This is a genomic window from Morganella sp. HMSC11D09 (assembly GCF_001807955.1).
GTDB lineage: Bacteria > Pseudomonadota > Gammaproteobacteria > Enterobacterales > Enterobacteriaceae > Morganella > Morganella morganii.
Genome location: NZ_KV791712.1, coordinates 139,654 through 197,324 on the forward strand (window position 1 = coordinate 139,654; position 57,671 = coordinate 197,324).

Consider the following 57,671-nt stretch of genomic DNA (forward strand, 5'->3'; position numbering starts at 1 on the left):
CGTGCTCTACCAACTGAGCTATTCCCGCATATTTTGCAATTTGCCCGCACCGCTTTCGATTGAAAATCTATCTCGGTACGGGGAGCGCATTATACGAAAAATTCATTTTCTGGCAAGCCCTCCGGCACGAAAAAATGAATTTTTTTGTTCAGATGCCGATAAAACCGGCAAATATGCTATAAAACACGCAACCTGAACTAATATTAACCGACCGGCGGCTGAAAATCAGCCACCGTTTTTTATCACAGGCGGATAAAGGTTTCGCGGTAGTAAGCCAGTTCCGCGATTGACTCGCGGATATCATCCAGCGCCTGGTGGGTGTTTTTCTTGGTGAAGCCGTCCAGCACTTCCGGTTTCCAGCGGCGGGCCAGCTCTTTCAGGGTGCTGACATCCAGGTAACGGTAGTGAAAATATTGCTCAAGCGCCGGCATATAACGGAACAGAAAACGGCGATCCTGGCCGACACTGTTACCGCAGATAGGAGAAGCGCCCTGCGGCACCCACTGCTCCAGGAACGCGATAGTGGCCTGCTCTGCCTGTGCGTCGGAATACGTGCTGGCGCGGACACGTTCAGTTAACCCGCTGGCGCCGTGTGTGCGGACATTCCAGTCATCCATCAGACCTAATTGTTCATCAGACTGGTGTACCGCCAGAACCGGGCCTTCCGCCAGAATATTCAGGTTTGCATCTGTCACAATGGTGGCGATTTCGATAATCCGGTCACGTTCCGGGTCAAGTCCGGTCATTTCCAGATCGATCCAGATAAGGTTCTGTTCACTTTTTGCCATGTTGTATCCTATAGTTACCTGAGTATCCGCCTGTTTTTTGTTCACACGGATTGAATGATGACGGGTAAAATGAATGGTGTATCATAGCGCGTAATCCGCCCTGCCGCGAGTCACCCCGGCGGGCACTTTCTTCTTTACGTGGTGTCAAAACAGACGAGGTTTCGTTGGCTAAACAAAAACTTTCCAAAGGTCAGGTACGGCGTGTTCAGGCAAACCAGCAGCGCAAACTGCGCAAAGAGAACCGCCCGGAGCCTGAGGACAGCCTGTTCGGTGAGGCTCAGGAAGGACAGGTAATCAGCCGTTTCGGGCAGCATGCGGATATTGAAGCCGCAGACGGCTCGGTACAGCGCTGCAACCTGCGCCGCACCATCAAATCACTGGTCACCGGTGACCGCGTGGTCTGGCGTGCGGCGTTGCAGAATAACGAAGAAGGCCGTGTTAACGGGATTGTTGAGGCAGTGCATGAACGTGAATCGGTACTGACCCGTCCTGATTTTTATGACGGTATCAAACCGATCGCCGCCAATATCAACCAGATCGTGATTGTTTCCGCGATTTTACCGGAATTATCACTCAATATTATTGACCGCTATCTGGTCGCCTGCGAAACACTCGGTGTGGAACCACTGATTGTGCTCAACAAAATTGACCTGCTGAATGACGAAAGCCGCGACCAGGTCAATGATTTAATGAATATCTATCGTAATATCGGATACCGTGTGCTGGAAGTATCCGGCTACACCAACGAGGGGATTGATGCACTGACGGCAGCACTTGCCGGACGGATTTCCATCTTCGCCGGACAATCCGGTGTCGGAAAATCCAGCCTGCTCAATACATTGCTGCCGGAAAACGCGGATATCCTGGTCAATAACGTTTCTGATGTTTCCGGGCTGGGTCAGCACCCCACCACCGCCTCACGGCTGTATCATTTCCCGCACGGCGGGGATGTGATCGACTCACCGGGAGTGCGTGAATTCGGGTTGTGGCACCTGACACCGGAACAGGTCACTCAGGGATATACGGAATTCCGCGATTATCTCGGCGGCTGTAAATTCCGTGACTGCAAACACGGGGATGACCCGGGCTGTGCGCTGCGCGAAGCTGTGGAGAACGGCGAAATCAGTGCGGAACGCTTTGAAAATTATCACCGTATTCTGGAAAGTATGGCACAGGTGAAACCACGCCGTAATTTTACGGCCGGTGAAGACTGACAAGCGCAATAAGCACAGGTACAATAGCCCCCTTTTGTTCAGAATTCGCCGGAAAAACCGGCAGATAACAAACAATACCAGAGGTCGATGTGCTGGATACTCTTAAAATAAAATTACAATATTTGCTGCCTAAACAGTGTCTTACTCAGCTGGCGGGCCGCTTTGCCAACAAAAAACTTGGCTGGCTGACACAGTTGGTGATCAAAGCATTCGCCAAAGCCTACAAAGTGGATATGCAGGAAGCGAAAGAGAGCGAATTTATCGCTTACAGTACCTTCAATGAGTTTTTTATCCGCGCACTGAAAGAGGAAGTCCGCCCTATCGTACAGGGCAGCGAAACCCTGGCACTGCCGGCAGACGGCACCATCAGTCAGCTGGGGCTTATCCGTGACGATCAGATTTTACAGGCCAAAGGGCATAACTACACCCTGGAAGCCCTGCTCGCCGGAAACTGGCAGCTGGCGGATCTGTTCCGCAACGGGCAGTTTGTAACCACTTACTTATCTCCGCGTGATTACCACCGCGTGCATATGCCGTGTGACGGCCATCTGCGTGAAATGATCTATGTCCCGGGCGACCTGTTCTCCGTTAACCCGCTGACCGCCGCCAATGTCCCGAACCTGTTCGCCCGTAACGAGCGTCTGATCTGCGTGTTTGACACGGATTTCGGCCCGATGGTGCAGATTCTGGTGGGCGCCACGATTGTCGGCAGTATGGAAACCGTCTGGTGCGGTATGGTCACCCCGCCGCGTGAAGGGATTGTCCGCCGCTGGACTTATCCGGCACACGACAGCGTCTGTGCGGTAAACCTGAAAAAAGGCGAAGAGATGGGCCGCTTTAAGCTCGGCTCCACCGTGATCAACCTGTTCCCGGCGGATACAGTGGCACTGAACAGTGCACTGGCAAACGGCGTTTCCACCCGTATGGGTGAACTGCTGGCCACCCGCATTACGGCGGATGATGCCGCCTGCGCGGAAGAAAGCCCTGCATGCCCGTCACAACCGGACGCCGCTGCCACTAACTGAGGACTCTCCCCTGTGCGCCTGATTATCTCATTTTTACTGGCGGTTTTTCTTTTCTCCCCGCTGACAGCGGTATATGCGGCATCGGATATTAACGAGCCGCAGATCCGCCAGGAACTGAAGCGGATTGAGAGCAGTAAAGATCCGAAAGATATTGAGATGGCTCAGGCGTTACAGGCGACCCTGAACTGGCTGACAGACAGCAAAGCCGCGGATGAACGCGCACAAAACTATCAGGATACCATCGATAACTTCCCGAAGCTGGTCAGGGCATTACGTCAGCAGCTGCTGGAAGAGAGTGATTCCCCGGCCAAAATTCTCACCACCCGCCCTATCAGCGACCTTGAGCAACAAGCTATCCAGCTCAGCGGACAGTTACTGGAGCAGGGACGGCTGTTACAGCAGGAGCAGGACAAAAACCGCGAAATCAGCGATTCTCTGACCCTCCTGCCCCAGCAGCAGTCCGAAGCCCGCCGTCTCCTGAATGAAGCCACCTCCCGCCAGCAGGGACTCGCAACCCCGCTGACCCCGCTTGCCGAAGCTCAGGCCACGCTGGCCGCCGCAGAAGTGCAGGCACGCAAGGCAACGGTCAATGAGCTGGAACTGGCTCAGCTATCTGCCAATAACCGCCAGGAACTGACCCGCATCCGCCTTGAACTGCTGCGTAAACGCTATCAGCGGCTGGATCTCGAACTTCAGCAGTTGCGCAGTGTGCTCAACGGCAAACGTCAGCAGAAAGCGGAACTGGCGCTGGAACGCACCGAACTGCTGGCCGAACAGGCCGGTGATTTACCGCCGTACCTGAAAGAACAGATTGATATCAACCGCGAACTGTCGCAGGTGCTGAATGATCAGGCCGCGCACATGAGTGATATCGGAGAGATGCAGCGCCAGGCGGCAACCGATATCCAGAAAGCGCGTCAGGTACTCGGCACCATTCAGGAGCAGGCACAGTGGCTGAACGGCTCAACCGCACTGGGGGAAGCCCTGCGGGCACAGCTCAGCCGCCTGCCGGACATGCCGAAACCGCAGCAGCTGGATAAAGAGATTACCGACCTGCGTGTTGAGCGTCTGAAATATGAAAATATGCTCGATGCCCTGTCCGGTAATAATAATGAACCGGATACGTCACAAACAGCCTCCCTCCCGCCGGATCAGGCTTCCCTCTATCAGCAGCTGATTCAGAACCGCAAAGAGCTGCTCGGCTCCCTGCTCTCCGGTTACGATACCGAAATTCTGGAGCTGACCAAGCTCAAAGTGACCACCAGTCAGCTCAGTGACGTGCTGATTGAAGTCCGCGACGACACCCACCGCTATCTGTTCTGGGTGGCGGATGCCACACCGGTTTACCTCAATTACCCGATTGAGGTACTGACCAGCCTGACCAAGCTGCTGTCCCTGGATACCCTGGCGCAGCTCGGCGGTGCATTTAAAACTATGTTCTCGTGGCAGAACAAAGAGATTTCGCTCTATATCATCGGCACCCTGCTGCTGGCGATTTTCGGCCTGAACTACCGCCGTCACTATCAGGCATTTCTGGACAGAACCAGTCAGCGTATCGGTAAAGTAACACTGGATCGCTTTTCCATCACACTGCGCACCCTGTTCTGGTCTGTGCTTGTCTCTCTGCCGCTGCCGGTACTGTGGTCCGCTATCGGCTACGGGTTACAGAATGCCTGGCAGTACCCGATGGCAAAAGCGATCGGTGACGGTGTCAGCGCCACCACACCGGTGCTGTGGCTGTTTATGTTCTGCGCAACCTTTGCCCGGCCTAACGGGCTGTTTATCGCACAGTTCCGCTGGCCGGAAGCCCGCGTTAAACGGGCAATGCGTTTCTATCAGCTTTCCATTTTTGTCATTGTGCCGCTGATGATGGCAATGACCACCTTTGAATACTTCAATGACCGGGAGTTTGCCCCGACACTCGGCCGTCTCTGCTTCCTGCTGCTGTGTGCCGCGCTATTTATCATTACCAGCAGCCTGCGCCGTGCGGGAGTTCCGCTCTATCTTGACCGCCACGGCAGCGGCGACAATGCCGTCAGCAAAGGAATGTGGTGGCTGCTCCTGCTGGCACCGGTAGTGGCGGCGATTGCCGCTCTGCTCGGCTATCTCGCGACTTCACAGGCACTGCTCGGCCGCCTGGAAACCTCGGTCGCCATCTGGTTTATGCTGCTGGTGGTCTACAACATTATCACCCGCTGGATGCTGATCCAGCGCCGCCGTATCGCCTTTGAACGTGCCAAACAGCGCCGTGCTGAAATCCTGGCACAACGGGCAAAAAGTGATGATGACAGCAGCGTCAACAGTAATGCCAACAGCGCGGAAGGTGTGATTGATATTGAAGAGCAGGTCATTGACCTCGATACCATCAGTGCGCAGTCAGTCGGGCTGGTCCGTTCGATTCTGACCATGATTGCCCTGGTATCCTGTATTCTGCTCTGGTCTGAACTGCACACCGCCTTCTCCTTCCTGGAAAATATCCGGCTCTGGGATGTCAGCAGCAGTATCAACGGTGTGGATACCCTCCAGCCGATTACGCTCGGCTCTGTCTTTGTCGCCATTCTGGTGATTATCATCACCACGCAGCTGGTGCGGAACCTTCCCGCATTGCTGGAACTGGCGCTGTTACAGCATCTCGATCTGACTCCGGGTACCGGTTACGCGATTACCACGCTGACCAAATACAGTATTACCCTGGTCGGCGGGATTGTCGGCTTCTCGCTGATCGGCATTGAATGGTCGAAAATGCAGTGGTTTGTCACTGCAATGGGTGTCGGGCTGGGCTTTGGTTTACAGGAGATTTTCGCCAACATTGTTTCCGGCCTGATGATCCTGTTCGAAAAACCGATCCGTATCGGCGATACCGTCACCATCCGTGACCTGACCGGCAGCATCACGCGCATCAACACCCGCGCCACCACGCTGACAGACTGGGACCGCAAAGAGATTATCGTCCCGAACAAAGCCTTTATTACCGAGCAGTTTATCAACTGGTCACTCTCAGATACCGTCACCCGTATCGTCCTGACCATCCCGGTCCCGGCGGAAGCCAATCCGGAGCAGGTCACTATTCTGCTGCTGATGGCGGCACAGGACTCGGCAATGATTCTGGACACGCCAAATCCGGAAGCTTATCTGGTTGATTTACAACAGGGTATTCAGATTTTCGAACTGCGCGCCTACGCCGCTGAAATGGGACACCGCCTGCCGGCGCGTCATGAGATCCATCAGAATATCCTGCGCAGCTTCGCGGAAAACAATATCATCCTGCCGTTCCCGCCATTTGAGGCGCGTGTGGATATGGTGGGAAATATTCTGCGCAGCGGCACAAAAAATCTGTCGGGCCGTAACCCGATGCGGAAATCCGGCGGGTTGTGATAACCGGTAAAGCCAGATAATAAAATTTAAGATATACTGCTGACAGTGAATCGTCATCTTAAATTTTATTATCTGGCAACCATTTTAAATAGAATGAATACAAGCAAGTTAAATTTGGGATGGTGGAATATTGGTATATCCCCGCCAATACGCTCCAATAAGGCGAAAAAAACTGATGCTATTACTTTAGCCGGTAATTATATAACGCAGTTCATTCAGCAGCGGGATCTTGATTTTTTCGCACTTTGTGAAGTATCTGAAGATGAATCCTGTTTTCTTAATGATTTAGCTAAAAAAGAAAATCTTACATTTATAGATTTAACCAGCTCTGTTGGTCGCATTCTTATCGACATCTCTGTTATTTATAATCCTGAAAAATTATCCTATGTAGAACATACTCATCTGACAGAAGTCCAGCCCGATGGGAAGTCATTACGGGCAGGTGTAAAAGTTATATTTAAAGAACTGAAAAACAATGACGAGATCGTTTTTTACTTATCACACTGGCCATCAAAACTCAGAAATAATGAATCTGTCCGCGAAAGCATTGCTACTTATATAAGAAATGATATTAATAATATTCTGGATAAAAATATAGATACTAAAATAATTTGTATGGGTGATTATAATGCCCAACCTTACTCCTATGCATTACGTAAAAAACTCTTTGCAACCCGGGATTTTCATCTGATAGAAAAAAGAAAAAAACTACTCTTTAACCCGTTCTGGAAAATTCTGTCTGATGGTTTGTACAATAATATCGGTACCTATTACTACAGCGCTCCTTCCGCTAACCGGTGGTATGTGTTTGATCAAATGATTTTTTCATCCTCTTTCGTAACACGAAACAAGGATAATCTTAAGCTTATTCTCAATAGTACAGATTGCCATAAAGTGATCAATGACATTGACAATGCAGTCTCAGACGTGGTGTATTTAGATAACTTTGACCATTTACCTATTTTTTGCGGATTACATTATGAGTGATAACGACGACATCCTGAATTCAATTAGAAGCTCATTCCAGAGCGCATTAGATATTGTAGAGATAAAAAAAGATATTGAGTCTAAAACATTCGATTTGCTTAATTTAGTTAAAGAATCAACAAACAATATCGTGTATCCGGAAATTAAAAATATTGATAATAATAAACTAATCAGTATGCTCTCAGCACAAACAATATATGACAAAGCCATATATCTGAAAAGTGAAACCAACCCAGAAATAAAACATCTTTTATGTGAATATTCGTTAAATAAATCAACCGGATTTCCGGTAACTGTTCGATATAAAAAAGAAGAGTTTTCATGTAATACAATGGATATTTTAAAGTCAACATTAACAGATATTTTAACCACGCCCGAAACAGCAATGGCTATGGCCAACTTATTTTATGGTAAAGAAGCTGATTATTAAGTATAAAAAATAGCCGGTATCAGAAGTAACTGGCTATTTTTATTAATACTTCCTATTCTGGCCACACAGAACAGGCTCTTTTTCTGTTATATCTGAAAAAACTGTACATTCATCCACCAACCAGATGATATCAATACCGGAGAGCCAAACCTGTTCCGGACAACCGGATATGCTTTTTTGTATAACAGAACCGCCCCCCGGATACTACAGGAACAGCTCACGCTTTGTTCATTTCCGGGGTCAGTATCACGTATGCCACAGAGCTCTCATTTTTTATAAAATCACTTCTTCACGTAAATTTATACCTGATAAGCAATATTAATGATTGCGCCGTTTGCTTCATACCACGTTTAATCATGATTATTGCTGTCCGGGAGAAAATTTTTCTCCTGATATCACTTTACCTCTCTCTAAAAAGCATTATTTTTTCTGATTTACATCCTTTATGATAAAGATATTAAAAAATAAGCCTGCTGATAACAAAACGTTATTACATAATACGTTGTTTAAATCGCACCCGTTAAGAACAACATTGTTTAAGATTTAAACATTAAGGATGTTATTTATGGCGATAAATACGACACGTTCCGCAGCGGAAAATTCCGGAATGAGTGAAGAGCAGTGGCGTGCAGCGACCAAATTTGATGGTACCGACGCCGGCTGGGTTATTATGAGCATCGGGATGGCTATCGGCGCCGGTATTGTTTTCTTACCGGTTCAGGTCGGTCTGATGGGGTTATGGGTTTTCCTGCTATCCTCCGTTATCGGCTATCCGGCCATGTATCTGTTCCAGCGGTTATTTATTAACACGCTCGCGGAATCCCCGGAATGTAAAGACTATCCGAGTGTGATTACCGGTTATCTCGGTAAAAACTGGGGGATATTACTCGGAGCGCTGTATTTTATTATGCTGGTGATCTGGATGTTTGTTTATTCCACTGCCATCACAAATGACAGTGCGTCTTATTTCCAGACTTTCGGTGTGACAGAAGGATTATTATCCGACAGTCCGTGGTACGGATTAATTCTGATTTGCCTGCTGGTCGCTATCTCTTCACGCGGCGAAAAGCTGTTATTTAAATTATCCAGTTTTATGGTGCTGACCAAGCTGTTTATTGTCGCCGCACTCGGTATATCGATGGTGGGCATGTGGCACCTGTATAATATCGGCTCACTGCCGCCGGTTGGCCGTTTAATTAAAGAAGCGGTTATTACACTGCCGTTTACCCTGACATCCATTCTGTTTATTCAGACTCTCAGCCCGATGGTCATTTCATTCCGCAATCAGAATGTGAACCGGGAAGTGGCCCGCTTTAAAGCCCTGCGGGCAATGAATATCGCCTTTATTATCCTGTTCTGTACCGTCTTTTTCTATGCCGTTTCCTTTACCCTGGCAATGGGTCATGACGAGGCGGTTAAAGCTTATCAGCAGAATATTTCCGCACTGGCAATCGCCGCTAAATTCTTCCCCGGCGGCTGGGTAACTGTGGTCAGCGTAATGCTGAATATTTTTGCGGTTATGACGGCGTTCTTCGGGGTATATCTCGGGTTCCGCGAAGCCACGCAAGGGATTGTGATGAATATTCTGCAGCGCATGATGCCTGCGGAGCGGATTAATGAAACCCTGGTGAAATACGGCATTATGGTATTTGCGGTGCTGCTGGCCTGGGGCGCCATTATTCTCAACGCACCGGTACTGAGCTTTACCTCAATATGCAGTCCGATTTTCGGGATGGTCGGTTGTCTGATTCCGGCTTATCTGGTTTATAAAGTCCCGATGCTGCATAAATATAAAGGCATCTCCCTGTATCTGATTATTTTTACCGGGATGCTGCTCTGTGTGTCGCCGTTCCTGGCATTTTCCTGATAATACTCCCAGAAACAAAAAAGCCGCCGGATTTATTTTCCGGCGGCTTTTTTGTTGATCTGAATATAAAAATTACTGCTGATATAACCGGCGCAGATAATGAGCAACCGCATCATCCGCATTAGAGCCAATCACTTCCATTTCCGGCAGAATATCTTTCAGGCGCTGATGTGCTCCCGCCATAATGCAGCCTTTTCCGGCCATTTCCAGCATTTCGCGGTCATTCATACCGTCACCGAAAGCAATGCAGTCATTCAGGCGGTAGCCCAGTGATTCCGCGACCTGCTGCAGCGCCTCACCTTTAGAGACACCTCCGGCCATCACTTCCAGACAGCTGCGCAGAGAGAAACTGACATTCACTTTATTGCCGAAACGCACGCGGATTTTGGCTTCCAGCGCGACAAGTTTCTCGTGATCGTCACAGGTAAAGTAGACTTTGCAGACCTGATCAACCGGAAAATCATTACGGTCAAACAGCTCATACATAAAAACAGATTCCTGGAAAAACTCTTTCTGTTCCGGGCTTTCCCGGTTGATCATCCAGCCGTCACCCCGGTAATAGTTGGTGAGGATATCCGGGTTATCAAACTCCATCAGGCACAGCTCGCGGACCACATCCGGATCCACATCATGACTGAATACCAGCTCACCTTTGGTGTTGTGTACCCGCGCGCCGTTGGAGGTGATCATAAACGCGTCAATCCCCAGTGCATCACGGATCTGCGCCACATCCACATGATGGCGGCCGGTGGCAAAAACAAAATGCACGCCTTTATTGATGGTCAGCAGGCGGAGGGTTTCCTTGGTGTAGGGAGTCAAACTGTGGGCAGGTGATAATAACGTTCCGTCTAAATCTGAAGCAACCACATGATACATATGCAAATTCCTGAAAATTGATTAGTGGAGTCCGAAAAAATGACAAATCGCATTGAGCGCAACAGCGCGCAACGCGTCTTCTTCGAACAGGATCTCGTGATAAGCTCCCTCAAACGTCAGAGGCATATGTTCTTCTTCTTGTCCTGTCCGGGCTTTACGGCGGTTTTCGCAGAAAGCCAGCAACTCCCGATTGTCCACCACCTTATCCTCTGATGCCATCAGCACCATCAGCGGGGTGTTTATCTCTCCCGCCTGCGCAATTATTTTCTGCCCGATATCAATGCTTTCGCGTAACCAGTGATACGTGGGTCCGCCGAGACGTAAAGCAGGATAGTCAGCATAACAGCGCAGGTAACGCCGGTACCGCGGGTAACTGTGGGTCAGCATGTTGATTAAAAACGGCAACGGCTGCCACTTCCCGGTTGATACCGCATACTCATTGCGTTCCGACGGCCGTTTATCAGCCCGGTTCACAATCATATTCGCCAGCCACATCGGCATCGGTAAATTGATACCGAACATCGGGGCACATAATACCGCGGCACGGAAGGTGTCCGGCTCGCGCAACAGATAACCGCCCAGTATCGCACCGCCCATCGAGTGCGCCAGTGCATAGCGGTAAGCGTAATTTTTCTCCGCCAGCGCGATGTTGGTGAACTGAGAAAAATCATCAATATAGTCGTCAAAACGCTCGACATGGCCTTTTTGCGGATCATCCAGCATCCGCCCGGAAAGCCCCTGCCCCCGGTGATCCATAATAAAGACATCAAAACCGAGGTGGAAAAAATCGTACAGAACTTCCGGATATTTGACATAGCTTTCGCTGCGTCCGGAACTGATCACCAGCACTTTGTCATGCGCAGGATCGGTAAACTGCACATAGCGGATAGTGACATCATCCGTGCCCTGAAATGTCCGCTCATCCCGGTTGCTCCAGAAATCAAGTAACGGGCCGTTCACAAAGGCGGAATACTCCGCTTCGCGTTCCAGCCAGCTTGCTTTCAGGGTATCCGGTGGCAGCATAGGGTGATCCTTTAGTCATCAAATCCGGTGAGATGCTCGCGGATAAGGGCCATAAATGCATCGCCGAATCGTTCCAGTTTCCGCTCTCCGACGCCATTTATCAAGAGTAAATCATTTGCCCTGACCGGGCATTGTTCCGCCATTTCAATGAGTGTGGCATCGTTAAACACCACAAACGGCGGGATATTTTCCTCATCCGCAATGGATTTGCGCAGCTTGCGCAATTTCGCGAACAGTTTTTTGTCGTAATTACCGCCGTAGCTGCGGGCAGTCTGACGCGGTTTGATATTCTGGATCCTCGGCACCGCGAGTTGCAGCGGTACTTCGCCGCGCAGAACCGGACGGGCGGATTCGGTTAATTGTAACGCAGAATAATTGGCGATGTTTTGCGTTATCAGCCCTAAGAGGATCAGCTGGCGCAGCAGACTGACCCAGTGTTCCTGGCTTTTATCTTTGCCTATACCGTAAACCGCGAGTTTGTCGTGTCCGTATTCACGGATCCGCTGATTATTCGAGCCGCGCAGCACATCCACAATATACCCCAGACCAAAACGCTGCCCGGCGCGGTAGATGCAGGACAGCGCCTGCTGTGCCTCAACCAGCCCGTCATACTGTTTCGGCGGATCCAGGCAGATATCGCAGTTACCGCACGGTGTCTGGCGGTTCTCACCGAAGTAATTGAGCAATACCAGACGGCGGCAGGTCTGTGCCTGGGCAAACGCGCCCATGGCATTCAGCTTGTGCTGTTCGATATCTTTCTGCGGCCCGGCCGGTTTTTCATCCAGACAGCGGCGCAGCCACGCCATATCCGCCGGGTCATAAAACAGAACCGCTTCCGCACTGACCCCGTCACGTCCTGCACGGCCGGTTTCCTGGTAATAGGACTCAATATTGCGCGGGATATCAAAGTGCGCGACAAAACGGACGTTGGATTTGTTAATCCCCATCCCGAACGCCACCGTGGCGACCACGACCTGTAAGTTGTCCTTGAGGAAAGCATCCTGGACCCATTCACGCTGTGAATTATCCAGGCCGGCATGATACGCCGCGACACTCAGCCCGCGCTTTTGCAGACGGGCGGCGACATCTTCCACTTTATTACGACTGTTACAGTAAATAATACCGCACTGGCCTTTCTGACCACGGACAAACATCCACAGCTGATCAAACGCTTTATATTTTTCCACCAGCGTGTAGCGGATATTCGGGCGGTCAAAGCTGCTGATGTGGATCAGCGGGTCACTGAGGCGCAGCCGCGAGCAGATATCAGAACGGGTAGTATTATCGGCGGTGGCCGTCAGGGCAATCACCGGCACACCCGGCAGATGCTGGCGAAGCTCGCCTATCGCGCAGTATTCCGGCCGGAAATCGTGTCCCCACTGAGAGATACAGTGCGCTTCATCCACCGCCAGCAGCGACGGCTGCCACTGCTGTAACTGGCGGATAAAACTGCTCATCAGCAGGCGTTCCGGTGCCACATACAGCAGTTTGATGCGGTTATTGTGACACCCTTCCAGTACCTTCTGCTGTTCCTGCGCGGTCTGTGCCGAATTCAGATAACCGGCTTCCACCCCGAGCAGGCGCAGCTGATCGACCTGATCTTTCATCAGGGAAATCAGCGGTGACACCACCACTGTCAGCCCCGGCAGCATCAGTGCCGGAATCTGATAACACAGTGATTTCCCGCCGCCCGTCGGCATGACCACCAGACAATCGCGTCCGCCGGTCACGGTATCGATAATATCGGACTGTCCGGCACGGAATTGCTGATAACCAAAGACCTGGCGCAGGATAGCGTCAGCGTCGGGCAGGGTATTGATGACTTCAGCGGTAGACACGCAGCTCCTCAGGTGAAACAGAAATCCGGGCAGTGCATTCTGCCGGTGAAAAGATGCTTCTATGCTAGCTCAGTTTGCCATCAGATAACAGACTATCCGCACGGACGGTGATAATATTCGATCGGTGCTGAGCTTTTTTGCGCACACCTTCTGGTGTAATTTTGTGATGCGCGTTACACTTTCACATCTTTTTAACGTCTTTGCTGCCATCCGGCGTATCGCAGGCGATCACATTTTACGAATAATTAATTAATGACGTGATTATTCACGTTGTAACTATGTAGTATCAATGCGAGAGTGACCGCGCCGGCAGGCATCTTCTTTTCTTCTTTCTTTCAGACTTGGACTATCATGAGCCAGCAACAGACCGTAAAAGGCGTCCTTTGTGCTCTCGGCGCTTACTTTATCTGGGGTATTGCCCCTGTGTATTTCAAACTGATCCAACAGGTGCCTGCGGATGAGATCCTGACACACCGGATTATCTGGTCATTCTTTTTTATGATCCTGCTGATCACCGTGTCACGCCAGTGGCCGCGTATCCGCCAGATTATCCGCCAGCCGAAGAAGATCATGATCCTCGCGCTGACCGCCTGTATTATCGCCTCTAACTGGCTGATCTATATCTGGGCGGTGAACCACAACCATATGCTGGAAGCGAGTCTCGGGTACTTTATTAACCCGCTGGTCAACGTCCTGTTCGGAATGCTCTTTCTCGGTGAGCGTTTCCGCCGTATGCAATGGTTTGCCGTGTGTCTCGCCTTTACCGGCGTGCTGATCCAGCTCTGGCAGTTCGGTACTGTGCCGGTGATCGGGCTGAGTCTGGCCATGACATTCGGCCTGTATGGTCTGCTGCGCAAAAAACTGGGGGTGGATGCCCAGGGCGGAATGCTGGTGGAAACCCTGTGGCTGCTGCCGGTTGCGGGAATTTATCTGCTTTTCTTTGCCAACAGTGCCACCAGCAATATGACCATGAACAGCCTGACGCTGAATCTGCTGCTGATTGCCGCCGGGATTATCACCACCGTGCCGCTGCTGCTGTTTACCGAGGCCGCTAACCATCTGCGTCTCTCCACGCTCGGCTTCTTCCAGTACATCGGTCCGACCCTGATGTTTGTGCTGGCGACCACCGCGTATGGCGAGGCCATTTCTGCTGAGCGGCTAATCACCTTCGCCTTTATCTGGGCGGGACTGATTGTCTTTACCCTGGATGCACTATACACCCAGCGCCACCGTTACAAAAAAGCGTGATATTCTGTGAGACAGCGCCGGATCTGCCGGCGCTGTCACCGGGAGGATAATTATGGACTGGATCACGCATCATCTGGCGGTACTGCACGACCACCCGCTCTGGCTGCTGGCCATTCTGTTTGTTATCGCCCTGAGCAAATCCACGATTATTCTCTCATCTGTCCTGCCGCCCGCCTCTGTCATGCTGATGACGGTAGTGACGCTGGCATTTCCGGTCGTTCCGGTGGTGATTATCTGGCTGGTGATTACGCTGGGCGCGGCCTGTGGTTCGATGATTTCGTATTATCTCGGCCGTCTGATTATCACCCGCAACTATTTTCCGGGACTGATGGCGAAATACAAAACCGCCCTCGGTAAAGCCCAGGCACGGCTTCAGACCAGCGGGCTGCTGATCCTGTTTACCTCACGGTTTATTGCGGTGCTGCGGTATCTGATCCCGATGGCGGCCGGATTGCTGCGTTTCACACAGACCCGTGTACTGGTGACCTGTCTGCTGTCCGCCGGGGTCTGGACCGCCCTTTACATGCTGATTGCAAAGGGCATTGAGTTCACGTTTTTCTGAGGAAGGCTGTTACAGCCAGTTCTTGCGTTTGAAGTAAAGATACGGCGCGAGTGCAGCGGCAACCATCACCCCGATCGCAGCAGGATACCCCAGCGACCAGTCCAGCTCCGGCATAAATTTGAAGTTCATCCCGTAACTCGATGCCACCAGTGTCGGCGGCAGGAATACCACAGAAACAACGGAGAAGATTTTGATAATGCGGCTCTGTTCGATATTGATAAAGCCCATCGCCGCCTGCATCAGGAAGTTCACTTTCTGGAACAGGGATTCATTATGCGGCAGCAGGGATTCGATATCGCGCAGGATTTCGCGCGCCTGCTCCAGCTGATTCGCCGGCAGACGGGTACGGTGGACCAGGAAGTTCAGCGCGCGCTGGGTATCCATCAGACACAGACGGACTTTCCAGCCGATATCTTCCTGCTCGGCCAGGGCAGACAGGGCTTTATCGAACTCATCATCCTGCTTGCCTTTCATAATCGCCCGGCTGAGTGTTTCCAGATTGCTGTAGATGTTTTCGATTTCATCCGCCAGCTGCTCGATTTTGGTTTCAAACAGATCCAGCAGGATTTCGTAACCGTTGCCGTCCTGCATGGTCTGTTTGCGCGCGCGCATACGGTACAGGCGGAAAGCAGGCAGTTCCCGCTCACGCAGCGTGTATAAACGCCCGTCACGCAGGGTAAATGCCACAGTGGAGTTTCCGGCGTGGTCGTCCGCATCTTCGTAATAGAAAAAGGAGTGGACGTGAAGCCCGTCATCGTCCTCAAAGAAACGCGCGGAGGCTTCGATATCATCCAGTTCCGGGCTGGTTGCCAGTTCCTGGTTGAACTGAGTCTGAATCAGCTGCCGTTCATGCACTTCCGGTTCCGAAATATCCACCCACAGCGCATCTGTCAGGGCGTCGCCCTCTTCTAAATCAAGACGTTGCAAACGCTTATTGTCAACTCTGAATGCGCTCAGCATGGTATGCGGCCTCCGGGAACGAAAGGAAAAGAAAAAGTGTGCGCATGTTATGCGCAGATGAAAAAGGGTGTCAACCGGTTATTATCCGATTAACACCTTACTCTGCGGGAGATCAGGGTTTTTCCAGTTTGGCGTAGGAGGCCACCAGCCATTTGATCCCTTCACCCTGGAAGGCTATCTGTAAGCGGGTATGCTCGCCGTTACCTTCCATATTGATGATAGTGCCCTCCCCGAATTTCGGATGACGGACACGCTGCCCGAGGGTATAACCGCTGTCATTGGCGGTGATCGGTGTGCCGAGCCGCTGATGATTAACCGGGCGGGATACGGTAGCACGCAGGCGCACTTCCTCCACACACTCCGGCGGCAGTTCACCGATAAAACGGGATGGCCGGTGATACACCTCTTTGCCGTACAGACGGCGGGTCTCGGCATAGGTCAGAGTCAGCTTCTGCATGGCACGGGTCACACCGACATAGGCCAGCCGCCGCTCCTCTTCAAGACGGCCGCTCTCCTCCATCGACATCATGCCCGGGAACATGCCCTCTTCCACCCCGACGATAAAGACCTGCGGGAACTCCAGCCCTTTGGCGGAGTGCAGTGTCATCAGCTGGACAGCATCCTGATAGCGGTCCGCCTGACCTTCGCCGGATTCCAGCGCGGCATGGGACAGAAATGCCTGTAACGGCGTCAGCCCTTCGTCAGCATCCTGATAGCTGAACTGGTTGGTTGCGGTCACCAGTTCCTCTAAGTTTTCGATCCGCGCCTGGGCTTTTTCACCTTTTTCCTGCTCATAGTGTGCCCGCAGTCCGGAATCGCGGATCACGCGGTCAGTCTGCACATGCAGTGGCAGGCCGTCAGTTTCCTGCGCCAGCAGATTGATCAGCTCGAGGAAGCGCCCCAGCGCGGAGGCAGCGCGTCCCGCCAGTGCTTTTTCTTCCAGCAGCACACCGCAGCTTTCCCAGAGGGTCAGTTCCCGCTCACGGGCAGTCTGACGCACCACGTCCAGGGTGCGGTCGCCGATCCCGCGTGTCGGGGTGTTCACCACACGCTCAAATGCGGCATCGTCATGACGGTTTGAAATCAGGCGCAGATACGCCAGCGCATCTTTGATTTCCTGGCGCTCGAAGAAGCGCTGGCCGCCGTAAATACGGTACGGCAGCGCGGCCTGTAACAGCGCCTCTTCCTGTAAACGGGACTGGGCGTTACTGCGGTAGAGAATCGCGCAGTCCGCCAGCGCCCCGCCGTTCTCATGCCACTGTTTGATGCGTCCGACCACATAACGCGCCTCATCCAGATCATTAAAGGCACAATACAGAGAGATAGGCTCGCCGTCCTCACCGTCCGTCCAGAGGTTTTTCCCCAGCCGGTCGCTGTTGTGCGAGATCAGGGCGTTCGCCGCTTTCAGGATATTGTTGGTGGAACGGTAATTTTGCTCGAGGCGGATAGTGGTCGCACCCGGGAAGTCTTTCAGGAAGCGCTGGATATTTTCCACCTGCGCCCCGCGCCAGCCGTAGATAGACTGATCATCATCACCGACAATCATCACTTTGCCGGTATCACCCGCCAGCATGCGCACCCAGGCGTACTGGATGCTGTTGGTGTCCTGGAATTCGTCCACGAGGATATTGGTAAAACGGTCGCGGTAGTGCTGTAAAATCGCCGGTTTGTTGAGCCACAATTCATGTGCGCGCAGCAGCAGCTCGGCAAAATCCACCAGCCCCGCACGGTCGCAGGCTTCCTGATAGGCCTGGTAGATCCGCAGCCAGGTGGCTTCCACCGGGTTGCCGTAGCTCTCAACATGCTGAGGCCGCAATCCTTCATCTTTTTTACCATTGATATACCAGCAGCCCTGTTTGGCCGGCCACTGTTTTTCATCGAGATTCATGGCTTTGATCAGACGGCGGATCAGGCGGATCTGATCTTCACTGTCGAGGATCTGGAAATCCTGCGGTAATCCGGCATCAAGGTGATGCGCCCGCAGCAGACGATGTGCCAGGCCGTGGAACGTCCCGATCCACATCCCGCCCTCACTGGTACCGACCAGCTCTTCAATACGATGGCGCATTTCCGCCGCCGCTTTGTTGGTAAAGGTCACTGACATCACCGAAAACGGAGAGGCATTCTCCACTGCCAGCAGCCAGGCGATACGGTGCACCAGCACCCGGGTTTTTCCGGAACCAGCACCCGCCAGCACCAGCATGTTTGAGCGGGGAGCCGCCACCGCTTCGCGCTGTTTATCATTAAGGCTTTCAAGCAGATAAGAGACGTCCATAATTTCCATCAGTGTTTTGTGCGGCAGCGCCGCGAAAGAAAAAGCGCCTTCCGGACAGCCGGATCCGGAAGAACTGGTTTTTTATACAGATAAAATTATAACAGTCCGGTTAAAGAATCCAACTGTGTAATTTCAATATGCGGCAGCAGGCGGGTTTCCGGGTCGTGATAAACATCACGGCCGTCAAGGTTGATCCAGCAGGCCTGCATGCCGCTGCACAGCGCACCTTCCACATCGGTATTCAGGTTATCACCGACATGCAGGATATTTTCTGCCGGGAGAGCCAGCCGCTGCGCCGCCGTGCGGTACATATCGCAGAACGGCTTTGCCCGCCCGTCGGGACCGGCTTTGAGAATAAAAGTAAAATAATCTGCCAGCCCGCATTTTTCCGGCTCCATATTGCCGTTGGTGATCGCCACCAGCGGAATTCTGGCCGCCAGCGCAGTCAGCGTGTCATGCGTGGACTGCGGCACATCAATACGGCTGCGCCACTGCGCAAAATGCGCCATCACCGCATCCGCCCCGGCCTGAGCACGGGCGGCGGTATAGCCGTAATGCAGGAAAAAGGTGCGCCAGGAAAGCAGACGCCAGCGGCTGACATCATGGAAAATCTCCGGCTGCTGACGGCGGATCCGGTCACGGAACACATTAATATAGTCAGCCGGTAATTCACTGAAACGCGGATCATACTGACGGATAAACGCAATGACCTCCTCCTCGGTTTTATCCATCACCGGACGATTATCATACAGCGTGTCGTCAAGATCGAACGTCATGGCGCGGACAGGTGAAAGGGGGCGGTAAAAACGCATTACGGTTTTCCTCGTTTGGCCCGCGGATGTGCAACATCATACACATTGGCAAGATGCTGAAAATCCAGATGGGTATAGATTTGCGTGGTGGACAGATTAGCATGCCCCAGCAATTCCTGCACGGCACGCAGGTCACCGCTGGATTCCAGAATATGAGTCGCAAAGGAGTGGCGTAGTTTATGCGGGTTCAGATGGCTGTTCAGCCCCTGGTGCAGGCCCCAGTATTCAAACCGTTTCTGCACATTACGCGCTGAAATCCGCTTACCGCTTTTGGTGGAGATAAACACCGCCCGGTCTTCCGGGTCATACAGCTCACGCAGCGGCAGCCAGCGCTCCAGACAGGCAACTGCCGTTTTGCCGAGCGGCACTTTGCGCTCTTTGCTGCCCTTCCCCAGCACCCGCACTTCACCGGTGGCCAGGTCAAAATCCCCGGTATTCAGCCCGACCAGCTCCGATAAACGCAGCCCCGCGCCGTACATCACTTCCAGCATGGTACGGTCACGCACGGTCAGCGGATCATTACTGCTGATATCCATCAGCCGGGTAATATCATCCACATCCATATTTTTCGGCAGGTGCCGTCCCTGTTTCGGGGCACTGACAGCCTTGGCCGGATTGGCGGGCAGCAGGCCGTTACTGACCTGCCAGTCAAGAAATGAACGGAGAGCGGAAAGACGCAGCGCCAGACTGGCGGGCTGTAACCCGTTACGGCGGCTTTTTGCGGCCAGCATCCGCACTGTTGCCGGTTCCAGTTGTGCCCAGCAGCGGAGTTTACCGGCGGCCATCATTTCCGCCAGCGCGGTGAGCTGGCGGCGGTAATTGGTAATCGTGACCGGACTTAACCGGCGCTCTACCCGCAGATACTGCAGAAACTGTTCTGCCGTGACCAGCAGGTCATCTGCCGCGCTGTCCGTCATGCCAGCTCCACCCAGCGCTGCAGCAGCTGCGGCAGGAAATAGGCTACCTGTTCCAGCATCGCGGTACCCATATCTTTCTGATAGTGCTGCTTGTCACGGCTGACAAATATCACTACACCGAGGTCATGCTGTCCGCCCAGCAGCGATACAGACGCTGAACCGACAAATGCACTGTCCGGCAGCAGCAGCTGAATTTCAGGGGCTGTCAGTTGTCCCAGATAATGGTTGCGATCCCCGAAGCGGGAGAGACGGATGGCTTCAAAGTGTGCGCGGGATAAGGCCAGATCCTGATGACGGAACGGCGCACCCAGCCGCCAGCTGTCAGTAAACAGACGGATTCTGGCATGACTGAGTTTCAGCCCCTTCGCCCACTGATTCAGGCGTTCGGAAAAATCATCAAGAGAAGTCGCGGCGGACAGCGACGCCAGCAGTTTCAGCAGGCGCGAGAACAGGTGTTCGTTTTCACGGGCCTGTATCATCAGCTGCATCAGATCATCCGTCAGCGTGCCTATCCGCTCACGCTGGCGTCCGAGCTGCCACTCCACCAGAGAGACCGCACCTTTTACCGGGTGCGGGATGGTCATGTCAGTGATCTGCGCGGCATTGCGGATGAAAAAATCCGGATGCGCTTTCAGATACGCCAGCACCGCCGCCTCATCCGGCTCTCCGGAAGGGGCAAATACGGCCGTATCCTGTTGACTGTCCATTGCTATTTATCCTCTTTATGATGATTAAAGATGGATAACACCATCATATACATGCGTGGCCGGGCCGGTCATAAACAGGGGTTTTCCCTCACCTTCCCAGCTGATAAACAGGGTACCGCCGGGTAAATCCACCTGCACATTTTCAGCCAGCAGGCCCTGGCGGATCCCGACAGAAACCGCCGCACAGGCGCCGCTGCCGCAGGCCTGTGTTTCACCGACACCGCGCTCGTATACGCGCAGACGGATATGGTCACGCGACAGGATCTGCATAAAGCCGATATTTGCCCGCTCCGGGAAACGCTCGTGGCTTTCCAGAACAGGGCCGATAACCTCAACTTCCGCCGTTTCCGTGCTTTCCACCTGGATAACACAGTGCGGATTGCCCATCGACACCACACCACACAGAACCGTGCGTTCAGCGGCGCGGATAATATAGGTTTTCTCTTCTTTGACCGCGCGGAACGGTACCAGCGCCGGTTCAAACTCCGGCACACCCATATTCACGCGGACATTGTCATCATCGGCAATCGTGAGCACCATGCGTCCGGACTGCGTGCTGACACGGATATCCCGTTTGTTGGTCAGCCCTTTGAGGCGGACAAACCGGGCAAAACAGCGCGCGCCGTTGCCGCACTGCGCCACTTCACTGCCGTCGGCGTTAAAGATGCGGTAGTGAAAATCCAGTTCCGGGTCATAGGGCGCTTCCACCACCAGCAGCTGATCAAAGCCGACACCGGTGTGCCGGTCTGCCAGACGGCAGATAAGCTCCGGAGAAAAATAGATATTCTGGGTGACGGCGTCCACCACCATAAAATCATTACCCAGGCCGTGCATTTTGGTGAACTGCATGTTCAGATCCTGTTTACGCCTCAGTAACCGGGGTTATCCGGTGGTCATTTTTGCGTTTTGCCGGTCTCAGCGTTGTCAGTCTGCACAGCAGACTGCTCTGCCGCAGGCTTGGCTGCAGGCGCGCTTTTCGCGGCGGCAGGCTCTTCCGGCGGGAAGTAAAGCGGGCCTTTCAGTCCGCAGCCGGACAGGGTCAGCAGCATCACGGCGGATACCGCACAGATCATTTTTTTCTTCATTTACAGTCATGCCTGTTAATCATCGGTCAATACCCTCTATAATCGCAGTTAGATGTCGAAAAGCAAATAGGAAATGACGATGAACGATACAGAATTTCACCGGACAGCCGATGCGTTGTTGCAGGATATTGAAGCAAAATTAGATGATTACGACGGTGATGCGGATATTGACTGCGAAACCAACGGCGGTGTGATGACCCTGAGCTTTGAAAACGGCTCAAAAATTATCATCAACAAGCAGGAAGCATTTCATCAGATCTGGCTGGCGGCACGTAACGGCGGCTATCATTTTGATCTGAAATCAGATAAATGGATTTGTGACCGCAGCAGCGGCGAGCTGTTTGCCATGCTGGCACAGGCCATCAGCGAGCAGAGCGGCGAACCGTTCAGCTTCTGAGAGTCAGACTGACGGCACAGGTTCTGTGCCGTCGCATATCAGCCGCGCTGCCCGGCGGCCTGATACTGTAACGGCCGGACATCCGCATGAAAATCCGGATACGCGGTATCACGCGGCTCTTCCGCAACAGGCTGAGAGAACATCGTGCTGTGGAATGGCGTAACCTGTGTTTTACCGTCCGTTTTCAGGATCTGATAAAACTGCGGCAGATTGAAATTGATAAAGCTTGAACCGTAAGTGAAGCGGTCATGGGAAGAAGAATAGAACCGGCTGACATCCCGGATCAGGTCTTCTTTACTGCCTTCACAGCCGGAATAGATTTCCACCCGGTTTGATTCATCCAGCACATAAATATTGAAGCCGTTATCATCACGGTTTTCAAAGAAGAACTGAATAATCCCCTCACTGGCATAGCCGTCCACCACATCCGGCAGATGACCGGTTTCCGTGCTGATTTTCACCGGAAACCCGCGCAGTTTGTTGTTGGAAATCGCACCGTAGAATTCCACAGCATTTTCCAGTTTCTGCACCGAGACGTTAAGGCGCTCAAAGAACAGCCCCCAGGTCTGACCGGCCAGACGCAGTGCCTTAAAGCGGCCCGGATCCTGACGGTTGGTGGTCAGGCGCAGTTCAATACATTCGGAAACCAGCTGGCGGATGCGGGTGCTGATCAGCCCGCGCAGATGGCGGCTGTAGCAGAATACTTCCACGCCGGACGGCGGTGCGGCATCCTGGTGCATCTTGCCGAGAATGGTTTTCAGGGCTTCCAGCACCGACTGTTCACCGCTGAAATGCAGTGTGCGCACTTCATTCCAGGAGTTGCGGTACAGCAGATCAATACTGCCGACCAGGCATTTCTGCTCCTGACCGAAGCTGAACACATCCAGCTTGCTCATATCAAAATGCACGACCTGCTCGGCGAAATCTGCGGTCGGATCCTGCTCCAGATTGACAATAATCGCCAGATGGCGGATTTCACACGGGCTGTACAGCGCACGCGGTGTCGGGGCAGGCAGGCGGATAGGGAAATTCTGCGATACATCATGCACCAGTTCGTGCAGTTTTTGCTCGTCGCAGTGTGACTCACCGTTATGAATATAGACGCGGGTTCTGTCAGTCAGCAGGCCGTTGAAGTAAGTCCAGGAGACCAGCTTATTCAGATAGCGGTTATATTCCAGCGGCTGATGGCCGATGATGGTATGGATTGTCGGTGCCTGATTATACAGATACCAGCCGCTGCGGTTAGCGCGGCCCGGCGGAACATAAATAAAGGTCAGATTCTCTTCTGACAAGTCCGGCGAAATCTGCGGATTGACCAGGGTGACTTTCCCCGGCAGCGCCTCGAAAGCGGCATACAGTTTCCGTGTCAGCACCCCGATATCCTGCGGGCTGGCACTGACACTCAGATTATTGCGGCGCGCAAAGCGGATAAGGTTGCGGTAGCTCTGCATCATGGTGTCGAGCAGCTCATTGTGCGCATCCCGCACCTGCTCAATTTTCCAGGCATTACGGCGATCCAGCACCGCCAGCCGTTCCGGGGACCAGCCCCAGCCTTTCACCATCTCAGACAGTACCTGGCAGCGCCAGCCGCAGCAACCGCATGATGCACGTTCACTGACATCCGCAGGTGGCTTCTCACACACTTTCAGGTAGAAACAGCGGCGGATCAGATCAAGGCGGGTTTCATCATTGATAGCTTTCAGATAACGGGTGACGCGGTCGAGCATCATCGCGTAAGCATCCAGGCCGTGGTGAACAATCTCACCGGCATGCAGATGCTTTTTAAACTCAGTTGCCAGAAGCTGCCCGTTCGGGTAATCCCACGAGTAAGCTTCCAGCAGTAAACTTTTGATCACGGCTTTATACGGGGAATCCACACTCTTATAGAGCTGCCACAGACTGGCACCGAAGTACTCTTCCGCGGACAATTCGCCCAGACCGCCCAGATCCAGCCACTCGTTCGGGGTTAATACACCCTGCGCATAAAGGGAGAGAACATATTCATCATAGTGATGTTCTTCTTCTGCCGGAACCATGGTCCACAGCAGACGCTTACCGGCCATCCGCACGGCGGTCCGGTAAAATTCATCGAGCAGTAAAATATGCTGGGTCGAGCCGCAGTCCTCACCGTTGAGGCTGCCGCTGGCATTGTGGCGGAAACGGTTTTCATCGATCAGGAAGAAAGTGACATCGATACCTTTTGCGGCTGCCCACTCTTCAATCAGTGTGCATTTGCGGCGCAGGTTCTGTTTTTCATCGTGATCAAGCCAGGACTGATGACAGACCCAGATATCGAGATCAGAAGAGTGGCTCTGGCCGACAGACGAGGTGCTGCCCATGGAATAGATACCGGTAATCGGCAGTTCGCCGCCGGCATTGCACGGCAGACACTCTCCGTGCTGACGGGAAAACTCCGCCAGCCAGTGTGACTGGTAATCATCGGACGCCCAGAAACAGACACCGTGCGGCACATTACCCGGCACATAGCCCGGCATATCCGGATGGTGATGATGCAGCAGTACCGGCAGCAGACTGTACACGTCTTTAAACGCACGACTCATCCCGATGGTCGCGCGCTCAGATCTGAGCTGATTTATTGCATCCAAACGCTGCTTGAGTGTTTCAATATAAAGATACAAAGGATTCGCCTGATGTTATTTCATGTAACTGGAAACGACCTGATGCCCGGCTTTATACGTGTATGAATACAGACTGATAAGGTAATACTGAAAAATGATAAGAATCGAACCAAAGTTAAATTGCCGGAAACGTGATCAATCTAACACCTTCGGGCCAAAGGGTAAAGCTTCGCACTAAAAAAGGCACGATTACTCAAAGTTGTTATTAGCCGGATAACTAATTGTAAAATATATATTTTCGTTGAAAATCACCGGGATACACACAAAAAATCTAAGGAAATATTCGGGAAAACCGGTGTGTTTCTGTTTTTGTACACTTTTTAACCGAAAAAGTAATGCTGCTTACTCACTCAGGGCGTTTTTATTTATTTTAATAATGCTATGAAATAGTTATTTAAATTGAATCGATTTAATTAATACAATTTTATAATTGCAAAATATTTTTATTATTTAAAATATGTTTTAATTATTTACTGACAGACTCCTGCCACCCGCCTGAGACTATTTATTCACTGATCGTCTTTTTTCGTTGTTATCTGCCGGGCAGGTCTCGTCACGTAACTGGAAAAATTATCAGCAAAATGATAAAACAAAGGCAGTTTTTCTTATTTTTCCGGCTATGTTTCACATAAAAAAACACCGGATAAAAAGACAAGGATCCCTGATAATTATCATGACCACTCAATCTCTGCGTATTGCCACCCGTCAAAGCCCGCTTGCACTGTGGCAGGCCGAATTTGTCAGACAGGAACTGGAACTGCGCCACCCCGGGCTGCACGTCGAGCTCGTCCCGATGGTCACCAAAGGTGACATTATTCTCGACACACCGCTGGCGAAAGTCGGCGGCAAAGGGCTGTTCGTCAAAGAACTGGAACTGGCATTACTGGAAAACCGGGCGGATATCGCCGTGCACTCCATGAAGGATGTCCCGGTCGATTTCCCGGACGGACTGGGATTAGTCACTATCTGTGAGCGGGAAGACCCGCGCGATGCCTTTGTTTCCAACCATTATGACAGTGTGGATGCCCTGCCGCCCGGCAGTATCGTCGGCACCTCCAGTCTGCGCCGTCAGTGCCAGCTGCGCGAACGCCGCCCTGATCTGGTGATCCGTGACCTGCGCGGTAATGTCGGCACCCGGCTGGGCAAACTGGATAACGGCGACTATGACGCGATTATCCTGGCGGTTGCCGGGCTGAAGCGCCTGAAACTGGATGAACGCATCCGCTGTGCGCTGCCGCCGGAAGAGTCCCTTCCCGCTGTCGGTCAGGGTGCGGTCGGGATTGAGTGCCGACTGGATGATGAACGCACCCGCTCTTTACTCAGCGCCCTGAATCACGCGCAGACCGATATCTGTGTCCGCGCTGAACGCGCCATGAATACCCGGCTGGAAGGGGGATGTCAGGTGCCTATCGGCAGTTATGCTATCTGGCAGGGGGATAAAATCTGGCTGCGCGCGCTGGTCGGCGCACCGGACGGCAGTGAAATTGTCCGCGGTGAACGCCTGTGCGACCCGCAGGATGCCGCTGCTGCCGGGGTTTCTCTCGCAGAGGAACTGCTGGATAACGGCGCACGGGCTATCCTGACGGAAGTCTATCAGGGGCACACGCCTGCATGACCATCCTGGTCACCCGTCCCTCACCGGCCGGTGAAGCCCTGGTCAGCGCCCTGCGCTCACGCGGGCAGGATGCCCTTTCTGCCCCGCTCATCCGTATTTCCCCGGGACATGAGCTGCCGCTGCTGATTGCCAAAACAGAGGCACTTTCTCCCGGAGATGCCCTTTTTCTGCTGTCAAAGAATGCGGTTTATCACGCAAATGAACAGCTTATTCAACAGAATTACCTGTGGTCTGATAAGCTTTGCTATTATGGGATTGGTCAGTCAACCGCTAACTGCTTTGAACAACTGACCGGATTACCCGCCGCCTTTATGCCCGGCGGGGAAACCAGCGAACATCTGCTGACCCTGCCGGACTTACAGGATATGACCGGCCGCCGCGCACTTCTGCTGCGCGGTAACGGCGGCAGAGAGCATCTGGCACAGACATTGCGCGAACGGGGCGCAGTGGTGGATTACTGTGAATGTTACCGCCGCGAACCCGTAAATTACGACGGCGGGGAATGCGCCCTGTTGTGGCAGCAGCAACAGGTTCAGACGCTGGTCGTGACCAGCGGCGAAATGCTGCACCTGCTGCGGCAGCTGATACCGGCCGCGCACCTCGGCTGGCTGCTGCAATGCCGGATTATTGTTGTCAGTGACAGACTGGCAGCTATCGCACAATCACTGGGCTGGCAGAATATTGATGTCGCCGCCGGTGCAGATAATGAAGCCTTACTTCAGGCTCTTCAATGAACAGACATGGGACGCCACGAATGACGGAACACGAAAAAAAACCCGGATCGGCTGATGTACCTGAGACACAGGATGCCGTAATCAGTACTGATCCGCAGGCAGAGAAAAAAGACACAACTGCCGGGAAAAAAGCGACCGCAAAAAACGTCACTGACAAAGCGGCGTCTGATAAAAAACCGGCGGAAACACCGGCGGCTGACAGCAAACCGGCTGATACCGCGCCGAAACCGGCACCGGAAGCGCCGCAGCCACGGAAAACCCCGCCTGCCGCTGAGGAAGAACAGCCCTCCGGCTTTCTGCGCGGTGCTATCGCTCTGGCCGTTATCCTGCTGATCGGCGGCGGTGTCTGGTATGCCTCACAGGCCGGTACTCAGACCCTGTCGAAAAACCTGGAAGCGGAAAATGCACAACTGAAATCTCAGATGGCGCAGCTGCAGCAGGAACAACAGCAGACACAAAAACAGATGCAGGAATTTATCGCGCAGCAGTCTGCGCTCAGCACACAGCATCAGCAGCAGGAAGAGGCTCTGAAACACGAGCTGGATTTACTGCGCAGCCGTGTCACCGCGCTGTCCAGTACCGATGTGAAAAGCTGGCTGCTGGCCCAGGCGGATTTCCTGGTCAAAATGGCAGAGCGCAAACTGTGGAATGACCAGGATGTGGTCACCGCGATGGTACTGCTGAAAAATGCCGATGCCAGTCTCGCCGAAATGAACGATCCGGGTCTGCTGGATGTGCGCACCGCACTGCGTAATGACATTACGGCACTCTCCGCCGTCAGTCAGATCGATTTTGATGGCACGATCCTGCGCCTGAACCAGCTTGCCGGTCAGGTGGATAATCTGCGTCTGGATGACGGCAGCCGTGACGGCGCGCCGATGGACAGCAGTGACAGTGAAGGGCTGACCTCCTCCGTCGCGGACTGGCGCACTAACCTGACCAAAAGCTGGAAAGGGTTTATGAGTGATTTCATCACCATCCGCCGCCGTGACAACACCTCTGCTCCGCTGCTGGCACCGAATCAGGACATTTATGTCCGTGAGAATATCCGCGCCCAGTTGCTGATCGCCGCTCAGGCGGTGCCGCGTCACCAGGAAGAGAGCTACAAACAGTCACTGGATGCGGTCTCCACCTGGGTCCGTGCCTATTTCTCTGACAGCGATCCGACCAACGCCGCCTTCCTGGCCGAAGTGGATGCGCTGGCCGCCCAGCCGATCTCAATGAGTGCGCCGGACAGCCTGACCAGCCAGCCGCTGCTGGATAAACTGGTACAGACCCGCATCCGCCGCCTGCTCAACGATGAAACCCCGCCGCCGGCACCGGCTGAGGCACCGCAGGAAACACCTGCTGCTGCACCGGCACAGCCGGAAGCGGCACCGCAACAGGAGGGATAACAGATGTTTAAAGTCTTTATTCTGTTTCTTATCCTGATTGCCGGGATTATTGTCGGCCCGCTGATGGCCGGACATCAGGGTTATGTCCTGATCCAGACCAATAATTTTGATATTGAAACCAGTGTCACCGGCCTGATCATCATCTTCCTGGTACTTCAGGCGGTTCTGATGCTGCTGGGCTGGTGCTGGCGTCGTCTGAAAAGCGGCAGCTCCCGCACCCTCGGCTGGTTTGGCGGTCATAAACGCAACCGCGCCCGTGCGCTGACCAACGATGCGCTGCTCAAACTGGCGGAAGGGGATTTCCGTCAGGTGGAAAAATTACTGAGCCGCAGTGCAGATAATGCCGAGCAACCGCTGGTCAACTATCTGCTGGCAGCGGAAGCAGCACAGCAGCGCAGCGATAATCTCCGCGCCAATCAGTATCTGGAGCGGGCTTCCGAGCTGGCCGGGCGCCATCAGCTACCGGTGGATATCACCCGCGCCCGTATTCTGCTGAGCCGCGATGAAATTCCGGCGGCAAGAACCGCTATCGACAATCTGCTGGAAGTCGCACCGCGCCATCCGGAAGTACTTCGCCTGGCGGAACAGGTGTATGCGCGCTCCGGTGCCTGGAAATCCCTGATCGCCATTCTGCCGCAGATGAAAAAATCCGGCGAATTTACGGATGAGCAGGTCGAACAGACTGAAATCCGTGCCTGGCTCGGTATGATGCAGCAGGTTGCGGATCAGGACGGCAGCGATGCCCTGCGTCACTGGTGGAAAAATCTCAGCCGCCATCTGCGCCACAATCCGGAGATGGCCGTGGCGGCCGTGCAGCACTTTATCGCCGGTGATGATATGGCGGATGCAGAAGCGGGGGTGCTCGACGGACTGAAGCGTCAGAAAGATCAGCGCCTGCTGATGCTGCTGCCGCAGATCCGGACAGACAATCCGAAAGCCATCCGCAAGGTGCTGAACCAGATGCAGAAGGAAGATGCGGATCAGCCGCTGCTCAACAGTACCCTCGGGCAGTTAGCCATGCAGGAAACACGCTGGGAAGATGCGGAGAAATACTTTAAATCTGCCCTGAGCGCCCGTCAGGACACGCATGATGCCGCCTGGCTGGCCGATGTGCTGGATAAGCAGAAAAAGTATGAGGAATCTGCCATGATCCGCCGTAATGCCCTGCTCAATACCCTGACGTTACCGGATGAAAAAACGCCCCGCGAATAAGCACAGGCGGATTCTTTTTTATCACACAGAGCCAATCCTGCCGGATTGGCTTTTTTTATGCCGGAACATCATTAAAAGGGATTGACGGAATACATTATTGATGGCAAGAATGAGACATAAAAAAACACCTATCGCGAAACGATAGGTGTATAAAATACAATCAGGTCTACAGACGGATGGTGCCTCACTCAACGTTACGTCCTGTTGGTGATGTAAAGATTTCGGGATCTTTTACATCGATAACCCGGACAATAGGCACCGAATTTAGCTCTGCGTCATCTCCGGGTTTATGAAGCTTACGCAAACATAAGAAATGAGATGAGCATCTACACCCTGATGTAATGCACAAGACGTGCCAACTTTTACGCCTTCTCGATCTCCCACGGTTCCCGTGGGTTTATTTTTTTTATCCTGCCTTCTGCTTATCAATCACTGATGCAAATCTGTCCGCAGTGTCTCTGTTTTGCGACGTTTTCTGACAGCATTATTTAAATCGTTATATATCAATATATTAAATGTCTCATTTTGGCGACATGCATTATGCCCGTTGTCGCCGGATCTATACAATAATCATAACATAATGATTTATATCGAAATTGTCAGATACCACCAATAGCGGCGGTTTTACGGAAAACGCGTGTGCTTTTGTCTGCCTGAACACCACATTAGCATCAGCACAAAAGAAACAAAAATCAGCTGCGGAACGACAGCCGGAAGAAAAGCAGGACAGGAAAAAACAGAAACCGCAGAAACGAAAAAACCCCGCTGTAAGCGGGGTTTTCTCTGAATATGGTCGGCGAGATAGGATTCGAACCTACGACCCACTGGTCCCAAACCAGTTGCGCTACCAAGCTGCGCTACTCGCCGAAAGGCTGACTTTTCATGATGATGGTGCGAAGGGGGGGACTTGAACCCCCACGTCCGTAAGAACACTAACACCTGAAGCTAGCGCGTCTACCAATTCCGCCACCCTCGCAGGTTCATCACTACAGTCATGTTACATGTTATTAAATGGGGTGGCTAATGGGACTCGAACCCACGACGACTGGAATCACAATCCAGGGCTCTACCAACTGAGCTATAGCCACCATAACATCGCAACATTTTACTACTTACAACAACGAAATACTATACCGTAACTCTTACACGCATAATGGCGCGCCCGACAGGATTCGAACCTGAGACCTCTGCCTCCGGAGGGCAGCGCTCTATCCAGCTGAGCTACGGGCGCTTTGCGCCGTTGCGGGAGAGGATAGTACGGATTTCTCATCCGTCTGTCCAGTGCTTTTTTTCACAAATGTATTGTTTGCTCAGTCTTTGCCCGCTTTGCTGATAAAGAGAGCATTTTCCCGCAAAAAGCCGCCCGGACAGGGGCAGTTATAATTTATTACCGTAGTAATAACCCAGAAATTTCAGCAGTTTTAACTGACGGCGGAAGCGGGTCGGTTGTGATAACAGGCGGTAGAGCCACTCCAGTCCCATGTTCTGCCACACCTTCGGCGCACGCTTCACATGACCGGTAAAGACGTCGTAAGTACCGCCCACGCCCATATACAGGGCATCCGGGTGGATTTTACGGCAGTCGCGCATAAAGATTTCCTGTTTCGGTGAGCCCATTGCCACTGTCACAATTTTTGCGCCGCTGTCGCGGATGCGCTCAAACAGGGCATCGCGCTGTTCTGCGGTGAAATAACCGTCCTGCGTGCCCGCCAGATTGACATTCCACTGTGCTTTCAGTTTGGCTTCGGTTTCCGCCAGCACTTCCGGCTTGCCGCCGACCAGAAACACCGGCGTGTTTTCCTGCCCGGCGCGTTCCATCAGCCCTTCCCACAAATCCGCCCCGGCAATCCGCGAGACATCCGCCTGCGGGTATTTGCGGCGGATAGCACGGACAATGCTGATCCCGTCCGCATACAGATATTCCGCGTTGCTCAGCAGTGTGTGCAGCGCCTCATCCTGTTCGGCGGTCATAACTTTTTCGGCATTAATGGCTACCAGCGTACCGGTTCTGATCTGTCCGTCCTTAAACAGATAATCCAGAAAATGCGCCTGATTCCGGAAACCCTGAATCGGGTGGTTACGGATAGAATACTGCGGGATAGTTTCCGCGCTGCCGGCATCAGAAGATAACGGTTCCATGCTAATTCCTTACGATGAAAGACGGGTGCGTTTGCCCTTTGAAATCACATAATGGCGGATAAGTCCGGCCGTTTCGAACAGCCAGTACAGTAATTTCGCCACCACCAGACAAAAGCCGAAAATAAGACAGAAAAACACCACGCGGGAAACGAATGAGTCCATTCCTTCGCGGGCCAGCACAATCATGTTAAATATCGCGCCGAAACAAAATGCATGCAGAATGGCCGCTTTGTAACGGTTTGTCTCCCGTTTGCCCAGCTCATACAGCCAGTCGAACCATTTGATTATCAACCCGACCACCACTGCACCGAGCGGAATAAACCAGAAGCCGCCCATCACCACCAGCGAGCCGATCAGGGTCGGTGAAATCGCCAGCCCGGAATGGTTGTTCAGCACTTCCCAGGTAAAATAGTTTGCCGCATTCAGTACGGTATCCGGCCGGTCCGGCCACAGCCAGGACGGGATAAAGACATAGAAGTCACGGATAATCGGCGCCAGCCCCTGGAACTCAATTTTGTCGTAGTTATTCAGCAGCAGGCCGAGGTTTTCCCACGGCGAGAAGGTATCGCGGGTCAGATAGAGGAACGTATAAAACGCTTCCGCCCCGCTGACATCCAGGCTGTAGCGTTTAAGAGCCAGCCAGAACATGCCCACCACGCCGAAGACCCCGGCACTGACCAGCATCCACAGCGAAATCCAGCCGCGCACAATGCCGATAAACAGGAACAGCGCAAACGCGATAATGATGTTGGCGCGGGTACCGCCGACAATCACATAGGTCATAATCCCGAACGCCACCGTGGTGATCAGGAAGAAAATCCAGCGCTGGAATGTGGGTTTCAGGAAGAACACCACCAGCATCGCCGGGATAAAGAAGTAGAAAAAGCGCTTTAACGCCACGCCGGTGACCTGGCTCGAGAAAATCTGACTGTAGGTTTTCAGTTTAAACAGCAGCAGCCCGTTTTCCATAAAGAAAATACCGGCAGTCGCGACGGCAATCGCCGCCAGCAGCAGCCAGGTGAGCCGGGTTTCTGTTTTGTTCATGGAAAACAGCGGCGTACCGCTGTAAACCGCGTCAGGTCTGCGCAGCCGGGTTTTATACGCCACATAATAAATAGCATAGAAACTGACTGACGCCAGCAGCGCCTGCAACAGCGCGGACGGCGGCACCACCTGCACATCAAACTGGAACACCAGCGCAAAGGTAAACGGGAAGCCGAAAAAGAAGGTCAGCAGATAGAGCATGGAGAAAAAGATATTAAAACTGAAGCGGACCCGGCGGAATTCACGGTAGGTCAGCAGCAGAATAAAGGCCAGCGAGATAAACCAGACGGCAAACAGCCCGATGAAATCAAACTGACTCATGCCTGTGTCTCCTGCGCAGCGGCCAGTGCCTGCTCCCAGCCCTGCACAAAGTTCGGGCTGAAGAAGGCAATTTTTTCACGGTCGAGGGCGAACAGCTGTTCCCTCGCCTGTGCCACCACGTCCGGCGTCACGTCATCACCGTAAAACAGAACCGGCACCTGCTGCTCGGTCATATCCTGCCAGAACGGGTTCTGACGGCTTATCACAAACGGAATACCGAACTGGATCAGCAGACACAGTGTGCCGATCCCCTGCTGGCGGTTAAAAATAAAGTAGCCGAGGTCACATTGTTTCAGCAGATTCAGATAGATATCAAAATCCATCTTGTCTTTCAGGATCTCCGCCTGCTGCTGAGGGAACAGCTGCTGCGCGAAAGCATCCACTTCCGCAATATAGTCCCCGTTGTTTTCCGGATAGCCCATCGGGATAATGATTTTCACCTTCTCCCCGAATTGCTCATGAATGCGCGTCAGCGCCTCTTTATGGCGGTTTGAACGGTCACCCGAGTTACCCAGCAGGATCATCATATTATCGTCACCACGCGGCTCAGGCGGCGTTAAAACCGTCAGAGAGGGATCCATCCGCGTCGGGAAATAGAGCAGGTCAGCCGGGATCTTCGGGCAAAACTGAGCAAAATAGTTTAAATCGCCGCGCGTGCCGAATACATGACCGACCCGCTTCTGCGCCAGCCGGCGCAGATGATAAAACAGTCTGAATTTCAGCTGACGGGAATCCTCATACAAATCCGCGCCCCAGATATGCCAGTAAAACTGATGACGTTTAATTTTTCCTGATAATAATGCCAGCCAGATCAGGGCATTAAACTGACCATGGAAGAAAAAGCGGCACTGCCGGTCACGTTTTGCTTTCGCTGTGACGGCATTCGCCAGGCTTTTTTTATCCGGCCAGACATCCAGTTCCAGGTTGGGATATTGCGCCAGAAGCTGCCCGGCAGTGGAAACAACCATAAATTCAGGCATTTCCTCACGCGGCAGCTGCGGTGCCAGCACATCATTGAAGAAGCGCAGCACGGTCTGGTTATGATGCGGGATATCAGATCCTAAAACGTGAATTAAAGTTGTCATGCTCGCCTGCAATAGATCAGAAATACGCTACAACACAAAAGGAAGTAGATAATATATGTCAGCATATAGGCCTGTGCCGCGCCGACGGCACCGTGTGCCGGAATCAGCCAGTACGCGGACAGCGTCAGTAAAGCAAACTGGGTCACTTCCGTGAGGATATAAAACCGCAGTGCGGCCTTGGCAATCACCAGATAACCGAAAACGTAAGCGCCCACTTTCAGGACATCACCAACCAGTTGCCAGGCAAACAGGTCACGCATGCCGGTAAATTTATCCGTGAACAGCAGCCAGATAGCAAAATCACGCAGCAGCCAGACCATAAAACTGGCCGCAGCCACTGCCGGTAACACAAATTTCAGTGATTTGATGATCTCACGGCGGATATCACTCTTTGCCTGTAACCGCGATAACGTCGGCAGCAGATAGACAGAAAACGACGCGGTAATAAACTGGAGATATGCATCCGAAATACTGGTCACGCCACCCCATATCCCCACCTCATCCCAGCTGTAGCGGGAGGCCAGCAGGTTCCGCATCATGATATACGCCACCGGCAGTGTGACCGCCGTCATCAGCGCCATCAGGGTGAATTTCCCCAGATGGGATGCAATCGCCCGATCCCAGGCCGGTTTCAGCTCAGAAAGCGGGAAATGGCGGCGGCGCAGCAGCATGGCAAAAGCCGGAATAATAATCAGCGCCGGCACCAGTGCCAGCCCGGCCAGTGCACCGTCATAGCCCCACCAGCGCTGGCAGAGATAATACGCCGTGACACCGATCAGACTGCCCGCGATCAGCGCCAGCGCATTGCCGGCCGCATCCCGGTATCCTTTGATAATCGCGAGAAAATAGTTGGCGTAAGCAATACCCATCTGGATAAAGGCCACCGCCGCAACAACATCCTGATAGGCATCATTGCCGTCAAACAGCGCCATGCTGATTGGTCTGCTGAACAGCAGAAACACAATCGCCAGCAGTGTCGAAAACACCAGAATCAGAGTTGAGGACGTACCTAATACCGCCCGGCGTTTTTCCGCATCATCACGGTGCTCGGCGATATATTTGGTCACGCCGTTAAAAATACCGGCACCTGACAATACCCCCAGCACCGTAATCAGCTGGCGGAAGTTCAGTGCCTGGCCGATACCGGCCGGGCCGAATGTCAGAGCCATTAATTTAATGACCAGCAGCCCCGCCCCGATTTTGATCAGGGTGGAGCCGGCGGTCCAGACAGAGGCTTTAGCGAGGGACATACTACGCGAAGAAGCCCTTAATCAGGTGGATCACGCGCTGCTGCTCTTCTTCTGTCATGTTGTAGAACATCGGCAGACGCACCAGACGCTCGCTTTCACGGGTGGTAAAGATATCCTCACCGTGGAAACGGCCGAACTCCATACCCGCCGGGCAGCTGTGCAGCGGCACATAGTGGAATACGGTCAGCACGTCATTGGCTTTCATGTACTCGCTGAATGCGGTGCGCTCTGCCACATCTTTCAGTTTGATGTAGAACATGTGCGCGTTCTGCTCCAGATTTTCCGGAACAACCGGCAGTGTCAGCAGGCCATCCTGTGCCAGCGGGGTCAGGGCATCATAGTAAATCTGCCAGAATGCCAGACGGCGCTCGTTGATTTTTTCCGCTTCTTCCAGTTGTGCCCACAGGTATGCGGCCTGTAAGTCAGACATCAGATAGCTGGAGCCGATATCACGCCAGGTGTATTTATCCACCTGTCCGCGGAAGAATTCGCTGCGGTTGGTGCCTTTCTCACGGATGATTTCCGCACGGCCAATCATCGCCGGATCGTTAATCAGAGTGGCACCACCCTCTCCGCCGGAGGAGTAGTTTTTGGTTTCGTGGAAGCTGTAGCAACCGATATGGCCGATAGAGCCCAGCGCGCGGCCTTTGTAGGTTGACATCACGCCCTGCGCGGCATCTTCCACCACAAAGAGGTTATATTTCTTCGCCAGCGCCATGATGATGTCCATTTCACAGGCCACGCCTGCATAATGCACCGGTACAATCGCTTTGGTTTTATCCGTGATAGCCGCTTCGATCTTGGTTTCATCGATGTTCATGGTGTCCGGACGGATATCAACAAATACCACTTTTGCACCACGCAACACAAAGGCGTTGGAGGTGGAGACGAAGGTATAGCTCGGCATGATAACTTCATCACCCGGCTGGATATCCAGCAGAATTGCCGCCATTTCCAGTGAGGCTGTACAGGACGGGGTCAGCAGAACTTTGGCGCTGCCGAACCGTTTTTCCATCCACTCTTCGCATTTTTTGGTGAACGAACCGTCACCGCACAGCTTGCCGCTTTTCATGGCCTGCTGCATATATTCAACTTCAGTGCCGACTACAGGTGGTTTATTAAATGGAATCATTGCATCCTCGGTATAACCAGTAGGCAGTGCTGTCAACCGCACCACCGCTTTTTGTATAAAGGCGCATTGCCGCAATATTACTGAGCTGTGTAGCCACCCGTAATACCCGGCAGTGATGTTCTGCACACCACTGTTGCGCCGCCGACATTAATTTCAGGCCGATACCCTGACCCTGATTGCCCGGCAGTACCGCCAGCAGCCCGATACGGGCGCTGTGTTCATCTGTCTGACGGAGAGTGACAAACCCGGCAATCTCATTGTTTTTATTGCGGATGAGCAGACAATCTTTATCGAATGTCCCGCGTACCGCTTTTTCCGCCCACACCGCATAAAAGCGGGCACTGTCATCCGGCTGGTACCACGGCGCACGGAAACGGCTCTGGCTGAAAACCTGTGCCGCCGCCTGTTTTATCACCGGGATATCCGTTTCATCCGCATAACAGAGTGTACTGTCAGACATTGCATTTTCTGTGCCACTCCTGAGTGACAATGCAAAATCCACCTCACTTTCTGCGAGGGAAAAGCCGAGTGCCGATAAACCGTCCAGTGCCGCGTTATCCCCGGCACTGATTTTGGCCTGCACCAGCTCATACGGCGCGAAATCTGCCGCAGACAGTGGTGCTGCGTCCGGGGAAAATGCCAGTTTTGCCGTTTTCAGGGCAAAAAAGTCACTTTCCCAGGCGAGATGCTCAATACTGGCGCGGACGGACATGGAGTAAATTCTTCAGATACTGACCATAACCGGTCTTCGCCAGCTGACGGGCGGATTCTGCCACCTGTTCGTCATTCAGCCAGCCGTTGCGCCAGGCAATCTCTTCCAGACAGGCAATTTTAAAGCCCTGACGTTTTTCAACCGTCTGTACAAAGGTGCTGGCTTCAATCAGACTGTCGTGAGTACCGGTGTCCAGCCAGGCAAAACCACGGCCGAGCAGCTCAACATTCAGTTCGCCGCGCTCCAGATACATCTGGTTGATACTGGTGATTTCCAGTTCGCCGCGCTCAGACGGTTTCACCTGCTTCGCGATATCAACCACCTGATTATCATAGAAATACAATCCGGTAACCGCCCAGTTGGATTTCGGATGAACCGGTTTTTCCTCAATCGACAGCGCGCGGAATTCATCATCAAATTCCACCACCCCGAAACGTTCCGGGTCCATCACCTGGTAGCCGAAAACAGTCGCGCCCTGCGTCCGGGCTGCGACACTTTTCAGTTTCGGGCTGAATGCATGGCCGAAGAAAATATTATCGCCCAGCACCAGGCTGCAGCTGTCATCACCGATAAATTCCTCACCGATGATAAAGGCCTGTGCCAGGCCGTCCGGCGACGGCTGTTCCGCATAGCTCAGAGAGATGCCGAACTGATCACCATTCCCCAGCAGACGGCGGAATGACGGCAGATCTTCCGGTGTTGAGATGATCAGGACTTCGCGGATCCCGGCCAGCATCAGCACGGACAGCGGATAGTAGATCATCGGCTTGTCGTAAATCGGCAGCAGCTGTTTTGACACCCCGCGGGTGATCGGGTGCAACCGGGTTCCGGAGCCGCCCGCCAGAATAATTCCTTTCATACCAGCCTCTTACTTATCCTGTCCCAGTCCCAGACGCTGTCCGGCATACGAGCCGTCCTGCACCCGGCGCCACCAGGTTTCATTATTCAGATACCATTCCACGGTTTTGCGGATACCGGACTCAAACGTTTCCTGCGGGCACCAGCCCAGGTCGCGCTCAATTTTGTCCGCATCAATCGCATAACGCAGATCATGGCCCGGGCGGTCTGTCACATAGGTGATAAGGTCGCGGTATTGCGCGACACCGGCCGGTTTCTGCGGATGCAGCTCTTCGAGCAGCTCACAGATAGTTTCCACCACCTGAATATTTTTGCGCTCGTTATGGCCGCCGATATTGTAGGTTTCACCGATATTTGCCTGTGTCACCACGGTATACAGGGCGCGGGCATGGTCATCGACAAACAGCCAGTCGCGGATCTGCTCACCTTTGCCGTAAACCGGCAGCGGTTTGCCGGAAATCGCATTGAGAATCACCAGCGGGATCAGTTTTTCCGGGAAATGGTACGGCCCGTAGTTATTTGAGCAGTTGGTGATCACGGACGGGAAGCCGTAAGTCCGCTGCCAGGCGCGCACCAGATGGTCACTGGAGGCTTTGGAGGCAGAGTACGGGCTGCTCGGTGCATACGGTGTGGTTTCGGTGAAAAAGCCGTCAGGCCCTTCCAGGTCACCGTAAACTTCGTCGGTGGAAATATGGTGGAAACGGAATGCGGATTTTTTCTCCGCATCCAGTACAGTCCAGTAATGGCGCGCAGCTTCCAGCAGTGTGTAAGTGCCCACAATGTTGGTTTCGATAAACGCCGCCGGGCCGTCGATAGAGCGATCTACATGACTTTCCGCCGCCAGATGCATCACCGCATCCGGCTGATACTGTGCGAACACGCGGTCAAGCGCCGCGCGGTCACAGATATCCACCTGTTCAAAGGCATAGCGCGGGTCAGCCGCCACCGGTGCCAGTGATTCAAGGTTACCGGCGTAGGTCAGTTTATCCACCACCACCACACTGTCAGCAGTATCACGGATAATATGACGAACAACCGCAGAGCCGATAAAACCGGCTCCGCCTGTCACTAAAATACGTTTCAACGCCATACTCCTTTGGTGTCGATAATCCATTTCTGCGGGATCTGGCTGCCCGGGATGCCTTTGAACGGCGTGTGATCGACCAGCAGCAGAATAATATCCGCGTCAGTAATCGCTTTTTCGATGGAAACCAGCTCTGTCAGACCTTTCAGTTTGCCCGGCAGTTCATGAACGTTCGGCTCAACCGCCAGAGTTTTCCCTGCATGCCACTCTGCCACCATTTTGGTGACCTGAACTGCAGGGCTTTCACGCAGATCGTCGATATTTGGTTTGAATGCCAGGCCAAAGCAGGCAATCGTCACTTCATTGGCTCGTTTGCCGGTTTCAGTCAGGCAATCAGCAACCGCTTGTTTTACCTGATCGATAACCCACAGTGGTTTGCCGTCGTTAACCAGACGCGCAGTGTGGATCAGACGGGCCTGTTTCGGGTTCTGCGCCACGATAAACCACGGGTCAACCGCGATACAGTGGCCGCCGACACCCGGACCCGGCTGCAGGATATTCACACGCGGATGGCGGTTTGCCAGGCTGATCAGTTCCCAGACATTAATGCCCTGGTCAGCACAAATCAGTGATAATTCATTCGCAAACGCAATGTTCACATCGCGGAAGCTGTTTTCGGTCAGTTTGCACATCTCAGCCGTGCGCGCGTTAGTAATGACACACTCACCTTCCAGGAAGATGTAATAGAGTTCACTGGCGCGTTTTGAGGATTTTGGTGTCATCCCGCCGACCACACGGTCGTTTTTAATCAGTTCGACCATCACCTGGCCCGGCAGCACACGCTCAGGGCAGTAGGCGATATCGATATCCGATTCTTCACCCGCCTGCTGCGGGAAAGTCAGATCAGGACGTGCCGCTGCCAGCCACTCTGCCATCTGCTCAGTCGCACCGACCGGCGAGGTGGATTCGAGAATAATCAGGTCACCTTTTTTCAGTACCGGGGCAATAGATTCCGCCGCAGACTGCACAAAAGCCAGATCCGGCTCGTGATCACCTTTAAACGGTGTCGGTACGGCAATCAGGAACGCATCAGCAGGCTGAGGTTTGGTGAAGGCTTTCAGGAAACCGCCTTCCACAGCTGTTTTCACAACCGCGCCCAGGTCCGGCTCCACAATATGAATTTCACCACGGTTAATGGTATCAACCGCATGCTGGTTCACATCCACACCAACCACTTTCTTCTGACGGGAGGCAAAAGCTGCCGCTGTTGGTAAACCGATATAACCCAGACCGACAACAGAAATAGTTTCAAAACTCATAATGTCACCTGATTGTTTTTCAATGCTTCAAGAATACGCTGGCACGCTTTTCCGTCCCCGTAAGGGTTATGTGAACGGCTCATCTCATGATAAGCCGCCGGATTGGTCAGCAATCGCGTTACTTCACGAACGATAGTGCCGGTTTCAGTGCCGACCAGACGAACAGTCCCGGCGTCAATCGCCTCCGGACGTTCGGTAGTATCACGCATCACCAGAACCGGTTTACCTAATGACGGTGCTTCTTCCTGAATGCCGCCTGAGTCGGTCAGGATCATATAAGCATGGTTCATAAGGTATACAAAAGGAAGGTAATCCTGCGGACTGATCAGCACAATATTGCTGATATCATGCAGGATCCGTTTTACCGGCTCACTGACATTCGGATTGAGGTGAACCGGATAGACAATCTGAACTTCCGGATGGGTTGTGGCAATTTCCGCCAGCGCGTGACAAATCCGCTCAAACCCGCCGCCGAAACTCTCACGACGGTGCCCGGTGACCAGAATCATTTTTTTGCTGCTGTCGATAAACGGATACTGTGCATCCAGCTGCGCCAGCAGGGCTTTGTCCTGCATGATGCGGTCACGGACTGCGAGCAGCGCATCAATCACCGTATTGCCGGTGACGAAAATATGATTGTCGCGGATACCTTCACGCAGCAGGTTTTCGCGTGAATTTTGTGTCGGCGCAAAATGGTACATCGCCAGGTGTCCGGCAATTTTGCGGTTGGATTATTCCGGCCACGGTGAGTACAGGTTTCCGGTGCGCAGACCGGCTTCCACATGACCGACAGGGATACGCTGGTAGAACGCCGCCAGGCTCGTTGCCATGGTGGTTGCGGTATCGCCGTGAACCAGAACGACATCCGGTTTAAAGTCGGCCAGAACCGGCTTCAAACCCTCAAGAATACGACAGGTAATATCAGTTAAATCCTGTCCCGGGCGCATAATATTGAGATCATAATCCGGTGTGATCTCAAAAAGGTGTAATACCTGATCCAGCATTTCACGATGCTGCGCGGTCACACAGACTTTTGCCTCAAAAGCCTGATCCGCTGCCAGCGCATGTACCAGCGGAGCCATTTTGATAGCTTCCGGGCGGGTACCAAATACAGTCAATACTTTCACTGAGAGTCTCTTTTATTTTATATGATATCCGGCTTTCCGGCCGGTGGCGGTTACCCGCCTTAAAACAGGCCGGGAACAACGCCCCGGCCGGTTATTCTGCCGCAACCGTTACGGACGGCGGCGGACCAGCGCCACACCGGCACCGGTCAGAGCACCGATAAAGCCCCACATAATCATCATGAAGGCACGGCGCGGGCTGTCGCGTTTTACCGGCTCATCCGGTGTCCGCAGATAGCGGTAGGCGCGGAAGTTATCTTCCAGCGCAGGACCCACATTCAGCGTCGACAGCATAGCAATGTTCTGCTCGTAATCTTTATCAAACTCCGGTCCGGCGGCTTCCAGTGTCTCCAGACGTGCCTGTAACATCGGCGTACCTAACAGGAACAACTGGGAGGACGGCAGTTCGTCGGCAGGCACATCTGTCCGGCTGCGGCTGATACCCTGTTTCTGTGCGGCCGCGATAGCATTTTTCAGCTGTCCGGTTTCACGCTGATACAGCGATTCCGCCACCATCTTCTGGCGTTTGACCAGTGCTTTCAGTGACTGTGACCGCGTTGCCCACGCCCCTTTCAGCTCATCATTAAGATTCTGAGCCGCACGCGCGTTGGCAAAATCCACATACTGACTCAGCAGTTTCGCGGAGTCCGCTGCAGATTCCGCTGTCAGCGTCAGCGTGTCATTCACCAGTTTCTTCGTGTCATCACGCGGGGTCAGCGTGATGTTATTGATCATTTCGTCCAGCAGTGCCGCATCTGCTTTGGCATCATTTTCCATGCGGGACTTGTAGTAATCCGTCTGTAACCAGAAATCACGGCGGGGATCATAAGATGCCGCCTGGGTAATAAATTCCTGGTAGGCCTCATTCGGGATCGGCAGCAGTCCTGCAGATTCCTGAGCGGCATTCAGATGCGTGTCCAGATTACGCATAAATTGCTGCTGGGAATAATATCCGCCTAAATTATTAACGGTCGGATAATCCGTGATCGCCGTGGAATTCCACTTCTGCTGCATAAAATAACTGGCACCCAATGCAACCAGCGCAAACACAACCGCCATCCCGGCTATCCATAATTTTCCGCGCCATAACGACATAAATAATGCGCGGATATCTAATTCCTGGTCATACTGCGTTTGTTGCGGGTCCGGAGTATTTTCTGAACGCATATCAACATGTGCCTCTGTGGTTAAAAATTTAGTGTGTGACCGATTTGCGACGCACGCGGCGTCTGTGACGTTTGATAAAACGGGCAACTTTCCAGGCGCGTTTTATGCAGTAGCCGTACATAATAAAAGCAAGCAAGAACAGTGCCAGCATCACCCACTCAGGGACAAAGCTGAGTACCTGTCCGGCAATACCGATAGCCGCTAATACTGCCGCAGCAAGGGTTATCACCACAAAGGATTCACGGGACGTAAACCCGGAACGCATAATCAGATGATGAATATGCTGGCGATCCGGTGAAAACGGGCTCATCCCTTTGCGCAGGCGGCGGTACATAATCGCTACCATGTCCATCAGCGGAATGGCGATAATCCACAGTGCGGTCACTGCATTAATTGCATGCGGCTCTCCGCCCTGTGAGGCCGATGTCAGCAGCCAGATAATGGTGAACCCGATCAGCGTACTGCCCGCATCCCCCATAAACACTTTAAAGCGGCGGCCGAACAGTCCGAGGTTAAAGCAGATATACGGCAGAATGGCAGCGATAAAGGTAAAGCACCAGAATGCCAGGCCACTGTTACCGCTCAGGGCAAACAGGATCCCCAATGCGCCGAAAGAGACACAGGAAAGCCCGCCGAGCAGCCCGTCGATACCATCCACCATATTGAACGCATTCACCGCGCCCCATACCGCAAACAGTGTCAGCACATAGCTGAACGGCCCGAGTGTCAGTTCCCACGGCCCGAATGCATGCCCCAGGCTGTCGATTTTCAGGTTGGCAAACACCATCATAATGATAGCAACCACTGCCTGAACACCGGCCCGCAGTTTCACACTGAGGTCAAACCGGTCATCGAGCGCCCCGACCAGCACCAGTGCACCGGCGCACCCGAGATAAATAAATTTATGCGCAATAAACTCATCACTGATGAGGAAAGCAAAGCAGACACTGATAAAAATCGATATTCCGCCGACCAGCGGGACCAGTCCCTGATGCTTTTTGCGGTAATTGGGTTTATCCACCAAACCGACAGCGACGCCAGCCTTACGGGCAACAAAGACCGTCGCTGTGGCGAACACAAATATGATTAGGAGTTCAGTTAACATAGTGAGATTCACAACAACCCTTTCTGATATTTTTATTATCCCTGCCGGCCGATATCACCGTGCAGAACCTGCCATTACCGGGCAAAATAATATATGCAAGAAACATACCATGCCTTGCCGCACAGGGGTTTCTGACATAATCGGTAAAAAAAAACGCCACAATGCATGCGGCGTTAGTTATAAAGTGTCGTCAAAAAGCTACGAGCGTTTCATGAAGTCGAAGAACTCTTCGTTGGTCTTCGTCATCGCGAGTTTGTTAATCAGGAACTCCATCGCATCAATCTCACCCATCGGATGGATAATTTTGCGCAGGATCCACATTTTCTGCAGTTCGTCCTGAGTGGTCAGCAGCTCTTCTTTACGTGTACCGGAACGGTTGTAATCAATCGCCGGGAAGACACGTTTTTCTGCAATCTTACGGGACAGGTGTAATTCCATGTTACCTGTACCTTTAAACTCTTCGTAGATAACTTCATCCATCTTCGACCCGGTATCAACCAGCGCCGTTGCGATGATAGTCAGGCTTCCGCCCTCTTCCACGTTACGCGCAGCACCGAAGAAACGCTTAGGACGATGCAGGGCGTTAGCATCCACACCACCGGTCAGTACTTTACCGGAGGACGGAACCACGGTGTTATAGGCACGGGCCAGACGGGTAATGGAGTCGAGCAGGATGATGACATCTTTTTTATGCTCAACCAGGCGTTTAGCTTTCTCGATAACCATTTCCGCGACCTGAACGTGACGCGCAGCTGGTTCATCAAAGGTGGATGCGATAACTTCACCTTTGACCAGACGCTGCATCTCGGTCACTTCTTCCGGACGTTCGTCAATCAGCAGAACCATCAGCACACAGTCAGGGTAGTTATGTGCGATATTGGCCGCGATATTCTGCAGCAGCATGGTTTTACCGGCTTTCGGCGGTGCCACAATCAGACCACGCTGACCACGGCCGATAGGAGCAGCCAGATCAAGAACACGGGCGGTTAAATCTTCTGTTGAACCATTACCGCGCTCCATACGCAGACGACGGTTTGCGTGCAGTGGAGTTAAGTTTTCAAACAGGATTTTACTGCGGGCGTTTTCAGGTTTGTCAAAGTTAACTTCGTTAACTTTCAGCAGGGCAAAATAGCGCTCACCTTCTTTCGGCGGACGGATTTTACCTGAAATGGTATCACCGGTACGGAGGTTAAAACGGCGGATTTGGCTGGGAGAAACGTAGATATCATCAGGACCTGCGAGGTATGAACTGTCAGCAGAGCGGAGGAAACCAAAGCCGTCCTGCAATATTTCCAGCACACCGTCACCGAAAATATCCTCGCCGCTCTTCGCGTGCTGCTTGAGGATAGAGAAGATGATGTCCTGTTTTCTCATGCGGGCCAGGTTTTCCAGCCCCATATTTTCGCCAAGAGTAATCAGCTCTGATACCGGCGTATTCTTTAATTCGGTAAGATTCATAATGGTGGGTTCTTTGACTCGGGGTGTATCTCGAATTATGAACGTGAATAATACGGTAACGTTATCGTTACCAGGTTAATTTTTTACAAAACCGATTTTCACTGTTAATACGAATATTTTTGCATTTCCAGGTAATCGTCTGCAAGGCTGACTGTGAACACCCGGCACAGGGCAAGATGTGATGCACATCCTATTTGGGAGAACAAATTGGGTGACATTCCCGCAAATTAGATTTATCTCCGAGGGATAACCGGACACCGGGACCGGGATATCGGATACCTTGATGTATCCGGAGATAACAGACTTTCAGACACTACAGAGTTGTCAGTATGCTATGCTGTCTGAGGAGCTTCAGCGATACCTGATCAGCTGGCGCTAACTTATCATGCTTCAGAGAAGACGTCCAGCGGGTGAACAAGGATTAATTCACGTTCCCGCAGGACATCTTAACGACATATGCTGAAACCGGCTATCAGATATTGTTATCGATAAAGGTTTTCAGCTGGGTTTTGGATACCGCACCAACCTGCGTTGCCTTCACCACGCCGTCTTTGAACAGCAGTAATGTCGGGATACCGCGGATGCCGTATTGCGGCGCTGTCTGCGGGTTATCATCGATGTTCAGTTTTGCGATAGTGATTTTCCCTGCATATTCGTCGGCGATTTCGTCTAGAATAGGGGCAATCATTTTACACGGGCCACACCAGGCTGCCCAAAAATCAACGAGCACAGGGCCGTTTGCTTTTAATACGCTTTGTTCGAAAACGGAATCAGTCAGGTGAATAATTTTATCGCTCATTGTTCCACTCCAAAATTTGTACGATACCCGGTTAGTCTACCATTATTTAATGATAGGATTTACCTATTTCAGCGAATAGACTTCCGTAACGCAACATTAAACTGATATTCTACCTAAATATGAGCAAAACACATTTAACAGACAAGAAGTTTTCTGACTTCGCCTTGCATACTAAAGTGGTAGAAGCGCTTGATTCTAAGGGCTTTTATAACTGCACGCCTATTCAGGCGCTGACACTTCCCCTGACGATCAACGGCCGGGATGTTGCAGGACAGGCACAAACAGGAACAGGGAAGACGCTGGCATTTCTGACGTCAACGTTTCATCATTTACTTACCCATCCGGCACCGGAAGGCCGCAAAATCAATCAGCCGCGTGCGCTGATTATGGCCCCGACCCGCGAACTCGCGGTTCAGATCCATTCCGACGCCGAACCACTGTCTCAGCTTACCGGGCTGAAAACCGGCCTGGCTTACGGCGGTGACGGCTACGACAAACAAATCAAAGTGCTGGATGAAGGCGTCGATGTGATTATCGGCACCACCGGGCGCTTAATCGACTTCGCCAAACAGGGCCGTCTCGACCTGAGCGCCATTCAGGTTGTCGTTCTCGATGAAGCTGACCGTATGTACGATCTCGGCTTTATCAAAGATATCCGCTGGCTGTTCCGCCATATGCCGCCATGTGCCGAGCGTATGAACCTGCTGTTCTCCGCGACACTTTCCTACCGCGTCCGTGAGCTCGCATTTGAGCAGATGAACAACCCGGAATACATTGAAATTGAACCGGAACAGCGTACCGGTCACCGGATCAAAGAAGAGTTATTCTATCCGTCCAACGAAGAAAAAATGCGCCTTCTCCAGACACTTCTGGAAGAAGAGTGGCCGGATCGCTGCATTATTTTCGCTAATACCAAACACCGCTGTGAAGATATCTGGGCGCACCTGGCGGCTGACGGCCACCGTGTCGGCCTGCTGACCGGCGATGTGGCGCAGAAAAAACGTCTGCGTATTCTCGAGGATTTCACTCTCGGTAATCTGGATATTCTGGTGGCAACGGATGTTGCGGCCCGTGGTCTGCATATCCCGTCAGTAACTCACGTCTTTAACTATGATCTGCCGGATGACTGTGAAGATTACGTTCACCGTATCGGCCGTACCGGGCGTGCCGGGGAAAGTGGTCACTCCATCAGCCTGGCCTGTGAAGAGTACGCACTGAACCTGCCTGCGATTGAAGAATATACCGGCCATCCGATTCCGGTCAGTAAATACAACAGCGATGCACTGCTGACTGATCTGCCGGTGCCGAAGCGCCGCCGTCGTCCGCCGCGCACCGGGGGTGGTCAGAACCGCCGTAATATGCCGCGCCGCAGCAGCAACGGGCCGCGTCATAACAATAACCGCACCAAACGCTGAAGGCTGCCATGCTGAGATCGTCCTCGCTTTATGCTGCCATCGATCTGGGTTCCAACAGCTTTCATATGCTGGTGGTACGGGAGATTGCGGGCAGTATTCAGGTACTGTCACGGATAAAACGCAAGGTTCGTCTGGCGGCCGGTCTGGATAAAGAGAATATCCTGTCTCCGGCAGCCATGGCCCGCGGCTGGCAGTGTCTGCGTCTGTTTTCCGAACATCTGCAGGATATCCCGGACTCCCAGATCCGCGTGGTGGCGACAGCCACCCTGCGCCTGGCCAGAAATGCCGGTGAATTTCTGGAAACAGCAGCGGAGATCCTCGGTCATCCGGTCACAGTTATCCGGGGTGAGGAAGAAGCACGTCTGATTTATCAGGGCGTTGCCCACACCACCGGCGGGTCAGACAAACGCCTGGTGGTCGATATCGGCGGCGGCAGTACCGAACTGGTGACCGGCAGCGGCACCCGGACCACCGCCCTCTTCAGCCTGGAAATGGGCTGCGTCACCTGGCTGGAGCGCTATTTTACCGATCGTTCCCTGACCACAGAGAATTTCGCCGGTGCCGAACAGGCTGCCCGCGATATTATCGCCCCGGTCGCTCCCGCACTTCTGGAGCAGGGCTGGCAGGTGTGTGTCGGCGCATCCGGCACCGTTCAGGCACTTCAGGAAATCATGATTGCTCAGGGCATGGATGAACAAATCACCCTGCCGAAACTGCAGCAGCTCAAACGCAAAGCGATTGAGTGCGGCAAACTGGAAGAGCTGGAGATTGAAGGGCTGACGCTGGAACGGGCACTGGTATTCCCGAGCGGGCTGGCCATTCTTATCGCGATTTTTGAAACGCTCGGCATTGACGGCATGACACTCGCCGGGGGTGCACTGCGTGAAGGGCTGGTCTACGGCATGCTGGAATTGCCGGTAGAGCAGGACATCCGCACCCGGACACTGAAAAATATTCAGAAGCGTTTTCAGATAGATGCCGACCAGGGTAAACGTGTCCGTCAGTTAGCGGATCACTTTTTTCAGCAGGTGGCGACCGCCTGGCAGCTGGATATCCGCTGCCGTGAACTGCTCAGCAGCGCCTCTCTGATCCATGAAATCGGGCTGAGTGTTGATTTCCGCAAAGGCCCGGAACATGCCGGTTATCTGGTCAGTAATCTGGATTTACCCGGTTTCACACCGGCACAACGCCGCCTGTTAGCGGTGCTGTTGCGCAATCAGAGCGGCCCGCTGGATATCCATTCTCTCAATCAGCAAAATGCGCTGACACCGCGTGAAGCCGGTTGCCTGTGTCGTCTGCTGCGTCTGGCGATTATTTTTGCCAGCCGCCGCCGTGATGACACGCTGCCGTCACTGCGCATCCGGGCGTCTGCGGAAGGGCTGATTATCACACTGCCGGTCGGCTGGCAGCAATTGCATCCGCTGCGCGCGGAAGCATTACAGCAGGAAATTCAGTGGCAGAGTTATGTGCAGTGGTCACTGATGCTGGAAGAACAGAAGCCGTCCACTCTCGGCTGATAAATAATAAGCCCTGATTATCCGTTTCCGGACACTATCAGGGCTTTAATTTTATGAGCCTTTTCAACGTGATCCGGCTTCCGTCAGTCATTCCGGATCATCGTTTCTGCTCTGAGTGATTCCCTCATCCGTTTTCTTCCTTTTTCTTAGCCAGCATCGCCTTCAGCCCGGCCACACCGCGCAGCCCGGCCTGTTGTTTCTCTTCGGCGGTTTTCACCACTTTTTTGCCGTCATCCCAGTGCAGATCATCCTGCGGCAGTTCATAGAGAAACCGGCTCGGTTCGGGGCGGATCAGCTCACCATACTGGCGGCGCTCACGGCACAGGGTAAAAAAGAGGGATTTCTGAGCGCGGGTTATCCCCACATAGGCCAGACGCCGCTCTTCATCCACGTTATCCTCATCGATACTGGACTGATGCGGCAAAATCCCCTCTTCCATGCCCACCAGGAAAACATACGGAAATTCCAGCCCCTTGGAGGCATGCAGCGTCATCAGCTGCACCTGATCCAACTCCTCTGCTTCCTCGCCGCGCTCCATCATGTCGCGCAGCGTAAAGCGGGTAACCACCTGAGCCAGCGTCATCGGCTCGTTGAGATCATCCCCTTCCAGCATTTCAGCCATCCAGCTGAACAGCTGATCGACGTTTTTCATCCGCATCTCAGCGGCTTTCGGGCTGGCCGACGTTTCGAAGAGCCAGCTCTGATAATCCAGGCCGTGCAGTAAATCCCGCACCGCGATCAGCGGCTCGCGCTCAACCAATTTTTCCACCTCCGCCAGCCAGCCGGTGAAATTCGTCAGCGCCGCCAGCCCCTGACCGGAAAGTGTCTGCCCCAGTCCGAGGTCAAAACTGGCCTGATACAAGCTTTTATCCCGCGTATTCGCCCACTCACCCAGTTTCTGAATAGTGGCCGGTCCTATTCCCCGGCGCGGCGTGTTCACGATGCGCAAGAAAGCACTGTCATCTTCCGGATTGGTCAGCACACGCAGATACGCCAGCAAATCCTTAATTTCCGGACGGGAAAAGAAAGAGGTTCCGCCGGAGATCCGGTACGGGATCCGGTTTTGCATCAGCATTTTTTCAAAGATCCGCGACTGATGGTTGCCGCGGTATAAGATCGCGTAATCTTTATAATCGGTCTTATTGATAAAGTGATGGGCGATCAGCTCCCCGACCACCCGCTCTGCTTCATGATCTTCATTATTCGCGGTGATCACTTTCATCGGATCACCATAACCGAGATTTGAAAAAAGCTGTTTTTCAAACACATGCGGGTTATTAGCGATCAGGATATTCGCTGCATTCAGAATACAGCCGGACGAGCGGTAATTCTGCTCCAGCTTGATCACCTGCAACTCCGGAAAATCTTTGCTCAGCTGCACCAGGTTTTTCGGCTGTGCGCCGCGCCATGAATAAATTGACTGATCATCATCACCCACGACCGTAAAATACGCGCGTTTACCGACCAGCAATTTCACCAGCTGATACTGACTGGTGTTGGTATCCTGATACTCATCCACCAGCAGATAACGGATACGCTGCTGCCAGCGCTCCCGTGCCTGTTCGTCACGGGCAAACAGCAGTGTCGGTTTGGTGATAAGGTCATCAAAATCAAGCACATTACAGCTGTTCAGATGCAGTTCATAACGGCGGTAACACTCCGCAAACGTATGTTCGCGCTCTGATCGCGCCAGCCCTTTTGCCTGTTCCGGTGTCAGCAGGGCGTTCTTCCAGTTCGAGATCTGACTGACCAGTTGTTGCAGTAACTCTTTATCTTCTTCCAGATGATCAAACGTCAGCTCTTTAAGCAGCGCGAGCTGATCCTGATCGTCGAACAGGGAGAAATTACTTTTCATCCCCAGCGCTTTATATTCCCGCTTGATAATCTCCAGCCCCAAGGTATGGAATGTGGAAATCATCAGCCCTTTGACCTCTTTGCGCCCCAGGGTTTGTGCAACACGCTCTTTCATTTCCCGCGCGGCTTTGTTGGTAAAGGTCACCGCCGCGATCTGACGTGGCTGATAGCCGGTATTGCGGATCAAATGGGCAATTTTATTGGTGATCACACGGGTTTTGCCGGAACCGGCACCCGCAAGCACAAGGCACGGGCCCTGAACATACTCAACGGCCTGCTGCTGACCGGGATTTAATTTCATACGCGCTGTTAACTCGACTCAATACTGGAACAGGAGGGAATTGTAGCAGAAAGGTACAGCAGAAGTGTAACCGGACGCCGCTCATTAAAACGGAAAACGGCACCCGAAGGTGCCGTCTCATTTCATCATTAAACAATTTTGTTATCAGCCGCCGACCGCGATACGTTTCATATCCGTCATATAGCCGCGCAGGGTTTTACCCACAGTTTCAATCGGATGCTGACGAATTGCTTCATTGATATCACGCAGCTGCGCGTTATCCGTACCGTGGTCCGCGCCGGATTTACCCAGATCACCCGGCTGCAGTGATGCCATAAAGTCTTTCAGTAACGGCACTGCTGCAAAGGAGAACAGGTAATTGCCGTATTCTGCGGTATCGGAGATAACCACGTTCATTTCATACAGACGCTTACGGGCAATGGTGTTGGCAATCAGCGGCAGTTCATGCAGTGATTCATAATAGGCAGATTCCGCAATGATCCCCGCGTCAATCATGGTTTCAAATGCCAGCTCAACACCGGCTTTCACCATTGCGACCATGACAACACCGTGGTCAAAATATTCCTGCTCACTGATTTTCTGCTCAGAATCCGGATAGTTTTCAAATGCCGTCTTGCCGGTCTCTTCACGCCAGGTCAGCAGATTTTTATCATCATTCGCCCAGTCCGCCATCATCGTTGAGGAGAAATGGCCGGAAATGATGTCATCCATATGTTTTTCAAACAGAGTCTTCATCTGTGCTTTCAGGGTTTCAGACAGCTGATAAGCACGGACTTTTGCCGGGTTGGACAATCTGTCCATCATCAGTGTGATTCCGCCCTGTTTCAGCGCTTCTGTAATGGTTTCCCAGCCGTACTGGATCAGCTTACCTGCATACGCAGGATCCGCGCCGTCAGCAACCATTTTGTCATAACAGAGCAGAGAACCGGCCTGCAGCATACCGCAGAGGATAGTCTGCTCGCCCATCAGGTCAGATTTAACTTCTGCAACAAAGGATGATTCCAGAACACCCGCACGGTGACCGCCGGTTGCCGCAGCCCAGGCTTTGGCAATCGCCAGACCTTCACCTTTGGCATCATTTTCCGGATGGACTGCAATCAGTGTCGGAACACCAAAGCCACGCTTGTACTCTTCACGCACTTCTGTACCCGGGCATTTCGGTGCCACCATCACAACCGTGATATCAGGGCGGATGGTTTCGCCGACTTCAACAATATTGAAGCCGTGTGAGTAACCCAGCGCTGCGCCGGATTTCATCAGCGGCTGAACCGCCTTAACCACCGCAGAATGCTGTTTGTCAGGTGTCAGGTTAACCACCAGGTCAGCCTGCGGGATCAGTTCTTCATACGTGCCGACGGTAAAACCGTTTTCGGTGGCGCGGCGCCATGAGGTGCGCTTCTCATCGATCGCTTCCTGACGCAGTGCATAGGCGATATCCAGCCCGGAATCGCGCATGTTCAGTCCCTGGTTCAGCCCCTGTGCACCACAGCCGACAATCACCACTTTTTTGCCTTTGAGATACCCAGCCTCGTCCGCAAATTCTTCGCGTGCCATAAACCGGCATTTGCCTAACTGCGCCAGCTGCTGGCGCAAATTCAGTGTATTAAAATAATTCGCCATGGTGACTCCGTGTATTGTGTTTGCTCAGATTGCTGTCTTCGCAGCACTGATTTCGTTATTTACCGGGGTGATATACCCTTTATTTATATTGACTATATGTCATGATTTTCATTGCTTAAATTGATATATTCACAAGATAGCGATGCAATTTATGCAACATAATGACTAAAACGTAATCCCCTGAGAGGTTGTGATGGATATCCGGGAACTCAGACTGTTTTTACATCTTGCGGAGAGCTGCCATTTCGGCAAAACCGCGGCCGCCATGTATATCAGCCCGTCGACACTCTCACGGCAGATCCAGCGGCTGGAAGAATCTCTCGGGCATCCGCTGTTTCTGCGGGATAACCGCACTGTTCAGCTGACAGCCGCCGGTGAACAGCTGAAAAAATTTGCGCAGGAAACAGTGCTGCAATACCAGCAGCTGCAACATGCGCTTAATCATCAGAGCCCGTCACTGACCGGGGAATTACGTCTGTTTTGTTCCGTCACTGCCGCATACAGCCATCTGCCGCAGATCCTCGACCAGTTCCGGGCAGAACATCCGCAGGTGGAAATCAAGCTGACCACCGGGGACGCGGCGGATGCAGTGGAAAAAGTGCAGTCACAGGACGCGGATCTCGGTATCGCCGGAAAACCGGAAAAACTGCCGGATAATGTCCGCTTTCACCAGATAGGCGAAATCCCGCTGTCACTGATAGCGCCCGCACTACCATGCCCGGTCAGACAACAGGCGGTACAGCCGGTGCCCGACTGGGAAAATATTCCGTTTATCATTCCGGAGCATGGCCCGTCACGTAAACGGATTGATTTATGGTTTAAAACACACCGGATTCAGGATCCGCAGATTTATGCCACGGTGTCCGGCCATGAAGCGATTGTATCGATGGTGGCACTAGGCTGCGGTATCGCGCTGATCCCGAATGTGGTGGTGGAGAATAGCCCGGACGCAATCCGCAGCCGGATCCTGCAACTCGATAATATTTCGATGGTTGCGCCGTTTGAGCTGGGCGTCTGCACACTGAACAAGCGGCTGCATGAGCCGCTGATCAGAGCCTTCTGGCAACTACTGCCGCGCCACCCCGGATAACTGCGGGGCCAGGAAACGGGCAAATGCAGCATTGCCGGTTTCATCGCGGAAGTCGTAGCCGAGAGCATTCAGATGCTGCTCAAACTGCACATCCCCTTCCTGTATTTCAAAAGCTGCCAGTACGCGGCCATAATCCGTGCCGTGACTGCGGTAATGGAACAGGGTGATATTCCAGTGTGTACCAAGTGTTTCCAGGAATTTCAGCAGTGCGCCGGGTGCTTCCGGGAATTCAAAACTGAACAGCCGCTCCTGCAACGGTGCTGACGGGCGGCCACCCACCATATAGCGGACATGCAGTTTCGCCATTTCGTCATCCGACAAATCTGTCGCACTGAACCCGGCGGCGGAAAGACCGTCCAGAATGGTTTTCCGTGCGCCCGGGCCCTCATCGGCACGGACACTGACAAATACTGAAGCTTCATCTGAACCGCTGTAACGATAGTTAAACTCGGTCACCACACGCGGGCCGAGCGCCTGACAAAACCGCAGGAAACTGCCTTTCTCTTCCGGGATCGTCACCGCGAACACGCCTTCACGCTGTTCTCCCAGCTCGCACCGCTCTGACACATAACGGAGCACATGGAAATTCACATTGGCACCGGAGAGCACATGTGCCAGATTTTCCCCCTGAATATTGTGCTGCTGAATGTATTTTTTCATCCCCGCCAGCGCCAGTGCCCCGGAAGGCTCCGCCACTGCCCGCACATCATCAAACAGATCTTTCATAGCTGCGCAGATGGCGTCACTGTCCACCATAATCACATCATCCAGATACTGCTGACATAGACGGAAGGTCTCATCACCAATCCGTTTGACTGCCACACCTTCGGCAAACAGCCCGACTTTCGGTAACTCGACCGGATGTCCGGCATCCAGTGCGGCTTTCAGACAAGCCGCCTCTTCTGCCTCGACACCAATCACTTTAATGTCCGGCATCAGGTGTTTAATAAACACCGCCACCCCGGCGGCCAGTCCGCCACCGCCGACCGGTACAAAGACTCTGTCGAGCCGAGCATTCTGCTGTAACAGTTCAAGAGCGATAGTGGCCTGACCGGCGATCACTGACGGGTGATCGAACGGCGGAATAAACGTCATCCCGAGGGATGCGGCCAGCTCAAGTGCATGTGCTTTTGCTTCATCAAAATTCGCGCCGTGGAGAACCACTTCGCCGCCGAACCCGCGAACCGCATCCACTTTGATATCTGCAGTCGCCACCGGCATCACAATCAGGGCTTTCACCCCGGTTTTCCCGGCAGATAACGCCACGCCCTGAGCATGGTTTCCGGCTGATGCCGTCACTACGCCCCGCCGTTTCTGTTCTTCTGTCAGCTCCGCAATCATGGCATACGCGCCGCGCAGCTTAAAACTGTGCACGGGCTGCCTGTCTTCCCGCTTCACTGAAATGGTATTGCCGAGCCGTGCCGACAGCTTCGGCATCAGTTGCAGCGGCGTGACCTGAGCGACATCATAAACGGAGGCACTGAAGGCCGCTCTCACATACTCAGCCGCTGACGGCTGAGCAGACAATGGTTGTTTTGCGGTCATCCCTAACCCCCGAGTTTACTTTTATCCCGTACCGCGCCTTTATCAGCACTGGTCGCCAGCAGTGCATATGCACGCAACGCAAAAGAGACCTGACGTTCACGGTTCTGCGGTGACCAGGCTTTTTCACCTCGTGCCTCTTCCGCTGTGCGGCGGGCTGCCAGAGTTTGCTCATCCACTTTCGGTGAAATCTGCCGTGACGGAATATCAATGGCGATAGTGTCCCCGGTCTGAACCAGCCCGATCAGCCCGCCGTTGGCCGCTTCCGGCGAAACGTGGCCGATGGATAACCCGGAAGTGCCGCCGGAGAAACGTCCGTCAGTAATAAGTGCACAACTTTTTCCCAGACCCATTGATTTCAGGTAGGTGGTCGGATACAGCATCTCCTGCATACCCGGCCCGCCTTTCGGCCCTTCGTAGCGGATCACCACCACATCCCCGGCAACAACGTCTCCGCCAAGAATCGCTTTTACTGCATCATCCTGACTTTCATACACTTTTGCCGGTCCGGTAAAGGTTAAGCTGCCCTCGTCCACCCCGGCAGTTTTCACAATACAGCCATCTTCGGCAATATTGCCGGACAGTACCGCCAGCCCGCCATCCTGGCTGTAGGCATGGGTTTTGCTGCGGATACAGCCGTTTTCACGGTCGTCATCCAGGGACGGCCAGCGGCAATCCTGTGAGAATGCTTTTGTTGTACGGATCCCTGCAGGCCCGGCGGAATACATCCGTTTCACCGCATCATCTTTTGTCAGTGTAATATCATACGCCGCCAGTAACTCCGGCAGGGTCATTCCCAGCACGTTACTGACCTCCCGGTGCAGTAAACCGGCGCGATCCAGCTCGCCCAGAATACCGATTACCCCGCCGGCGCGATGTACATCTTCCATATGGTATTTCTGCGTGCTTGGCGCAACTTTGCATAAATGCGGCACCGCACGGGAGAGACGATCAATATCCGCCATTGTGAAATCAACTTCCCCTTCCTGTGCCGCCGCCAGCAGATGCAGAACCGTGTTGGTTGAACCGCCCATGGCAATATCCAGGATCATCGCATTCTCAAATGCCGCTTTAGTGGCGATATTGCGCGGCAGAAAACGGATATCATCCTGCTCGTAATATTTTTTGGTGATTTCCACAATCCGGCGTCCGGCATTAAGGAACAGATTTTTGCGGTCAGCATGAGTTGCCAGCAGCGAGCCGTTCCCCGGCTGAGATAAGCCCAGCGCTTCGGTCAGGCAGTTCATCGAGTTCGCGGTAAACATACCGGAGCAGGAGCCGCAGGTCGGGCAGGCCGATCGTTCGATTTGTTCACTGTCCGCATCGGAAACATCAGGATTTGCACCCTGGATCATGGCATCCACCAGATCCAGCTTGATTATCTGATCAGACAGTTTGGTTTTACCGGCTTCCATCGGGCCACCGGATACAAAAATAACCGGGATATTCAGGCGCAGTGAGGCCATCAGCATTCCCGGAGTAATTTTGTCGCAGTTGGAGATACAAACCATGGCATCCGCACAGTGTGCATTCACCATGTATTCCACAGAATCGGCAATGAGTTCGCGTGACGGCAGAGAATAAAGCATCCCGCCGTGCCCCATGGCGATCCCGTCATCCACAGCAATGGTATTGAATTCTTTGGCCACGCCACCGGCGGCCTCAATTTCCTCTGCCACCAGTTTACCCAGATCCCGCAGGTGAACATGACCCGGAACAAATTGTGTGAATGAGTTAACAACCGCGATAATCGGTTTGCCGAAATCGGCATCTGTCATTCCTGTCGCACGCCATAATGCGCGCGCACCCGCCATA

General features: G+C 53.0%; 46 protein-coding genes, 4 tRNA genes and 1 pseudogene (1 of these 51 running past the window's edge). 17 read left to right on the forward strand and 34 right to left on the reverse strand.

Annotated features, from left to right (window positions below; genetic code table 11):
* Window positions 1–196 (forward strand): hypothetical protein (locus tag HMPREF3119_RS19530; protein ID WP_210388507.1); only part of this gene is annotated, 196 nt, incomplete at its 5' end.
* Window positions 197–242: 46 nt separating this feature from the next.
* Here the strand turns inward: HMPREF3119_RS19530 and orn are convergent.
* Entirely contained in the window at window positions 243–788 is a 546-nt protein-coding gene (orn, locus tag HMPREF3119_RS17995) for an oligoribonuclease (RefSeq protein ID WP_004234467.1), read from the reverse strand.
* A 164-nt stretch (window positions 789–952) separates the two neighbouring features.
* On the opposite strand from orn, the gene rsgA reads away from it, so the two are divergent.
* The 6 genes from rsgA to HMPREF3119_RS18025 all read left to right on the forward strand — a co-directional run bounded on the left by rsgA (window position 953) and on the right by HMPREF3119_RS18025 (window position 9,686).
* Window positions 953–2,002, forward strand: coding sequence for a small ribosomal subunit biogenesis GTPase RsgA (gene rsgA, locus HMPREF3119_RS18000; RefSeq protein WP_070580475.1), 1,050 nt, complete (start codon window positions 953–955; stop codon window positions 2,000–2,002).
* Window positions 2,003–2,091: 89 nt separating this feature from the next.
* On the forward strand, window positions 2,092–3,027 hold the full coding sequence (gene asd / locus HMPREF3119_RS18005; protein ID WP_015422318.1) for an archaetidylserine decarboxylase: 936 nt from the start codon (window positions 2,092–2,094) through the stop codon (window positions 3,025–3,027).
* 12 nt (window positions 3,028–3,039) lie between these two features.
* A complete protein-coding gene (gene mscM, locus HMPREF3119_RS18010) occupies window positions 3,040–6,402 on the forward strand; it encodes a miniconductance mechanosensitive channel MscM (protein WP_070580477.1) in 3,363 nt (1,120 codons plus the stop codon).
* Between the two features lie 114 nt (window positions 6,403–6,516).
* Complete coding sequence (locus tag HMPREF3119_RS18015; protein WP_246829299.1) at window positions 6,517–7,389, forward strand: endonuclease/exonuclease/phosphatase family protein; 873 nt, start codon at window positions 6,517–6,519, stop codon at window positions 7,387–7,389.
* Window positions 7,382–7,819: a hypothetical protein gene (locus HMPREF3119_RS18020; RefSeq protein WP_036418217.1), complete on the forward strand. Its 438-nt coding sequence runs from the start codon at window positions 7,382–7,384 to the stop codon at window positions 7,817–7,819. The genes HMPREF3119_RS18015 and HMPREF3119_RS18020 overlap by 8 nt, the downstream gene beginning before the upstream one ends.
* A 556-nt stretch (window positions 7,820–8,375) precedes the next feature.
* A complete protein-coding gene (locus HMPREF3119_RS18025) occupies window positions 8,376–9,686 on the forward strand; it encodes an SLC5/6 family protein (protein ID WP_004234458.1) in 1,311 nt (436 codons plus the stop codon).
* A gap of 72 nt (window positions 9,687–9,758) precedes the next feature.
* Here HMPREF3119_RS18025 and yigL read toward each other — a convergent pair whose 3' ends face one another.
* Genes yigL through recQ form a run of 3 tightly spaced genes read right to left on the reverse strand, consistent with a single transcriptional unit; the run spans window position 9,759 to window position 13,423 of the window.
* Window positions 9,759–10,562, reverse strand: coding sequence for a sugar/pyridoxal phosphate phosphatase YigL (yigL, locus tag HMPREF3119_RS18030; RefSeq protein ID WP_004241342.1), 804 nt, complete (start codon window positions 10,560–10,562; stop codon window positions 9,759–9,761).
* Between the two features lie 21 nt (window positions 10,563–10,583).
* Window positions 10,584–11,585: a lysophospholipase L2 gene (gene pldB / locus HMPREF3119_RS18035; protein ID WP_079549163.1), complete on the reverse strand. Its 1,002-nt coding sequence runs from the start codon at window positions 11,583–11,585 to the stop codon at window positions 10,584–10,586.
* An 11-nt stretch (window positions 11,586–11,596) separates the two neighbouring features.
* Window positions 11,597–13,423, reverse strand: coding sequence for an ATP-dependent DNA helicase RecQ (gene recQ / locus HMPREF3119_RS18040; RefSeq protein WP_070580479.1), 1,827 nt, complete (start codon window positions 13,421–13,423; stop codon window positions 11,597–11,599).
* A gap of 351 nt (window positions 13,424–13,774) precedes the next feature.
* On the opposite strand from recQ, the gene rarD reads away from it, so the two are divergent.
* The gene (gene rarD / locus HMPREF3119_RS18045) at window positions 13,775–14,671 is read left to right on the forward strand and encodes an EamA family transporter RarD (protein ID WP_036413186.1); all 897 of its coding nucleotides are present in this window, start codon (window positions 13,775–13,777) and stop codon (window positions 14,669–14,671) included.
* Window positions 14,672–14,723: 52 nt separating this feature from the next.
* Complete coding sequence (locus HMPREF3119_RS18050; RefSeq protein ID WP_004234447.1) at window positions 14,724–15,233, forward strand: DedA family protein; 510 nt, start codon at window positions 14,724–14,726, stop codon at window positions 15,231–15,233.
* A gap of 9 nt (window positions 15,234–15,242) precedes the next feature.
* On the opposite strand, the gene corA is transcribed toward HMPREF3119_RS18050, so the two are convergent.
* The 7 genes from corA to HMPREF3119_RS18085 form a co-directional block, all read right to left on the reverse strand.
* The gene (gene corA, locus HMPREF3119_RS18055) at window positions 15,243–16,193 is read right to left on the reverse strand and encodes a magnesium/cobalt transporter CorA (RefSeq protein ID WP_070580481.1); all 951 of its coding nucleotides are present in this window, start codon (window positions 16,191–16,193) and stop codon (window positions 15,243–15,245) included.
* Between the two features lie 112 nt (window positions 16,194–16,305).
* On the reverse strand, window positions 16,306–18,477 hold the full coding sequence (uvrD, locus tag HMPREF3119_RS18060; RefSeq protein WP_004234440.1) for a DNA helicase II: 2,172 nt from the start codon (window positions 18,475–18,477) through the stop codon (window positions 16,306–16,308).
* Between the two features lie 86 nt (window positions 18,478–18,563).
* Entirely contained in the window at window positions 18,564–19,280 is a 717-nt protein-coding gene (yigB, locus tag HMPREF3119_RS18065) for a 5-amino-6-(5-phospho-D-ribitylamino)uracil phosphatase YigB (RefSeq protein ID WP_046024127.1), read from the reverse strand.
* Complete coding sequence (gene xerC / locus HMPREF3119_RS18070) at window positions 19,280–20,197, reverse strand: tyrosine recombinase XerC (RefSeq protein WP_004234436.1); 918 nt, start codon at window positions 20,195–20,197, stop codon at window positions 19,280–19,282. The genes yigB and xerC overlap by 1 nt, the downstream gene beginning before the upstream one ends.
* Complete coding sequence (locus HMPREF3119_RS18075; RefSeq protein WP_036413192.1) at window positions 20,194–20,904, reverse strand: DUF484 family protein; 711 nt, start codon at window positions 20,902–20,904, stop codon at window positions 20,194–20,196. The genes xerC and HMPREF3119_RS18075 overlap by 4 nt, the downstream gene beginning before the upstream one ends.
* A 24-nt stretch (window positions 20,905–20,928) precedes the next feature.
* A complete protein-coding gene (gene dapF, locus HMPREF3119_RS18080; RefSeq protein ID WP_004234433.1) occupies window positions 20,929–21,753 on the reverse strand; it encodes a diaminopimelate epimerase in 825 nt (274 codons plus the stop codon).
* A gap of 44 nt (window positions 21,754–21,797) precedes the next feature.
* Window positions 21,798–21,989, reverse strand: a complete 192-nt coding sequence (locus tag HMPREF3119_RS18085; RefSeq protein WP_004234431.1) for an LPS translocon maturation chaperone LptM — start codon at window positions 21,987–21,989, stop codon at window positions 21,798–21,800.
* A gap of 79 nt (window positions 21,990–22,068) precedes the next feature.
* Here HMPREF3119_RS18085 and cyaY point away from each other — a divergent pair, with 79 nt between their 5' ends.
* On the forward strand, window positions 22,069–22,386 hold the full coding sequence (cyaY, locus tag HMPREF3119_RS18090; protein ID WP_049240806.1) for an iron donor protein CyaY: 318 nt from the start codon (window positions 22,069–22,071) through the stop codon (window positions 22,384–22,386).
* A 38-nt stretch (window positions 22,387–22,424) separates the two neighbouring features.
* Here the strand turns inward: cyaY and HMPREF3119_RS18095 are convergent, their stop codons facing one another.
* The gene (locus tag HMPREF3119_RS18095) at window positions 22,425–25,025 is read right to left on the reverse strand and encodes a class I adenylate cyclase (protein ID WP_004234427.1); all 2,601 of its coding nucleotides are present in this window, start codon (window positions 25,023–25,025) and stop codon (window positions 22,425–22,427) included.
* Window positions 25,026–25,698: 673 nt separating this feature from the next.
* Between HMPREF3119_RS18095 and hemC the strand changes: the two genes are divergently transcribed.
* The 4 genes from hemC to HMPREF3119_RS18115 are packed head-to-tail and all read left to right on the forward strand — an operon-like array spanning window position 25,699 to window position 29,980.
* A complete protein-coding gene (gene hemC, locus HMPREF3119_RS18100) occupies window positions 25,699–26,640 on the forward strand; it encodes a hydroxymethylbilane synthase (RefSeq protein ID WP_015422323.1) in 942 nt (313 codons plus the stop codon).
* Window positions 26,637–27,374 carry a uroporphyrinogen-III synthase gene (gene hemD, locus HMPREF3119_RS18105; RefSeq protein WP_036418218.1) on the forward strand — a complete coding sequence of 246 codons (738 nt, stop codon included), beginning with the start codon at window positions 26,637–26,639 and terminating at the stop codon, window positions 27,372–27,374. Before hemC ends, hemD begins: the two co-directional genes overlap by 4 nt.
* Before the next feature lie 20 nt (window positions 27,375–27,394).
* Window positions 27,395–28,768 (forward strand): uroporphyrinogen-III C-methyltransferase, encoded by a 1,374-nt coding sequence (gene hemX / locus HMPREF3119_RS18110; protein ID WP_036418219.1) that lies wholly within the window; start codon window positions 27,395–27,397, stop codon window positions 28,766–28,768.
* A 3-nt stretch (window positions 28,769–28,771) separates the two neighbouring features.
* Window positions 28,772–29,980, forward strand: coding sequence for a heme biosynthesis HemY N-terminal domain-containing protein (locus HMPREF3119_RS18115; protein ID WP_070580483.1), 1,209 nt, complete (start codon window positions 28,772–28,774; stop codon window positions 29,978–29,980).
* Window positions 29,981–30,770: 790 nt separating this feature from the next.
* Here HMPREF3119_RS18115 and HMPREF3119_RS18120 read toward each other — a convergent pair.
* The 18 genes and pseudogenes from HMPREF3119_RS18120 to trxA all read right to left on the reverse strand — a co-directional run bounded on the left by HMPREF3119_RS18120 (window position 30,771) and on the right by trxA (window position 46,517).
* Window positions 30,771–30,847, reverse strand: a tRNA-Pro gene (locus HMPREF3119_RS18120).
* 22 nt (window positions 30,848–30,869) lie between these two features.
* Window positions 30,870–30,956, reverse strand: a tRNA-Leu gene (locus tag HMPREF3119_RS18125).
* Window positions 30,957–30,992: 36 nt separating this feature from the next.
* A tRNA-His gene (locus HMPREF3119_RS18130) sits at window positions 30,993–31,068 on the reverse strand.
* A gap of 66 nt (window positions 31,069–31,134) precedes the next feature.
* Window positions 31,135–31,211, reverse strand: a tRNA-Arg gene (locus HMPREF3119_RS18135).
* Between the two features lie 146 nt (window positions 31,212–31,357).
* Complete coding sequence (wecG, locus tag HMPREF3119_RS18140) at window positions 31,358–32,119, reverse strand: lipopolysaccharide N-acetylmannosaminouronosyltransferase (protein ID WP_004241325.1); 762 nt, start codon at window positions 32,117–32,119, stop codon at window positions 31,358–31,360.
* A gap of 9 nt (window positions 32,120–32,128) precedes the next feature.
* Window positions 32,129–33,484 carry an ECA oligosaccharide polymerase gene (gene wzyE / locus HMPREF3119_RS18145; RefSeq protein ID WP_004234414.1) on the reverse strand — a complete coding sequence of 452 codons (1,356 nt, stop codon included), beginning with the start codon at window positions 33,482–33,484 and terminating at the stop codon, window positions 32,129–32,131.
* Window positions 33,481–34,569, reverse strand: coding sequence for a TDP-N-acetylfucosamine:lipid II N-acetylfucosaminyltransferase (locus tag HMPREF3119_RS18150; RefSeq protein ID WP_004234412.1), 1,089 nt, complete (start codon window positions 34,567–34,569; stop codon window positions 33,481–33,483). Before HMPREF3119_RS18150 ends, wzyE begins: the two co-directional genes overlap by 4 nt.
* On the reverse strand, window positions 34,566–35,819 hold the full coding sequence (wzxE, locus tag HMPREF3119_RS18155) for a lipid III flippase WzxE (RefSeq protein WP_004234409.1): 1,254 nt from the start codon (window positions 35,817–35,819) through the stop codon (window positions 34,566–34,568). Before wzxE ends, HMPREF3119_RS18150 begins: the two co-directional genes overlap by 4 nt.
* Window position 35,820: 1 nt before the next feature.
* The gene (gene rffA / locus HMPREF3119_RS18160) at window positions 35,821–36,951 is read right to left on the reverse strand and encodes a dTDP-4-amino-4,6-dideoxygalactose transaminase (protein ID WP_015422324.1); all 1,131 of its coding nucleotides are present in this window, start codon (window positions 36,949–36,951) and stop codon (window positions 35,821–35,823) included.
* On the reverse strand, window positions 36,938–37,663 hold the full coding sequence (rffC, locus tag HMPREF3119_RS18165; protein WP_070580484.1) for a dTDP-4-amino-4,6-dideoxy-D-galactose acyltransferase: 726 nt from the start codon (window positions 37,661–37,663) through the stop codon (window positions 36,938–36,940). The genes rffA and rffC overlap by 14 nt, the downstream gene beginning before the upstream one ends.
* Complete coding sequence (rfbA, locus tag HMPREF3119_RS19220; protein ID WP_004234406.1) at window positions 37,641–38,522, reverse strand: glucose-1-phosphate thymidylyltransferase RfbA; 882 nt, start codon at window positions 38,520–38,522, stop codon at window positions 37,641–37,643. Before rfbA ends, rffC begins: the two co-directional genes overlap by 23 nt.
* Window positions 38,523–38,531: 9 nt before the next feature.
* On the reverse strand, window positions 38,532–39,611 hold the full coding sequence (gene rffG, locus HMPREF3119_RS19225; RefSeq protein ID WP_210388508.1) for a dTDP-glucose 4,6-dehydratase: 1,080 nt from the start codon (window positions 39,609–39,611) through the stop codon (window positions 38,532–38,534).
* Window positions 39,602–40,864 carry a UDP-N-acetyl-D-mannosamine dehydrogenase gene (gene wecC / locus HMPREF3119_RS18180; protein WP_032099214.1) on the reverse strand — a complete coding sequence of 421 codons (1,263 nt, stop codon included), beginning with the start codon at window positions 40,862–40,864 and terminating at the stop codon, window positions 39,602–39,604. Before wecC ends, rffG begins: the two co-directional genes overlap by 10 nt.
* Window positions 40,861–41,991, reverse strand: a pseudogene (wecB, locus tag HMPREF3119_RS18185) (non-hydrolyzing UDP-N-acetylglucosamine 2-epimerase). Before wecB ends, wecC begins: the two are co-directional and overlap by 4 nt.
* Window positions 41,992–42,099: 108 nt before the next feature.
* A complete protein-coding gene (gene wzzE / locus HMPREF3119_RS18190; RefSeq protein WP_070580487.1) occupies window positions 42,100–43,155 on the reverse strand; it encodes an ECA polysaccharide chain length modulation protein in 1,056 nt (351 codons plus the stop codon).
* Window positions 43,156–43,183: 28 nt separating this feature from the next.
* Entirely contained in the window at window positions 43,184–44,260 is a 1,077-nt protein-coding gene (gene wecA / locus HMPREF3119_RS18195; protein WP_004234399.1) for a UDP-N-acetylglucosamine--undecaprenyl-phosphate N-acetylglucosaminephosphotransferase, read from the reverse strand.
* Between the two features lie 198 nt (window positions 44,261–44,458).
* Window positions 44,459–45,718, reverse strand: coding sequence for a transcription termination factor Rho (gene rho, locus HMPREF3119_RS18200; protein ID WP_004234397.1), 1,260 nt, complete (start codon window positions 45,716–45,718; stop codon window positions 44,459–44,461).
* A gap of 472 nt (window positions 45,719–46,190) precedes the next feature.
* Window positions 46,191–46,517, reverse strand: a complete 327-nt coding sequence (gene trxA, locus HMPREF3119_RS18205; RefSeq protein ID WP_004241312.1) for a thioredoxin TrxA — start codon at window positions 46,515–46,517, stop codon at window positions 46,191–46,193.
* Window positions 46,518–46,636: 119 nt separating this feature from the next.
* On the opposite strand from trxA, the gene rhlB reads away from it, so the two are divergent.
* Both rhlB and gppA read left to right on the forward strand, forming a co-directional pair.
* The gene (gene rhlB / locus HMPREF3119_RS18210; RefSeq protein WP_004241310.1) at window positions 46,637–47,932 is read left to right on the forward strand and encodes an ATP-dependent RNA helicase RhlB; all 1,296 of its coding nucleotides are present in this window, start codon (window positions 46,637–46,639) and stop codon (window positions 47,930–47,932) included.
* Between the two features lie 8 nt (window positions 47,933–47,940).
* Complete coding sequence (gene gppA, locus HMPREF3119_RS18215) at window positions 47,941–49,449, forward strand: guanosine-5'-triphosphate,3'-diphosphate diphosphatase (protein WP_004234389.1); 1,509 nt, start codon at window positions 47,941–47,943, stop codon at window positions 49,447–49,449.
* A 124-nt stretch (window positions 49,450–49,573) separates the two neighbouring features.
* Here gppA and rep read toward each other — a convergent pair whose 3' ends face one another.
* Both rep and ilvC read right to left on the reverse strand, forming a co-directional pair.
* Window positions 49,574–51,604 (reverse strand): DNA helicase Rep, encoded by a 2,031-nt coding sequence (gene rep / locus HMPREF3119_RS18220; protein WP_070580489.1) that lies wholly within the window; start codon window positions 51,602–51,604, stop codon window positions 49,574–49,576.
* Window positions 51,605–51,748: 144 nt separating this feature from the next.
* On the reverse strand, window positions 51,749–53,224 hold the full coding sequence (ilvC, locus tag HMPREF3119_RS18225; protein ID WP_004241304.1) for a ketol-acid reductoisomerase: 1,476 nt from the start codon (window positions 53,222–53,224) through the stop codon (window positions 51,749–51,751).
* 193 nt (window positions 53,225–53,417) lie between these two features.
* Here ilvC and ilvY point away from each other — a divergent pair, with 193 nt between their 5' ends.
* Window positions 53,418–54,314 (forward strand): HTH-type transcriptional activator IlvY, encoded by an 897-nt coding sequence (gene ilvY / locus HMPREF3119_RS18230; RefSeq protein WP_032099210.1) that lies wholly within the window; start codon window positions 53,418–53,420, stop codon window positions 54,312–54,314.
* Here ilvY and ilvA read toward each other — a convergent pair.
* Complete coding sequence (ilvA, locus tag HMPREF3119_RS18235; protein WP_032099209.1) at window positions 54,291–55,859, reverse strand: threonine ammonia-lyase, biosynthetic; 1,569 nt, start codon at window positions 55,857–55,859, stop codon at window positions 54,291–54,293. The two genes, ilvY and ilvA, sit on opposite strands and share 24 nt — an antisense overlap.
* Window positions 55,860–55,861: 2 nt before the next feature.
* A protein-coding gene (gene ilvD, locus HMPREF3119_RS18240) for a dihydroxy-acid dehydratase (RefSeq protein ID WP_070580491.1) crosses the window boundary here: on the reverse strand, window positions 55,862–57,671 show its 3' portion. The gene runs 41 nt beyond the window's last position; 1,810 of the gene's 1,851 nt are visible here — the last part of the coding sequence; the start codon falls outside the window, past its right edge; its stop codon occupies window positions 55,862–55,864.

Coding starts and splice junctions, on each gene's coding strand:
- wecG (WP_004241325.1), bottom strand. CDS start 32,119: ATGGAACCGTTATCTTCTGATGCCGGCAGCGCGGAAACTATCCCGCAG.
- HMPREF3119_RS18085 (WP_004234431.1), bottom strand. CDS start 21,989: ATGAAGAAAAAAATGATCTGTGCGGTATCCGCCGTGATGCTGCTGACC.
- corA (WP_070580481.1), bottom strand. CDS start 16,193: ATGCTGAGCGCATTCAGAGTTGACAATAAGCGTTTGCAACGTCTTGAT.
- ilvA (WP_032099209.1), bottom strand. CDS start 55,859: ATGACCGCAAAACAACCATTGTCTGCTCAGCCGTCAGCGGCTGAGTAT.
- wecA (WP_004234399.1), bottom strand. CDS start 44,260: ATGTTAACTGAACTCCTAATCATATTTGTGTTCGCCACAGCGACGGTC.
- gppA (WP_004234389.1), top strand. CDS start 47,941: ATGCTGAGATCGTCCTCGCTTTATGCTGCCATCGATCTGGGTTCCAAC.
- ilvC (WP_004241304.1), bottom strand. CDS start 53,224: ATGGCGAATTATTTTAATACACTGAATTTGCGCCAGCAGCTGGCGCAG.
- HMPREF3119_RS18075 (WP_036413192.1), bottom strand. CDS start 20,904: ATGGACAGTCAACAGGATACGGCCGTATTTGCCCCTTCCGGAGAGCCG.
- pldB (WP_079549163.1), bottom strand. CDS start 11,585: ATGCTGCCACCGGATACCCTGAAAGCAAGCTGGCTGGAACGCGAAGCG.
- yigL (WP_004241342.1), bottom strand. CDS start 10,562: ATGTATCATGTGGTTGCTTCAGATTTAGACGGAACGTTATTATCACCT.
- hemC (WP_015422323.1), top strand. CDS start 25,699: ATGACCACTCAATCTCTGCGTATTGCCACCCGTCAAAGCCCGCTTGCA.
- rffG (WP_210388508.1), bottom strand. CDS start 39,611: ATGGCGTTGAAACGTATTTTAGTGACAGGCGGAGCCGGTTTTATCGGC.
- trxA (WP_004241312.1), bottom strand. CDS start 46,517: ATGAGCGATAAAATTATTCACCTGACTGATTCCGTTTTCGAACAAAGC.
- rhlB (WP_004241310.1), top strand. CDS start 46,637: ATGAGCAAAACACATTTAACAGACAAGAAGTTTTCTGACTTCGCCTTG.
- hemX (WP_036418219.1), top strand. CDS start 27,395: ATGACGGAACACGAAAAAAAACCCGGATCGGCTGATGTACCTGAGACA.
- HMPREF3119_RS18025 (WP_004234458.1), top strand. CDS start 8,376: ATGTTATTTATGGCGATAAATACGACACGTTCCGCAGCGGAAAATTCC.
- rep (WP_070580489.1), bottom strand. CDS start 51,604: ATGAAATTAAATCCCGGTCAGCAGCAGGCCGTTGAGTATGTTCAGGGC.
- uvrD (WP_004234440.1), bottom strand. CDS start 18,477: ATGGAAATTATGGACGTCTCTTATCTGCTTGAAAGCCTTAATGATAAA.
- wzxE (WP_004234409.1), bottom strand. CDS start 35,819: ATGTCCCTCGCTAAAGCCTCTGTCTGGACCGCCGGCTCCACCCTGATC.
- wzyE (WP_004234414.1), bottom strand. CDS start 33,484: ATGAGTCAGTTTGATTTCATCGGGCTGTTTGCCGTCTGGTTTATCTCG.
- xerC (WP_004234436.1), bottom strand. CDS start 20,197: ATGACGGACAGCGCGGCAGATGACCTGCTGGTCACGGCAGAACAGTTT.
- HMPREF3119_RS18115 (WP_070580483.1), top strand. CDS start 28,772: ATGTTTAAAGTCTTTATTCTGTTTCTTATCCTGATTGCCGGGATTATT.
- HMPREF3119_RS18050 (WP_004234447.1), top strand. CDS start 14,724: ATGGACTGGATCACGCATCATCTGGCGGTACTGCACGACCACCCGCTC.
- HMPREF3119_RS18020 (WP_036418217.1), top strand. CDS start 7,382: ATGAGTGATAACGACGACATCCTGAATTCAATTAGAAGCTCATTCCAG.
- rfbA (WP_004234406.1), bottom strand. CDS start 38,522: ATGAAAGGAATTATTCTGGCGGGCGGCTCCGGAACCCGGTTGCACCCG.
- hemD (WP_036418218.1), top strand. CDS start 26,637: ATGACCATCCTGGTCACCCGTCCCTCACCGGCCGGTGAAGCCCTGGTC.
- wecC (WP_032099214.1), bottom strand. CDS start 40,864: ATGAGTTTTGAAACTATTTCTGTTGTCGGTCTGGGTTATATCGGTTTA.
- orn (WP_004234467.1), bottom strand. CDS start 788: ATGGCAAAAAGTGAACAGAACCTTATCTGGATCGATCTGGAAATGACC.
- ilvY (WP_032099210.1), top strand. CDS start 53,418: ATGGATATCCGGGAACTCAGACTGTTTTTACATCTTGCGGAGAGCTGC.
- dapF (WP_004234433.1), bottom strand. CDS start 21,753: ATGCAGTTCACCAAAATGCACGGCCTGGGTAATGATTTTATGGTGGTG.
- wzzE (WP_070580487.1), bottom strand. CDS start 43,155: ATGCGTTCAGAAAATACTCCGGACCCGCAACAAACGCAGTATGACCAG.
- HMPREF3119_RS18150 (WP_004234412.1), bottom strand. CDS start 34,569: ATGACAACTTTAATTCACGTTTTAGGATCTGATATCCCGCATCATAAC.
- rarD (WP_036413186.1), top strand. CDS start 13,775: ATGAGCCAGCAACAGACCGTAAAAGGCGTCCTTTGTGCTCTCGGCGCT.
- cyaY (WP_049240806.1), top strand. CDS start 22,069: ATGAACGATACAGAATTTCACCGGACAGCCGATGCGTTGTTGCAGGAT.
- rffC (WP_070580484.1), bottom strand. CDS start 37,663: ATGTCCGTCCGCGCCAGTATTGAGCATCTCGCCTGGGAAAGTGACTTT.
- yigB (WP_046024127.1), bottom strand. CDS start 19,280: ATGCGTTTTTACCGCCCCCTTTCACCTGTCCGCGCCATGACGTTCGAT.
- rffA (WP_015422324.1), bottom strand. CDS start 36,951: ATGATTCCATTTAATAAACCACCTGTAGTCGGCACTGAAGTTGAATAT.
- rho (WP_004234397.1), bottom strand. CDS start 45,718: ATGAATCTTACCGAATTAAAGAATACGCCGGTATCAGAGCTGATTACT.